This is a genomic window from Pseudomonas fluorescens, from assembly GCF_000730425.1.
GTDB classification, from domain to species: Bacteria; Pseudomonadota; Gammaproteobacteria; order Pseudomonadales; family Pseudomonadaceae; genus Aquipseudomonas; species Aquipseudomonas fluorescens_X.
In genome coordinates, this window is sequence record NZ_CP008896.1 from 911,324 (window position 1) to 968,994 (window position 57,671).

General features: G+C 60.0%; 48 protein-coding genes and 2 pseudogenes (2 of these 50 running past the window's edge). 33 read left to right on the forward strand and 17 right to left on the reverse strand.

Going from position 1 to position 57,671, the window contains the following annotated elements; translation table 11 throughout:
- From HZ99_RS03750 to HZ99_RS03780, 7 genes are all read left to right on the forward strand, one after another.
- A protein-coding gene (locus HZ99_RS03750; protein WP_038441432.1) for an ABC transporter substrate-binding protein crosses the window boundary here: on the forward strand, nucleotides 1–687 show its 3' portion. 624 nt of this gene lie to the left of the window's left edge; 687 of the gene's 1,311 nt are visible here — the last part of the coding sequence; the start codon falls outside the window, past its left edge; it ends in the stop codon at nucleotides 685–687.
- 162 nt (nucleotides 688–849) lie between these two features.
- Nucleotides 850–1,737 carry a carbohydrate ABC transporter permease gene (locus HZ99_RS03755; RefSeq protein WP_051903031.1) on the forward strand — a complete coding sequence of 296 codons (888 nt, stop codon included), beginning with the start codon at nucleotides 850–852 and terminating at the stop codon, nucleotides 1,735–1,737.
- A 10-nt stretch (nucleotides 1,738–1,747) separates the two neighbouring features.
- Entirely contained in the window at nucleotides 1,748–2,578 is an 831-nt protein-coding gene (locus tag HZ99_RS03760; RefSeq protein ID WP_038441436.1) for a carbohydrate ABC transporter permease, read from the forward strand.
- 128 nt (nucleotides 2,579–2,706) lie between these two features.
- Nucleotides 2,707–3,810, forward strand: coding sequence for an ABC transporter ATP-binding protein (locus HZ99_RS03765; protein ID WP_038441438.1), 1,104 nt, complete (start codon nucleotides 2,707–2,709; stop codon nucleotides 3,808–3,810).
- Between the two features lie 17 nt (nucleotides 3,811–3,827).
- Nucleotides 3,828–5,309, forward strand: a complete 1,482-nt coding sequence (locus tag HZ99_RS03770; RefSeq protein ID WP_038441441.1) for a mannitol dehydrogenase family protein — start codon at nucleotides 3,828–3,830, stop codon at nucleotides 5,307–5,309.
- A 136-nt stretch (nucleotides 5,310–5,445) separates the two neighbouring features.
- Complete coding sequence (gene xylB, locus HZ99_RS03775) at nucleotides 5,446–6,927, forward strand: xylulokinase (protein ID WP_038441443.1); 1,482 nt, start codon at nucleotides 5,446–5,448, stop codon at nucleotides 6,925–6,927.
- A gap of 12 nt (nucleotides 6,928–6,939) precedes the next feature.
- Nucleotides 6,940–7,881 (forward strand): carbohydrate kinase family protein, encoded by a 942-nt coding sequence (locus HZ99_RS03780; protein ID WP_038441446.1) that lies wholly within the window; start codon nucleotides 6,940–6,942, stop codon nucleotides 7,879–7,881.
- 13 nt (nucleotides 7,882–7,894) lie between these two features.
- Here HZ99_RS03780 and aqpZ read toward each other — a convergent pair whose 3' ends face one another.
- Nucleotides 7,895–8,581: an aquaporin Z gene (gene aqpZ, locus HZ99_RS03785; RefSeq protein WP_038441449.1), complete on the reverse strand. Its 687-nt coding sequence runs from the start codon at nucleotides 8,579–8,581 to the stop codon at nucleotides 7,895–7,897.
- A gap of 176 nt (nucleotides 8,582–8,757) precedes the next feature.
- Nucleotides 8,758–9,015, reverse strand: a complete 258-nt coding sequence (locus tag HZ99_RS03790) for a DUF1652 domain-containing protein (protein ID WP_038441452.1) — start codon at nucleotides 9,013–9,015, stop codon at nucleotides 8,758–8,760.
- Between the two features lie 248 nt (nucleotides 9,016–9,263).
- On the opposite strand from HZ99_RS03790, the gene eco reads away from it, so the two are divergent.
- The 3 genes from eco (at nucleotide 9,264) to map (ending at nucleotide 10,965) form a co-directional block, all read left to right on the forward strand.
- Nucleotides 9,264–9,746, forward strand: a complete 483-nt coding sequence (gene eco, locus HZ99_RS03795; protein WP_038441455.1) for a serine protease inhibitor ecotin — start codon at nucleotides 9,264–9,266, stop codon at nucleotides 9,744–9,746.
- Between the two features lie 263 nt (nucleotides 9,747–10,009).
- Entirely contained in the window at nucleotides 10,010–10,210 is a 201-nt protein-coding gene (locus HZ99_RS03800; protein WP_038441458.1) for a ParD-like family protein, read from the forward strand.
- Complete coding sequence (gene map, locus HZ99_RS03805; protein WP_038441460.1) at nucleotides 10,210–10,965, forward strand: type I methionyl aminopeptidase; 756 nt, start codon at nucleotides 10,210–10,212, stop codon at nucleotides 10,963–10,965. Before HZ99_RS03800 ends, map begins: the two co-directional genes overlap by 1 nt.
- A gap of 33 nt (nucleotides 10,966–10,998) precedes the next feature.
- On the opposite strand, the gene HZ99_RS03810 is transcribed toward map, so the two are convergent.
- A complete protein-coding gene (locus HZ99_RS03810; protein ID WP_404942425.1) occupies nucleotides 10,999–11,937 on the reverse strand; it encodes a magnesium transporter CorA family protein in 939 nt (312 codons plus the stop codon).
- Nucleotides 11,934–13,520, reverse strand: coding sequence for a RimK family protein (locus tag HZ99_RS03815; protein ID WP_038441467.1), 1,587 nt, complete (start codon nucleotides 13,518–13,520; stop codon nucleotides 11,934–11,936). Before HZ99_RS03815 ends, HZ99_RS03810 begins: the two co-directional genes overlap by 4 nt.
- Nucleotides 13,521–13,612: 92 nt before the next feature.
- Here HZ99_RS03815 and HZ99_RS03820 point away from each other — a divergent pair, with 92 nt between their 5' ends.
- Nucleotides 13,613–14,704 carry a GNAT family N-acetyltransferase/peptidase C39 family protein gene (locus HZ99_RS03820; RefSeq protein WP_038441469.1) on the forward strand — a complete coding sequence of 364 codons (1,092 nt, stop codon included), beginning with the start codon at nucleotides 13,613–13,615 and terminating at the stop codon, nucleotides 14,702–14,704.
- On the opposite strand, the gene sfnG is transcribed toward HZ99_RS03820, so the two are convergent.
- Nucleotides 14,693–15,805, reverse strand: a complete 1,113-nt coding sequence (gene sfnG / locus HZ99_RS03825) for a dimethylsulfone monooxygenase SfnG (protein WP_038441471.1) — start codon at nucleotides 15,803–15,805, stop codon at nucleotides 14,693–14,695. The genes HZ99_RS03820 and sfnG overlap by 12 nt on opposite strands.
- A 279-nt stretch (nucleotides 15,806–16,084) precedes the next feature.
- Here sfnG and HZ99_RS03830 point away from each other — a divergent pair, with 279 nt between their 5' ends.
- Nucleotides 16,085–16,864 (forward strand): TSUP family transporter, encoded by a 780-nt coding sequence (locus tag HZ99_RS03830; RefSeq protein WP_038441474.1) that lies wholly within the window; start codon nucleotides 16,085–16,087, stop codon nucleotides 16,862–16,864.
- Here the strand turns inward: HZ99_RS03830 and nudC are convergent.
- From nudC to HZ99_RS03850, 4 genes are all read right to left on the reverse strand, one after another.
- Complete coding sequence (gene nudC, locus HZ99_RS03835; protein WP_038441476.1) at nucleotides 16,832–17,665, reverse strand: NAD(+) diphosphatase; 834 nt, start codon at nucleotides 17,663–17,665, stop codon at nucleotides 16,832–16,834. The genes HZ99_RS03830 and nudC overlap by 33 nt on opposite strands.
- Nucleotides 17,666–17,671: 6 nt before the next feature.
- The gene (locus HZ99_RS03840) at nucleotides 17,672–18,484 is read right to left on the reverse strand and encodes a crotonase/enoyl-CoA hydratase family protein (RefSeq protein ID WP_038441478.1); all 813 of its coding nucleotides are present in this window, start codon (nucleotides 18,482–18,484) and stop codon (nucleotides 17,672–17,674) included.
- Between the two features lie 112 nt (nucleotides 18,485–18,596).
- Nucleotides 18,597–19,892 (reverse strand): ATP-binding protein, encoded by a 1,296-nt coding sequence (locus tag HZ99_RS03845; protein WP_038441479.1) that lies wholly within the window; start codon nucleotides 19,890–19,892, stop codon nucleotides 18,597–18,599.
- A gap of 4 nt (nucleotides 19,893–19,896) precedes the next feature.
- Nucleotides 19,897–20,598 (reverse strand): response regulator transcription factor, encoded by a 702-nt coding sequence (locus HZ99_RS03850; RefSeq protein ID WP_038441481.1) that lies wholly within the window; start codon nucleotides 20,596–20,598, stop codon nucleotides 19,897–19,899.
- Between the two features lie 243 nt (nucleotides 20,599–20,841).
- Between HZ99_RS03850 and HZ99_RS03855 the strand changes: the two genes are divergently transcribed.
- From HZ99_RS03855 to HZ99_RS03865, 3 genes are all read left to right on the forward strand, one after another.
- Nucleotides 20,842–21,999, forward strand: a complete 1,158-nt coding sequence (locus HZ99_RS03855) for an efflux RND transporter periplasmic adaptor subunit (RefSeq protein ID WP_038441482.1) — start codon at nucleotides 20,842–20,844, stop codon at nucleotides 21,997–21,999.
- Nucleotides 22,000–22,017: 18 nt separating this feature from the next.
- On the forward strand, nucleotides 22,018–25,110 hold the full coding sequence (locus tag HZ99_RS03860; protein ID WP_038441483.1) for an efflux RND transporter permease subunit: 3,093 nt from the start codon (nucleotides 22,018–22,020) through the stop codon (nucleotides 25,108–25,110).
- A gap of 81 nt (nucleotides 25,111–25,191) precedes the next feature.
- The gene (locus HZ99_RS03865; RefSeq protein WP_038447847.1) at nucleotides 25,192–25,833 is read left to right on the forward strand and encodes a DUF1345 domain-containing protein; all 642 of its coding nucleotides are present in this window, start codon (nucleotides 25,192–25,194) and stop codon (nucleotides 25,831–25,833) included.
- Between the two features lie 60 nt (nucleotides 25,834–25,893).
- Here HZ99_RS03865 and HZ99_RS03870 read toward each other — a convergent pair whose 3' ends face one another.
- The 3 genes from HZ99_RS03870 to HZ99_RS03880 form a co-directional block, all read right to left on the reverse strand.
- A complete protein-coding gene (locus HZ99_RS03870; RefSeq protein ID WP_038441485.1) occupies nucleotides 25,894–28,149 on the reverse strand; it encodes an autotransporter outer membrane beta-barrel domain-containing protein in 2,256 nt (751 codons plus the stop codon).
- A 246-nt stretch (nucleotides 28,150–28,395) separates the two neighbouring features.
- Complete coding sequence (locus HZ99_RS03875; protein WP_038441486.1) at nucleotides 28,396–30,441, reverse strand: hypothetical protein; 2,046 nt, start codon at nucleotides 30,439–30,441, stop codon at nucleotides 28,396–28,398.
- Nucleotides 30,442–30,594: 153 nt separating this feature from the next.
- Entirely contained in the window at nucleotides 30,595–32,574 is a 1,980-nt protein-coding gene (locus HZ99_RS03880) for a hypothetical protein (RefSeq protein WP_038441487.1), read from the reverse strand.
- A gap of 255 nt (nucleotides 32,575–32,829) precedes the next feature.
- Between HZ99_RS03880 and HZ99_RS03885 the strand changes: the two are divergent.
- The 7 genes and pseudogenes from HZ99_RS03885 to HZ99_RS03915 all read left to right on the forward strand — a co-directional run.
- Nucleotides 32,830–33,866 (forward strand): annotated as a pseudogene (locus HZ99_RS03885) (LacI family DNA-binding transcriptional regulator); the annotation flags it as partial.
- 91 nt (nucleotides 33,867–33,957) lie between these two features.
- Nucleotides 33,958–34,740, forward strand: coding sequence for a sugar phosphate isomerase/epimerase family protein (locus tag HZ99_RS03890; protein ID WP_038441488.1), 783 nt, complete (start codon nucleotides 33,958–33,960; stop codon nucleotides 34,738–34,740).
- Nucleotides 34,733–35,677: a sugar kinase gene (locus HZ99_RS03895; RefSeq protein WP_038441489.1), complete on the forward strand. Its 945-nt coding sequence runs from the start codon at nucleotides 34,733–34,735 to the stop codon at nucleotides 35,675–35,677. Before HZ99_RS03890 ends, HZ99_RS03895 begins: the two co-directional genes overlap by 8 nt.
- Nucleotides 35,678–35,733: 56 nt before the next feature.
- Nucleotides 35,734–37,032 carry an MFS transporter gene (locus HZ99_RS03900; RefSeq protein WP_038441490.1) on the forward strand — a complete coding sequence of 433 codons (1,299 nt, stop codon included), beginning with the start codon at nucleotides 35,734–35,736 and terminating at the stop codon, nucleotides 37,030–37,032.
- Nucleotides 37,032–38,009 (forward strand): 2-hydroxyacid dehydrogenase, encoded by a 978-nt coding sequence (locus tag HZ99_RS03905; protein WP_038441491.1) that lies wholly within the window; start codon nucleotides 37,032–37,034, stop codon nucleotides 38,007–38,009. Before HZ99_RS03900 ends, HZ99_RS03905 begins: the two co-directional genes overlap by 1 nt.
- A gap of 256 nt (nucleotides 38,010–38,265) precedes the next feature.
- The gene (locus tag HZ99_RS03910; protein ID WP_038447849.1) at nucleotides 38,266–39,693 is read left to right on the forward strand and encodes a nucleobase:cation symporter-2 family protein; all 1,428 of its coding nucleotides are present in this window, start codon (nucleotides 38,266–38,268) and stop codon (nucleotides 39,691–39,693) included.
- Nucleotides 39,694–39,701: 8 nt separating this feature from the next.
- A complete protein-coding gene (locus HZ99_RS03915) occupies nucleotides 39,702–40,160 on the forward strand; it encodes an LEA type 2 family protein (protein WP_038441492.1) in 459 nt (152 codons plus the stop codon).
- A gap of 127 nt (nucleotides 40,161–40,287) precedes the next feature.
- Here HZ99_RS03915 and HZ99_RS03920 read toward each other — a convergent pair whose 3' ends face one another.
- Nucleotides 40,288–40,539, reverse strand: a complete 252-nt coding sequence (locus HZ99_RS03920; RefSeq protein ID WP_038441493.1) for a hypothetical protein — start codon at nucleotides 40,537–40,539, stop codon at nucleotides 40,288–40,290.
- A gap of 166 nt (nucleotides 40,540–40,705) precedes the next feature.
- On the opposite strand from HZ99_RS03920, the gene HZ99_RS03925 reads away from it, so the two are divergent.
- The gene (locus HZ99_RS03925) at nucleotides 40,706–41,026 is read left to right on the forward strand and encodes a DUF883 family protein (RefSeq protein ID WP_032861155.1); all 321 of its coding nucleotides are present in this window, start codon (nucleotides 40,706–40,708) and stop codon (nucleotides 41,024–41,026) included.
- A 39-nt stretch (nucleotides 41,027–41,065) separates the two neighbouring features.
- Here the strand turns inward: HZ99_RS03925 and HZ99_RS03930 are convergent, their stop codons facing one another.
- On the reverse strand, nucleotides 41,066–42,097 hold the full coding sequence (locus tag HZ99_RS03930; protein ID WP_038441494.1) for an Ldh family oxidoreductase: 1,032 nt from the start codon (nucleotides 42,095–42,097) through the stop codon (nucleotides 41,066–41,068).
- Between the two features lie 183 nt (nucleotides 42,098–42,280).
- Between HZ99_RS03930 and HZ99_RS03935 the strand changes: the two genes are divergently transcribed.
- Nucleotides 42,281–47,359: a DUF6543 domain-containing protein gene (locus HZ99_RS03935; protein WP_038441495.1), complete on the forward strand. Its 5,079-nt coding sequence runs from the start codon at nucleotides 42,281–42,283 to the stop codon at nucleotides 47,357–47,359.
- A gap of 11 nt (nucleotides 47,360–47,370) precedes the next feature.
- On the opposite strand, the gene HZ99_RS03940 is transcribed toward HZ99_RS03935, so the two are convergent.
- Nucleotides 47,371–47,640, reverse strand: coding sequence for a PepSY domain-containing protein (locus HZ99_RS03940; RefSeq protein ID WP_038441496.1), 270 nt, complete (start codon nucleotides 47,638–47,640; stop codon nucleotides 47,371–47,373).
- A gap of 151 nt (nucleotides 47,641–47,791) precedes the next feature.
- Between HZ99_RS03940 and HZ99_RS03945 the strand changes: the two genes are divergently transcribed.
- The 7 genes and pseudogenes from HZ99_RS03945 to HZ99_RS03975 all read left to right on the forward strand — a co-directional run bounded on the left by HZ99_RS03945 (nucleotide 47,792) and on the right by HZ99_RS03975 (nucleotide 53,814).
- Nucleotides 47,792–48,790: a FecR family protein gene (locus HZ99_RS03945; protein WP_038441497.1), complete on the forward strand. Its 999-nt coding sequence runs from the start codon at nucleotides 47,792–47,794 to the stop codon at nucleotides 48,788–48,790.
- Between the two features lie 333 nt (nucleotides 48,791–49,123).
- The gene (locus HZ99_RS03950; protein ID WP_008603554.1) at nucleotides 49,124–49,582 is read left to right on the forward strand and encodes a hypothetical protein; all 459 of its coding nucleotides are present in this window, start codon (nucleotides 49,124–49,126) and stop codon (nucleotides 49,580–49,582) included.
- Nucleotides 49,579–50,127, forward strand: coding sequence for a hypothetical protein (locus HZ99_RS03955; RefSeq protein ID WP_008603556.1), 549 nt, complete (start codon nucleotides 49,579–49,581; stop codon nucleotides 50,125–50,127). The genes HZ99_RS03950 and HZ99_RS03955 overlap by 4 nt, the downstream gene beginning before the upstream one ends.
- 452 nt (nucleotides 50,128–50,579) lie before the next feature.
- A pseudogene (locus tag HZ99_RS29485) lies at nucleotides 50,580–50,673 on the forward strand (heme utilization protein); the annotation flags it as partial.
- A 334-nt stretch (nucleotides 50,674–51,007) separates the two neighbouring features.
- Nucleotides 51,008–51,688 (forward strand): C39 family peptidase, encoded by a 681-nt coding sequence (locus HZ99_RS03965; protein ID WP_038447852.1) that lies wholly within the window; start codon nucleotides 51,008–51,010, stop codon nucleotides 51,686–51,688.
- Between the two features lie 37 nt (nucleotides 51,689–51,725).
- Nucleotides 51,726–52,472 (forward strand): hypothetical protein, encoded by a 747-nt coding sequence (locus tag HZ99_RS03970; protein ID WP_038441498.1) that lies wholly within the window; start codon nucleotides 51,726–51,728, stop codon nucleotides 52,470–52,472.
- A gap of 49 nt (nucleotides 52,473–52,521) precedes the next feature.
- Nucleotides 52,522–53,814 (forward strand): autotransporter outer membrane beta-barrel domain-containing protein, encoded by a 1,293-nt coding sequence (locus HZ99_RS03975; protein WP_008603564.1) that lies wholly within the window; start codon nucleotides 52,522–52,524, stop codon nucleotides 53,812–53,814.
- Between the two features lie 161 nt (nucleotides 53,815–53,975).
- On the opposite strand, the gene HZ99_RS03980 is transcribed toward HZ99_RS03975, so the two are convergent.
- A complete protein-coding gene (locus tag HZ99_RS03980) occupies nucleotides 53,976–55,301 on the reverse strand; it encodes a sigma-54 dependent transcriptional regulator (RefSeq protein ID WP_038441499.1) in 1,326 nt (441 codons plus the stop codon).
- A 341-nt stretch (nucleotides 55,302–55,642) separates the two neighbouring features.
- On the opposite strand from HZ99_RS03980, the gene HZ99_RS03985 reads away from it, so the two are divergent.
- Both HZ99_RS03985 and nhaB read left to right on the forward strand, forming a co-directional pair.
- Nucleotides 55,643–55,909, forward strand: a complete 267-nt coding sequence (locus HZ99_RS03985; RefSeq protein WP_038441500.1) for a hypothetical protein — start codon at nucleotides 55,643–55,645, stop codon at nucleotides 55,907–55,909.
- Between the two features lie 212 nt (nucleotides 55,910–56,121).
- Nucleotides 56,122–57,624: a sodium/proton antiporter NhaB gene (gene nhaB / locus HZ99_RS03990; RefSeq protein ID WP_038441501.1), complete on the forward strand. Its 1,503-nt coding sequence runs from the start codon at nucleotides 56,122–56,124 to the stop codon at nucleotides 57,622–57,624.
- Here nhaB and HZ99_RS03995 read toward each other — a convergent pair.
- A protein-coding gene (locus tag HZ99_RS03995; protein WP_038441502.1) for a Cof-type HAD-IIB family hydrolase crosses the window boundary here: on the reverse strand, nucleotides 57,612–57,671 show its final stretch. 765 nt of this gene lie beyond the right edge of the window; the window shows 60 of its 825 coding nt (coding positions 766–825); its start codon lies beyond the right edge, outside the window; it ends in the stop codon at nucleotides 57,612–57,614. The genes nhaB and HZ99_RS03995 overlap by 13 nt on opposite strands.

The following is a 57,671-nucleotide window of genomic DNA, read 5'->3' on the forward strand; positions in this document are numbered from 1 at the left end:
GAGAAGTGGCAGCCAGAATTCAACGGCCCCGAGTGGAAAGACGCGCTGAACTTCTATGTCGACAACATGAAGAAGTCCGGCCCACCGGGCGCCTCCAGCAACGGTTTCAACGAAAACCTGGCGCTGTTCAACAGCGGCAAGTGCGCGATCTGGGTGGATGCCAGCGTCGCCGGCTCGTTTGTTACCGACAAGACCCAGAGTAAAGTTGCCGAGCATGTCGGTTTCACCTTTGCCCCCCATCAAGTGACCGATAAGGGCACCTCGTGGCTGTACTCCTGGTCCCTGGCGATCCCCACCAGCTCCAAGGCCAAGGACGCGGCCAAGGTCTTCAGTGCCTGGGCCACCTCCAAGGAGTACGGCGCGCTGGTCGCCAAGACCGATGGCGTTGCCAATGTCCCACCGGGGACCCGCGCCTCGACCTACAGCGAGGCGTACATGCAGGCGGCACCGTTCGCCAAGGTGACGCTGGAGTCGCTCAAGGTCGCAGATCCCACCAAGCCGACGCTCAAGCCAGTGCCTTATATCGGCATCCAACTGGTGACCATTCCCGAGTTCCAGGCCATCGGCACCCAGGTCGGCAAGTTCTTCTCCGGCGCCCTGACCGGCCAGCAGACCGTAGATCAGGCCTTGGCCGCCGCGCAAACCACCACCGAGCGAGAAATGAAGCGCGCCGGCTATCCCAAGTAACCCAGCCTCATCACCGTAAATGTAGGAGCCGGCTTGCCGGCGATAGCGGTCGATCAGCCAACTGATTGATCGCCTGACAGGCCGCTATCGCTGGCAAGCCAGCGCCTGCATTGACTGCATTCCAAGGCGGGTTCTGTCTGCCTCTATTGGGTTTTGATTGCCATGAATACGTCTAAAAGCCGCCTGCTCAACCCCGGCTGGTTCCTTGTCAGCCCCTCGGTGGCCCTGTTGCTGCTGTGGATGATCGTGCCCCTGGGCATGACCCTGTACTTTTCGCTGATCCGCTACAACCTGCTCTACCCCGGCGAAAACCAATTCGTGGGCCTGGAGAACTTCACCTACTTCGTTACGGATTCGGGCTTCCTGCCCGGTGCCACCAATACCTTGTTGCTGGTGGGCAGCGTGCTGCTGATCAGTGTGGTACTGGGCGTACTGATCAGTGCCTTGCTGGAGGCCAGCGAGTTTTTCGGGCGCGGGCTGGTGCGGGTCTTGTTGATCTCGCCGTTCTTCATCATGCCCACCGTCGGTGCGCTGATCTGGAAGAACCTGATTTTCCACCCGGTGTCCGGCGTGCTGGCGGCGGTGTGGAAGCTGTTTGGTGCGCAGCCGGTGGACTGGCTGGCGCACTATCCGCTGCTGTCGATCATCATCATCGTGTCCTGGCAATGGTTGCCTTTCGCGATCCTGATTCTGATGACCGCCATGCAGTCCCTGGACCAGGAGCAGAAGGAAGCCGCACGCCTGGACGGTGCCGGGCCGATTGCGATTTTCTGGCACCTGACCTTGCCGCACCTGGCACGGCCCATTGCCGTGGTAGTGATGATCGAAACCATTTTCCTGCTCTCGGTGTTCGCCGAAATCTTTACCACCACCAATGGTGGCCCCGGCTACGCCTCGACCAACCTAGCCTACCTGATCTACAACCAGGCGCTGGTGCAGTTCGATGTGGGCATGGCCTCGGCCGGCGGCTTGATTGCCGTGGTCATTGCCAATATCGCGGCGATCATCCTGGTGCGGATGCTCGGCAAAAACCTGACTGACAAGCCTTGAGGGCCGCGCCATGACGCTTCAACAATCCCGCCGCCTGCAAAGCCTGTTGCTCGGCACCCTGGCCTGGGCCATCGCGATCGTGATTTTCTTCCCGATCTTCTGGATGGTACTCACCAGTTTCAAGACCGAAATTGACGCATTCGCCACGCCGCCGCAGTTCATTTTCACGCCAACCCTTGAGAACTACCTGCACATCAATGAACGCAGCAACTACATAAGCTTCGCCTGGAATTCGGTGGTGATTTCCTTCAGCGCCACCGCCCTGTGCCTGCTGATTGCGGTGCCGGCGGCCTACTCCATGGCGTTCTACGAAACCCAGCGCACCAAGGGCACGCTGCTGTGGATGCTGTCGACCAAGATGCTGCCACCGGTGGGCGTGTTGATGCCCATCTATCTGCTGGCCAAGAGCATGGGGCTTCTGGATACACGCCTCGCGCTGATCATCATCTACACCCTGATCAACCTGCCGATTGTGGTGTGGATGGTTTACACCTACTTCAAGGACATTCCCAAGGACATCCTCGAAGCCGCGCGCCTGGATGGCGCCACCCTGTGGCAGGAAATGGTGCGGGTGCTGCTGCCCATCGCCAAGGGCGGCCTGGCGTCTACCGTGCTGCTGTCGCTGATCCTGTGCTGGAACGAGGCATTCTGGTCGCTGAACCTGACCTCGTCGAATGCCGCACCGTTGACCGCGTTGATCGCCTCCTACTCCAGCCCCGAAGGGTTGTTCTGGGCCAAGTTGTCTGCCGTCTCGACCCTGGCCTGCGCGCCGATCCTGATCTTCGGCTGGATCAGCCAGAAGCAACTGGTGCGCGGACTGTCCTTTGGCGCAGTGAAATAAACGACGTACACCTCTGTGCAGGAGCCGGCTTGCCGGCGATGGCGCCCCCAAGGTCGCCACAGGGCTCAAGGGCCTTCTCGCCGGCAAGCCGGCTCCTGCAAAAATAACAACGAGCGGAGGCCCATCCCATGGCCAACCTGAAAATCAAGAATCTGCAAAAAGGCTTCGAAGGTTTCTCCATCATCAAGGGCATCGACCTGCAAGTGAACGACAAGGAGTTCGTGGTCTTCGTCGGGCCGTCCGGGTGTGGCAAGTCCACCCTGCTGCGCCTGATTGCCGGCCTTGAGGAAGTCACTGAAGGCACCATTGAACTGGATGGCCGTGACATTACCGAAGTGACCCCGGCCAAGCGCGACCTGGCCATGGTGTTCCAGACCTACGCCCTGTACCCGCATATGAGCGTGCGCAAGAACATGTCGTTTGCCCTGGACCTGGCCGGCGTGGACAAGCACATTGTCGACAGCAAGGTCAGTGAGGCCGCACGCATCCTGGAGCTGGGCCCGCTGCTGGAGCGCAAGCCCAAGCAACTGTCTGGCGGCCAGCGCCAGCGCGTGGCCATCGGCCGGGCGATTGTGCGCAACCCGAAGATCTTCCTGTTCGACGAGCCGCTGTCCAACCTCGACGCAGCCCTGCGTGTGCAAATGCGCCTGGAACTGGCGCGCCTGCATAAAGAACTGCAGGCCACCATGATTTACGTGACCCACGACCAGGTCGAAGCCATGACCCTGGCCGACAAGGTGGTGGTGCTCAACAGCGGGCGCATCGAGCAGGTCGGCTCGCCGCTGGAGCTGTATCACCAACCAGCCAACCTGTTTGTCGCAGGTTTTTTGGGTACACCGAAAATGGGCTTTCTCAAGGGCAAGGTCACCCGTGTCGACAGCCAGGGCTGTGAAGTGCAATTGGATGCCGGCACCCTGATCAGCCTGCCATTGAGCGGCGCCACCTTGAGCGTGGGCAGCGCGGTGACCCTGGGCATCCGCCCCGAACACCTGGAACTGGCCGCGCCGGGCGATACCACCCTGACCGTTACCGCCGATGTTGGCGAGCGCCTGGGCAGCGACACCTTCTGCCATGTGATCACCCGCAATGGCGAGCCGCTGACCCTGCGCATCCGTGGCGACATGGCCAGCCAGTATGGCCAGACGCTGCAATTGCACCTGGACCCGGCGCACTGCCACCTGTTCGATACCGATGGCGTTGCCGTGGCCCGCCCATTGCGCGCTGTCGCCTGATTTCGCGAGAACTTTTGATGAAACTCAATAAACACACACTCACCCAGCTTGCGCCCGCAGTGCGCCTGCCGGCCTACGCCCTGGCTGATACGCGCCAGGGCATCGCCCATATCGGCGTCGGCGGTTTCCACCGCGCGCACCAGGCGTATTACACCGACGCCCTGATGAACACCGGTGTCGGCCTGGACTGGAGCATCTGCGGCATCGGCCTGCGCGCTGAAGACCGCAAGGCCCGGGATGACCTGGCCGGCCAGGACTATCTGTTCACCCTGTATGAACTGGGCGACACCGACGACACCGAAGTACGGGTGATCGGTGCCATCAGCGACATGCTGCTGGCCCAAGACGGCGCCCAGGCCCTGATCGACAAGTTGGCCAGCCCGCAAATCCGCATCGTATCGCTGACCATTACCGAGGGCGGCTACTGCATCGACGACAGCAACGGCGAGTTCATGGCCCATTTGCCGCAGATCCAGCATGACCTGGCCCACCCCACGGCGCCGCAGACGGTATTCGGCTTTATCTGCGCGGCCTTGAGCCTGCGCCGTGCCGCCGGTATTCCGGCCTTTACCGTGATGTCCTGCGATAACCTGCCCCATAACGGCGCCGTAACCCGCAAGGCGCTGCTGGCGTTCGCCGCGTTGCGCGACACCAACCTGCACGACTGGATCAAGGCCCATGTGAGCTTCCCCAACGCCATGGTCGACCGCATCACCCCCATGACCAGCACGGCGCATCGCTTGCAACTGCATGATCAACACGGCATTGACGACGCCTGGCCGGTGGTGTGCGAGCCGTTTGTGCAGTGGGTGCTGGAAGACAAGTTCGTCAACGGCCGCCCGGCCTGGGAGCGGGTTGGCGTGCAGTTCACCGATGACGTCACACCTTACGAAGAGATGAAAATCGGCCTGCTCAACGGCAGCCATCTGGCCCTGACCTACCTGGGGTTTCTCAAAGGCTATCGGTTTGTCCACGAGACCATGAACGATCCGCTGTTTGTCGCGTATATGCGTGCCTATATGGACCTGGACGTGACCCCCAACCTGGCACCCGTACCGGGCATCGATCTGGACCAGTACAAGCAGACCTTGGTGGAGCGCTTCTCCAACCAGGCGATTGCCGATCAACTGGAGCGGGTCTGTTCCGATGGTTCATCGAAGTTTCCCAAGTTCACGGTACCGACCATCAATCGCCTGATTGCCGAGGGGCGCGATACCGAGCGAGCAGCGCTGGTGGTGGCGGCCTGGGCCTTGTACCTGCAAGGTGTGGACGAGAATGGCGTGCGCTACCGCATCCCCGATCCCCGTGCGGACTTCTGCCGGGCGCTGGTGGCTGATGACGCGTTGATCAGCCAGCGATTGCTCAGTGTGGAAGAGATTTTTGGCACGGCGATTCCCAATTCACCGGAGTTTGTGGCAGCGTTCGAGCGGTGTTTTGCCAGTTTGCGTGACAAAGGTGTCGCAGAGACCCTGAAGCACCTGCTCGCCAACTTTCACTGACACAACTTGAGCAAGATAATGTGGGAGCGGGCTTGCTCGCGAAAGCAGTGGGTCAGTTGATAAATGTTTGGCTGATACGCCGCTTCGCGAGCAAGCCCGCTCCCACATTTTGACCGCGTTCCATTGAGCGATAACTATGACCCGGCAATCTCTATTCCTCGGCATCGATTGCGGCACCCAAGGCACCAAGGCCATCGTCCTCGACGCCACCAGCGGCACGGTGCTGGGCCTGGGCGCTGCTGCCCACACCCTGATCAGCGGTGCCAATGGCCGGCGCGAACAGCACACTCAGGAGTGGCTGGATGCCTTTACCGAAGCCACCCACCGCGCCCTGCAACAAGCCGGCGTGGACGGCCAGGACATCCTCGGCATCGGGGTTTCCGGCCAGCAACACGGCCTGGTGCTGCTCGATGAGCACGGCCAGGTGCTGCGCCCGGCCAAGCTGTGGTGTGACACCGAAACCAGCGCCGAAAACGCCCGGTTACTCGAGCATCTGGGCGGTGAAAGCGGCTCCCTGGAGCGCCTGGGCGTCGCGATTGCCCCGGGCTATACCGTGTCCAAGTTGCTATGGACCCTGGAACAACACCCGGATGTTTTCGCACGCATCGCCCATGTACTGCTGCCCCACGATTACCTCAACTATTGGCTCACTGGCCGCGCCTGCGCCGAGTACGGCGACGCCTCGGGCACCGGCTATTTCAATGTGCGCACCCGCCAATGGGACCTTGGGTTGCTGCGGCACATCGATGCCAGCGGGCGCCTGGAGGCGGCTTTGCCCGCGCTGATCGAGGCCAACCAGCCCGTAGGTAACATTCTGCCGGCCATCGCCGAACGCCTGGGGATCAACCCCGGGGCCATGGTGTCCAGTGGCGGCGGCGACAATATGATGGGGGCGATTGGCACCGGCAACATCGTGCCAGGGGTGTTTACCATGAGCCTCGGTTCGTCGGGCACCGTGTATGCGTTTGCCGATCAACCGACGATCAGCGCCGAGGCCGCGGTGGCGACGTTCTGTTCTTCCAGTGGCGGTTGGCTGCCGCTGATCTGCACCATGAACCTGACCAATGCCACCGGAGTCATCCGCGAGCTGTTCGAACTGGACCTGATGGCGTTCAACACCCTGGTGGCCCAGGCCCCGATTGGCGCCGAGGGTGTCAGCATGCTGCCCTTTCTCAATGGCGAGCGTGTACCCGCCCTGCCCCATGCCACCGGCAGCCTGCACGGCCTGACCATGACCAACCTGACCCGTGGCAACCTGTGCCGTGCGGTGGTTGAAGGCACTACCTTTGGTTTGCGCCAGGGCCTGGACCTGTTGCGCCAGACCGGCCTGCACAGCCACAGTATCCGCCTGATCGGCGGCGGCTCGAAAAGCCCGGTGTGGCGGCAGATGGTCGCCGATATCATGGACACCGAAGTGGTCTGTACCGAACAAAGCGAAGCCGCGGCCCTGGGCGCGGCACTCCAGGCCGCGTGGTGCCAGTCCGGCGAAAGCCTTGAGGCGCTGTGCGCACGCTGCGTCAGCATCGACCCGGCCAGCCGTACCCAGCCCGTCGCCGCCAGCGTTGCGGCTTATCAACACGCCTATGAACGCTATCAACAGCATGTGGCAACCCTTTAAGAGCGAATAACTATGTATCTGGTGTGTGGCGAAGCGCTGTTTGATTTTTTCAGCCAGGAGGATGCCAGCGGACAGGCTTCCAACGTCAATTTCAAGGCGATTGCCGGCGGCTCGCCGTTCAACGTGGCCGTAGGCTTGCGGCGATTGGGGATTGATGCGGGCCTGTTTGCCGGTTTGTCCAGCGACTACCTGGGCCAGCGCCTGCGTAAGGTTCTGCGCGATGAAGGCGTACGCGACGAGTACCTGGTAGAGTTTGCGGCGCCGACCACCCTGGCGATGGTCGCCCTGGGCGCCAATGGCTCGCCGCAATACAGTTTCCGTGGCGAAGGCTGTGCCGATCGGCAACTGCAGCTTGAGCATTTGCCCGTACTCGATGCCCAGGTGCGTGGCCTGCATTTTGGTTCGTTTTCCCTGGTGGTGCAGCCGGTCGCCGACAGCCTGCGGGCCCTGCTCCGCCGGGAAAGCGGCAAACGCCTGATCAGCCTTGATCCGAATGTACGGCTAAACCCCGAGCCGGATATCGAGGTGTGGCGCCAGCGGGTTGCCGAGTTGGTGCACTATGCCGACCTGATCAAGGTCAGCGATGAGGACCTGCACCTGCTCTACCCCGGCCAGGCACCCGAAAGCGTTCTGCAAGGCTGGCTGCAGCATCGTTGCCAGCTGATTTTCCTGACCCGTGGCGGTGAGGGTGCAAGCGTGTTCAGCCGCCGGCATGGCAACTGGTCGGCACCGGCGGTCAAGGTGGTGATGGCCGATACAGTGGGTGCCGGCGACACCTTCCAGGCGGCCTTGATTGCCTGGCTCACCGAACAGCGCCTCGATTGCGTGGAAGGTGTGCAGGGCCTGGACCGGGAGCAGATCGACAGCATGCTCAAATTCGCCATTGGCGCCGCCGCGCTGACCTGTACCAAGACCGGGCCAGACCTGCCCTACCGTGAGCAATTGAACGGATAGACTTCGGCGCGGCTCACGGCCGCTCCCGTACAGCCCGGGCCACCCTGGCGCCGAGGATACCGGCGGCCAGTGGTACCAGCCAGAACAACCAGAGCTGCATCAGGTAATCGGTGCCGGCAAACAGTGCCGGCCCAGTACTACGTGCCGGGTTGACGGAGGTGTTGGTGACGGGAATCGACACCAGGTGAATCAGCGTCAGCGTCAGGCCCACGGCTATCGGCGCAAACCCCGGCGCGGCACCCGGCGCCGTCACCCGCATCACGATAAACGCCAGGAAGAACGTGCCCACGCTTTCCACCACCACGGCGGCCAACAGGCTGTACTGACCTGGGCTCAACGCGCCATAGCCATTGGCGGCGAACTCGCCGATTTCAAAGCCCGGCCGGCCACTGGCGACCAGCGCGAGGACCGCCGCCGCGACTGTCGCGCCGGCGACCTGGGCGATGATATAGGGCAGCACATCCACCCCCGGCAGGCGGCCTCCGGCCCACAGGCCGAGCGTTACCGCCGGGTTGAAATGTGCGCCGCTGATGCTGCCCACGGCGTAGGACATGGTCAATACACTCAGGCCAAATGCCAGGGCCACCCCGGTAAAGCCGATACCCAGGCCGGGAAATGCGGCCGACAGAATGGCACTGCCACAACCGGCGAAGGTCAGCCAAAAAGTGCCGAGAAACTCTGCTGCGATTTTTTGTTGCACGCACGACCTCAGCCACTGACGACGGATGTGGCGAAACACTAGCAGCGAGAGGTCACAGGGCCGTATCGGATTTGTCTGAGGCTTGCCTCACAGCGCACGCGTGGCCCCTTCTGAGACCATGCGCAGCGGTGCCGGGCCTGGAGGTTATCCAGGCCCGCGATCCTGCGATGAGCTGATCAGTACAGCCTGGCACCCACCCGGCGCGGAGCCGGTGCATGGGCGTGCTTGAGGTCTTCACGCAATTCGGTGATCAAGTTGCAGATGGCGCGGCTGCTGTCGAGTTTATCGGCCTGGATGCCGGTGACCGTGGTACCTGTACCATCGTCGTCGTAGATTTTGATCGTCAACGATCCATCCTGAGCCTTGATGCATTCACAACGCCTGGGCAGGAAACTTCCTTCGATAAGACCGCGTAGTTCCAATTCCGAAAACATGGCTAAACCTCTCCTTTTTTTGAGACCGCCAATGAATTTTTATAAAAATGAATAGTCTGAGCGCCGCGCCTTGCCAACCCTGGCAGACGCGTTCAATTGCCAAGCCTACTCCTTGTACCCAGGGGCGTAGGATCCTTTCCTCATAAGCAACAACAACCTTTATATAAGTTGCTGCGGGTTTGCACTGCCGGACGATGGCGTGCATCGTGGCAACGCTTGTTCAACTGACCTCAAGATAAGGACGTCACATGACTTCTGCTCCCTTCAATACCCTTTGCGTGCTGGCACTGAGCGTGCTGGCGACCCAGGCCAGTGCCGCCAAGCTGGAAGAGATCGCGCCCTACCCCAAGGCGGATGCCGGGCAGGTTCGCCAGGTCATCCACCTGCCTGCACAGCCCCGGGAACAGGACTTCAAGGTTGAAATCCTCGCCGGTAAAACCTTGCCGGTCGACTGCAACCAACAGCGGCTCGGCGGTGTGCTGGAAGAGAAAAACCTCGAAGGCTGGGGCTATCCGTTTTACCGCCTGGAGAACATCAGTGGCCCCATGAGCACCCTGATGGCCTGTCCTGAAGGCAAGACCCGCGAGGACTTTGTGCCGGTGGTCGGCGACGGTTTTCTGCTGCGTTACAACAGCAAATTGCCCATCGTTGTATATGTTCCAAAAGATGTCGAAGTGCGCTACCGCATCTGGTCGGCATCCACCACCGTCGAAAAAGCCAGCGTGCAGTAACTAACCCGAATGTGGGAGCTGGGTATCTGACACCCCGAGGTGTTTTTGCTGGCGCCATCGTCGCCTCGCTAAAGCTCGACAACTCCCACATTCAAGCTGTGTTGTTGCACCGCCACCCGCTCGGCAACATTTGGCGCGGCAACGGCAGGTTTGAAATTTCATGCAACAAAGCTGACCGCGGTCCAGGGCAAGTCGACTCGGGGGTTTACGATGAATATACGAAACGTATACGCTTTGCATATCCACCCTGCACAGTGAACCCCATGGGCATCGTCAAGATCACCGATCAACTGCATGAACAAATCCGCCTGGCCAGCGCCACCATGGACCGGTCCATCAACGCCCAGGCGCAGTTCTGGATCAAGATCGGCCTGTTGGCCGAACTCAACCCACACCTGGCCTACAACGACCTGATCAACAAGTTGTTGCTCGACGAACCTGACCTGATCCGGGGGCGCAGCTGATGATCAAGACCCCTGCACAGATTGCCGTGATGCGTGAAGCCGGCCGCCTGCTGGGCCAGGTGTTCACCCTGCTCGACAACCGGATCGGCGCCGGCCAGACCACTCTTGAACTGGATGCGGCGGTCGAGGCATTTATCCGCCAGGACCTGCAGGCGCGCCCCGCCAGCCTCGGGCAGTACGACTATCCCTTCAGCATCAACACTTCCATCAACGAAGTGGTGTGCCATGGCATGCCGGATGCCAAGGCGGTGCTGAAGGATGGCGATATCGTCAATATCGACATCACCCTGGAAAAAGGCGGGTTTATCGCCGACTCCAGCAAGATGTACATGATCGGCGCCGTCGCGCCCAAGGCCCGGCGCCTGGTGGAGCAGACCTTCGAGGCGATGTGGGCCGGTATCCGTCAGGTCAAGCCCGGCGCGCGCCTGGGGGATATCGGGCATGCGATCCAGCGCCACGCCCAGGCCAACGGCTACAGCGTGGTGCGCGAATACTGCGGCCACGGGATTGGCCGGGAAATGCATGAAGAGCCGCAAATCCTGCATTTCGGTCGTCCAGGCACCGGCTTGACCCTGCGCGAGGGCATGGTGTTCACCATCGAGCCGATGCTCAACCAGGGGAGTGCCAAGGTGCGCAGCCTCAAGGATGGCTGGACCGTGGTGACCCGCGACAATAGCCTGTCGGCCCAATGGGAACACACCGTGGCCGTCACCGCGCAAGGGTTTGAAGTCTTGACCCTGCAGGCAGACGCCTAAGCCCTTCAGCACCGGCGGGAATGCGCGACCCGGTCACCCCGCTTTCCTGCCGCCCCCGGCAAGCCGCCGAAGCCCCAGCACCATCCCCACGGCGCCCAGCGCCATCGCCAGGAGAAACAACGGATACGCCACCCACCAGGGCGTGCCGGCCGTCATCATGCTGAACTCGGACATCCCACCAATACTGGCGAGCAGATTCAGCGGCAGGAACACCACGTTGATCAGCGTCAACTTGCGCAGCAGGTTGTTCATGCTGTTGTTCATCAAGTTACCCCGGGCATCAATCAGCCCGGAGAACACATTGGAATAGATCTCTGCCTGCTTGAAGCACTGGTGGTTCTCGATGATCAGGTCGTCGATCAAGCCCAGGGTCTGCGGGCTGAAGTGCTCCTTCTCGCCATGGTTGCGCAAGCGCGTCAAGACTGCGCCGTTGCTGTGCAGCGCGTTGATGTAATAGATCAGGCTCTCGCTGAGGCTGAACATCTGCATCAGGTGGCGGTTGCTCATCGAGGCGTTGAATTGCTGCTGCAGTTCCCGGGCGACCTGCTTGATCACCTTGAGGTGGCCCAGGTAGTGATGGATGTTGTTCAGCAGCAGATCCAGCAACACATCCAGCGGTGTATGCAGCGGCCGACGCGCGCCCAGGCCGGACAACTGGCTGTCGTCGGTGGCAATCACCAGCAGGCGATCGGGCGAAAACAGCAAGCCACAAGACGACACCTCAAACACCAGGTTGCTGCCTCCTGAGTAGTTTTGCGGGCGTTTCCAGATCAGAAACAGGTTGTCGGGATGGAACTCGATACGCGACACCTCGTCCGGGTCCAACGCCGACGCCAGCGCATGCTCATCGACTTTGTAGCGCTCGCGCAGCCATTCACGCTCATCGCTGTCGGGGTTGTTGAACAGCAGGATCTCGGCATTTTCGCGCTCGGTACGGCGCAGCGTACCCTCGCTGAGCTCAAGGCAGATCACCAGACCTGCCCCTGGCGCTTGAGCTCCAGACGGCGCACGAACTCTTCCAGGACCAGGCAATACAGGTCGTCCTGCAAGTAGGCGTCTTCAATCCCGGCGTCCATATTCGGGTTGTCGTTGACCTCGATCACCACCACCTTGTCGCCGGACTGCTTCAAGTCCACGCCGTACAACCCGTCACCGATCAGGTTGGCGGTCTTCACCGCCAATTCCACCACGGCCTTGGGGGCCTCATGCACCGCCAGGGTACGACACTCGCCGTTGATATCCTGGCCAATGGCCTTGTGGTTGTAGATCTGCCAATGGCCCTTGGACATGAAATATTGGCAGGCAAAAATCGGCTTGCGGTTCAGTACGCCTATGCGCCAGTCGTACTCGGTGTAGAAAAACTCCTGGGCCAGCAGCAACACCGAGTGTTCGAACAACTCCGCCGTCGCCGCCAGCAACGCCTCCTGGCTTTCGACCTTGATCACCCCGCGGGAGAAACAACCGTCGGGGATTTTCAGCACCAGGGGGAAGCCCAGGCGCTCGCCGACTCGCTCGAAATCTTGCGGTCGTTCCTTGTACAGAATCTCGGTGACGGGCATACCCAATTGATGGCTGTTGAGCAGATCCGTGAGGTAGACCTTATTGGTACAGCGCAGGATCGACGCGGGGTCGTCCATCACCACCAGCCCTTCGCTCTCGGCTTTCTTGGCGAACCGATAGGTGTGATTGTCGACACTGGTGGTTTCGCGGATCAACAAGGCGTCGTACTCGGCCAGCCGCGCGTAGTCCTTGCGTTCGATCAGTTCCACATCAATCCCCAGTCCCTTGCCCACCCGCACGAAATTTTCCAGAGCCTTGGCATTGGAGGGTGGCAACGGCTCCTGGGGATCGTGCAGGATCGCCAGGTCATAACGCGCCAGGCGCCGCGAGCGCGGTTGGCGCCAGATCCTGCGGCTGAAGTTGTCCAGGGCCTGGGCAAACTGATCTTCCTGATCATCGCGTAACTTATGCAGCGCTCCGGACTTGATGCCTTCGATATGCCAGCCGTTGTGCTTGCGAAACTCAACTAACAGGATCGGGCATGGGAACACTTCAAATAATTGCCGAGCCAGATCCTGCAACGGATCAATATTGGTCCGGCCAAAATAAAGTGTCAGGGTAAAACCTTCGGTATTGCTGTAGAGGTGATGACTCAATGCTTTATCAAGGGTTTTATCAAGATTATCCAGGGCCAGGCCATACAAGGATTTTTTCGTCAGTTCGCTGATAGTGCGCACCGACGGAATCACCTTGTGCCCGCGCGCCTCGGCCAGCAGCGAACAGTAGTAGCCATGCCCCAGGTACTTGTAGCTGCGGCACAGGTTGATCACCTGCACCCGCTTTGCGCCCTCGTTTTCCCGAGGGCGCTCGAGGTATTCCTGGGCGGTGACAATATCTTCGCTGGGAAAGTAAGAGGCCCAGTCTTCCTTGCGTTCAACGATAATCACAACTTGGCTTGAACTGTTAGGCGGTGTGGAAAAATATCCGTCGGGAGTTATTGTCGTTGCGACGATTTGCTCGGATACTGCTCGCCAATGACTGTGTACCGCTGACATATTGATTGATCCGCTAGAGAACTTGACCTTTTCTATTAAGCACGATCTTTCAGAGAAGTCTCGTTTAGTTACGCAACTTTTACGGCGGTTATATGACTCTTTCCTTTCGCGTTGCAACACTCGATGATTTGCCAGCATTGGTCGCTTTGGAACAGCACTGTTTCACCACTGACCGACTGTCCGCCCGCAGTTTCCAATGGATGATCAGCCGTGCCCACGCGCAGTTGCTGGTGGCCGAAAACACCGGGCAATTACTGGGTTATGCCCTGGTGTTGTTCCATCGCGGCACCTCGTTGGCGCGCCTGTACTCCCTGGCCATTGCCGCGCCTGCCCGGGGCACGGGCCTGGGCAAGCAACTGCTGGCGCGTATCGAAGCCTGCGCCGTGGCCCACGATTGTGCTTACCTGCGCCTTGAGGTGCGCACCGATAACCCTGGCGCTATTGCCCTGTACGAGCGCAGCGGCTACCGGCGCTTTGCCCTGATCAACGACTACTACGCCGACCATACCGACGCCCTGCGCCTGGAGAAACGTATCCTCCAGCACACAGACACCCGTGCCTTGAGCGTCCCCTACTACCAGCAGACCACCGATTTCACTTGCGCAGCAGCGTGCCTGCTGATGGCCATGGGCGCCCTGTTGCCTGGGCGTGAGTCCCTGCGCCGCGAAGAGCTGCAGATCTGGCGCGAAGCGACCACCGTGTTCATGACGGCTGGACACGGCGGCTGCAGCCCCCAGGGCCTGGCGCTGGCCGCGTGGCGTCGGGGGTTTCGCGTGCGTATGCAGGTCAATGTGCGTGGGCCGCTGTTTCTCGATGGAGTACGCGACCCGCATAAAAAAGATGTCATGCGCCTGGTGCATGAAGGGTTCGAGCATGAGTTGGCGGGCAGTGAGGTACAACAGGTGTTCGGTGGTGCGTTGGACCTCGCGCAGGTTCTGGGCGACGGCGGGCAACCCCTGGTACTGATCAGCAGTTACCGGCTGACGCGTTCCAAGTCACCGCACTGGGTGATCGTGACCGACTGTGATCAAGAGTTTGTCTACCTGCATGATCCTCACGTGGACCATAGCCAGCACCGCCAGCCCATGGACTGCCAGCATTTGCCGGTCAGCCACGGGGAGTTTGATCGGATGTGCCGCTTCGGCAATAACCAGCTACGGGCAGCGGTGGTGCTATACCGGTAACGCCACCGCCCTGGCGCTGCCGGTTGCGGCGGCCTTGGCTTCCAGCTCGCGCACCAGGGGCAGCACGCGCTGGCCAAAATACGCCACCTCCTCCTGGAAGTGCAGGAAGCCGGCCAGCACCAGGTCCACCCCCACCGCCTTGAGCGCGACGATGCGCTCGGCAATCTGCCGGGGTGTGCCGATCAGGTTGGTCTTGAAACCATCGTTGTACTGCACCAGGTCGGCGAAGCTGGACTTGGCCCAGTTGCCCTCGCCCTCCGGCGAGGCCTTGCCCGCCTGCCTGGCTGCATCGCCAAAGGCATTGACCGCTTGCGGGTCGGCCTTGTCGATGATCTCGGCCAACACCGCCAGGGCCTCTTCTTCGGTATCGCGGGCGATCACAAAGGCGTTGACCCCGACTTTGACCGAGTGGTTATTGGCCGCCGCCTTGGCGCGGATATCGTCGACCTGAGCCTTGATCCCTTCCGGGGTATTGCCGTTGGTGAAATACCAGTCCGATACCCGTGCTGCCATATCCCTTGCTGCACGGGAGCTGCCACCCTGGAAAATCTCCGGGTGCGGCAGGCCCAGGGGCTTGGGCTTGAGGCTGTAATTGTTGAACCGGTAGAAGTCGCCCTTGAAGGTGAAATGGTCCTGGGTCCAGATGCCTTTCAAGGCGCGGATGAATTCTTCGGAGCGCCGGTAGCGCTCATCATGCTCCAGCCAATGTTCGCCAATGGCCTGGAACTCGCCCTTGAACCAGCCGCTGACGATGTTCACCGCCACCCGGCCATTGGTCAGTTGATCGATGGTTGCCAGTTGCTTGGCCGCCAGCGCGGGCTGCCAGGGCCCGGGCAGGATCGCCGCGATCACCTTGAGTTGGGTGGTGGCGGCCAGCAGTGCGTGGCTGAAGGCCACGGATTCATGCTGGTACTCGGCACCGTAGCCGGCGGTAAAGCGGATTTGCGTCAAGGCGTACTCGAACCCCGCCTCCTCAGCCAACTGGGCCAGCTTGCGGTTGTAATCGATACCCCAGTCGGTACGTTGTTCGACCTTGCTGACCACCAGGCCACCACTGACATTGGGCACCCAATAGGCAAATTTCACGGCTTGCTGAGTCATCGTTCGGTACCTCGCACACTAGGATTGTGCAGGTTATGGAGCAGCAAGCGTGCCAGCGTGGGCAAAGCCCCGTGGCAGGCGCGTCCGGCCACTTCGGGGCTGGATGGAACAATGTTGCCCAGAGGGGTGATTTGTTGGATCACTGTTGCTGACACAACACCCAACCCATCTGTAGGAGCCGGCTCCTACATGCAACAGTCGCCGTAACAATCGGTTATAGGTAAGCTAGCGGACTTTCGCGCAGCCCCTTTCTGCGCCTCGCCGAAGTAAGTCGCCTCCATGCCTTTTGAACTCAGCGTTGACCTCACCACCCTGTCCATTCTTGCGGTGGTTGCCTTTATCGCCGGTTTTATCGATGCCATTGCCGGCGGCGGCGGTTTGCTCACCACCCCGGCCTTGCTCACCGCCGGCATGCCGCCCCATCTGGTGCTGGGCACCAACAAACTGAGTTCGACCTTCGGCTCGGCCACCGCCAGTTTCACCTTCTACCGGCGCAAGCTGTTCCACCCGCGCCAGTGGGTGCACGCCATCGTGGGGACGTTGATCGGTGCGCTGGTCGGGGCCATCGTCGCCCATTACCTGCCCGCCGAATGGCTGAACAAGATGCTGCCGGTGATCGTTTTCGCCTGCGGTATCTACCTGTTGTTTGGGGGTACGCCCAAGGCACCGCTGGACGCAGATGCGCCGATCAAGAAGAAATGGCAATCGACCCAGGGCTTCGGCCTGGGTTTCTATGATGGTGTGGCAGGCCCCGGCACCGGCGCGTTCTGGACCGTCAGCACCCTGCTGATGTACCCCGTCGACCTGGTCAAGGCCAGCGGCGTGGCGCGCAGCATGAACTTCGTCAGCAACGCGGCGGCGCTGTCGGTGTTTATCTTCAACGGTTCGGTGGACTGGATTGTCGGCCTGAGCATGGGCCTGTCGGTGATGGTCGGCGCGTTCTTCGGCGCACGCAGTGCCATCAGCGGCGGCGCCAAATTCATTCGCCCGGTGTTTATCACCGTGGTGCTCGGCCTGACCGTGCGCCTAGCCTGGCAGCACTGGTTCAGCGTGGCCTAGGCGGCGCGCCACATACAGGTCGATGAGGTAGCGGGCAATCGAACGCGACGCCGGCAGCGGTGGCAATTGGTGGATATTGAACCACTGTGCGTCTTCAATCTCATCGGCCTGGGGCACGATCTCGCCTGCGGCATACTCGGCGTGAAAACCCAGCATCATTGAGTGCGGGAACGGCCAGCACTGGCTGCCCACGTATTGGATATTCCGCACCTGCACCTGCACTTCCTCGTGCACTTCACGGATCAGGCAGTCTTCGGCAGATTCCCCAGGTTCGGCGAAGCCGGCCAGGGTGCTGTAGACCCCGGTGACGAAACGCGGTGAGCGTGCCAGCAGAATCTCATCGCCTCGGGTGATCAGCACAATCATGCTTGGGGAAATACGCGGGTAGCTGCGCAGGTCGCACGCCTGGCAGAACATCGCGCGCTCCCTGGGCACCTGCACCATCGCCTGGCCGCAACTGCCGCAAAACCGGTGCTCGCGGGCCCAGGTACCGATCTGCGCGGCATAACCCAGGACTGTGTACAGGCGGTGATCGTCCTGCAACATAAAGGCCCGCAGGCCTTGCCAGCGGCAACCCGGCACATCGCCAGGGCTGTTCAGTTCCAGCAGGTACACCGGTTCGCCATCCAGATGGCCGATGCCATGCTCGGCCAATACCGACAGATCCTGGCGCTTGAGCCATTCCCTGGGGAACAGCGGCCCGTTGTCATCCAGCAAAAAACCTTCGCGGCTACGGGCCACAGCCCAGCCGCCGGGGGCGTCATTGTCCAGCAGCGTTGTGGTCATCCAGCCTGGGGTCATGTTCAGTCAATCCACGAATTCGGGTTTCTGCTTGCTCATATGGGCCGCAATGGCCACGCGCAGGTCGTTGGATTGCAACATAGCAGCGTTCCAGGTGGCAACGTATTCCAGGCCATCGTTGATGCTGTGATCACGCATGTAGCTGATCATGGCTTTGGTGCCGGCCACGGCAATCGGCGATTTGGCGGCGATTTGCGCGGCAAGCTCCATGACCCCGGCCAGCAGGCTTTCGTGATCGGCAAACGTGCGGTTGACCAGGCCGATGCTGCGCGCTTCTTCGGCGCCGAAGGTGCGGCCGGTGTAGGCCAGTTCGCGCAGCATGCCGTCGCCGATGATGCGTGGCAGGCGCTGCAGGGTGCCGACGTCGGCGGCCATGCCGATATCGATTTCCTTGATTGAAAATTGCGCGTTATCAGCGGCATAGCGCATGTCACAGGCGCTGATCAGGTCGATGGCGCCGCCGATGCAGTAGCCCTGGATCGCCGCCAGGACCGGTTTGCGGCAGTTATCGACCGCATTGAACGAGGCTTGCAGTTGCAGGATCTTGCGCCGCAGCAAGCGCGCATTGCGCCCCACGTCCTTGCCAAATTCATTGGCCACCGAAGCCAGCATCATCAGGTCGATGCCCGAGGAAAAATGCTTGCCCGCGCCACTCAACACCACCGCGCGCACCGCGTCGGTGTCATCGACCCATTGGAAGATCTCGATGATTTCGCTCCAGAACGCCGCGTTCATCGCGTTGATCTTTTCCGGGCGATTGATCTGCACATGGGCGACGTTGCCGTGGAGTTCGACGACAAAGGCTTGGTATTCGGACATGGCAGTGATCCTTGGCTGGTGGCTGATAAGGGCCGAACTATAGCAAGGGTGCGTCTGGGGCGGTAAGGCCGTGCATATGCCAAAAACAGGACTGGAGCGCGGCTCCTACGGGTCAGATGGGCAGCCACAGGCGCAGGCGCGCGCCGCCCAAGGGCGAAGCCTGGGCGGTGAGCGTGCCGCCTTGCGCCTCGACAGCCCGGCGGCTGATTGCCAGGCCCAGGCCAAAGCCGCCAGTGGCCCGGTCACGGCTGCGGTCCAGGCGGTAGAACGGCTCGAAGATCCGCGCGCGCTGCTCTTCGGGGATACCAATGCCATCGTCATCCACCCAGATTTCACAGCCCTTGGCACACACCTTGACGCCAATCTGGATCCGCCGCTCGCAGTAGCGCATGGCATTGCGCAGCAGGTTTTGCAGGGCGCGGGCGGTAAGGCGTGGGTCGAGGGTAAAACGCTCCACGGCGCAGTCCAGCACCACATCAATCACGATCTCGGGGTTTTCCAGCTCTTCGTCGATGCTGCCCAGGATGCTGTCGATAAACTCATCCAACACCACGTCCACTCGCTCGGGCAGTTGCGCCGGATTTTGCAGACGGCTGTAGGACAGCAACTCCAGCACCAGCTCATCCAGCTCGCGGATGTGCGCCACCAGGCCTTGCAGGCGTTCGCGACTGGCAGCCGGCTGGTCTTCGGACAACGCCAGGGCCAGGCCGAAGTCCAGGCGGGTCAACGGGGTGCGCAGCTCATGGGAGACGGCGTTGAGCAAGTCGCGTTGCTGGTTGAGCAGGTGTTCGATGTCGTTGGCCATGGTGTCGAACACCGCCGCCAGGCTGCCGATGTTGGAGCTGGGGGGAATGTGCGTGCGCTCTTCCAGGTGCCCACGGCCCAGTTGCGCGGCTGTCGCCTTGAGGCGTTCCAGGTCCCGCCAGTGGGGGCGCAGCCATATCACCAGGCCGCCGAGCAACGCCGCGCCGATCAGCACATTCATGGTCCAGTACAGCAGGTTCATGTCCAGCGGGTCGGGCGGGATGGTCAACTTGACGGCCAATTGTCCATTGAGCGGCGAGCTGATTTCTTCCATCCAGCCCCACTCTCCCAGGCGGATCACAGGCTTGCCCTGCTCCAGCAAGCGCTCCTCGGCCGGTGTGTAGCGGGCGTCCTGACGGTGCAGCAATTGCACCTTCAACGGCGCAAAGTCCCGGGCCAACTGCTCGGTGACCTCGGACCAGCGCTCCACCGGCCGGCTGTGGTACTGGCGCACGATCAGGCTCTGCAAGCCACGGGATTGCTCGATGCTGTAGTTCATATAGCGGCTGTGGAAGACCTCGATGATGCCCATGGGGATCAGATAGATCGCCGCGCTATAGGTCACGATGGTCAGCAGGTAAAGACGGATCAGGACGCGGAACATGGTGTCAGCATTCCCACTCGGAGCGGCTGAACAAGTAACCCTTGCCCCAGACCGTCTTGATCTTGCGAGCCTCGCCGGCATGATCGTCGAACTTGCGGCGCAGCTTGGAGATAGCCACATCCACCGAGCGGTCGGTGCCGTTGAACTCGATGCCACGCAGGCGTTGCAGGATCTGGTCGCGGCTGAGCACTTCGCCAGCATGCCGGGCCAGCACCACCAGCAGGTTGTATTCGCCGCTGGACAATTCCACCGCCTGGCCGCGCCAGGTCACAGAACGTTCCGACAGGTCGATGCACAGGTTGCCCATCAGGATCTGATCATTGGCCGCCTGTGGTTCGCTGAGGCTGCTGCGGCGTAACAAGGTGCGCACCCGGGCCAGCAGTACCCGTGGCTCGCAGGGTTTGGTCACGTAGTCGTCGGCCCCCATTTCCAGGCCCAGCACCTGGTCATGGCTGTCATCCCGAGCGGTAAGCATCAGGATCGGCAGGCCGGCCGAGTCGGCGCGCAGCAGGCGGCAGACTTGCAGGCCATCGAGGCCGGGCAGCATCAGGTCGAGGATCACCAGGTCCGGCGGGTTGAGCCTGGCCCGCTCGCGCACATGGTCGCCGCGACTGAGCACATTGACGTGATAGCCGTTGCGCTCAAGGTAACTGGCAATCAGCTCGGACAGCGCAGCGTCGTCTTCGACCAGGAGGATATTGGGCATGGTGTTTCCAGTTAATGCGGTTTTTTTGTCGTACACAAATCCAATGTGGGAGCGGGCTTGCTCGCTCCCACATTAAATCGTCATTTATCAGAAGAGCTTGTTAGGATCCACGGCCGTGAAGGATATACGCCCGCGCCTCGGCGTGCGCCGCACCTTACATTTTTTCACACACCGCCTACACAGCTTCACAGCACCAGGCCGGGGGCGCCCGTAGGATGCGCCAGTCAATATTGGGATAAGAGCATGTCAAAGAATCTGTTTGCGCCGTTTTGCCTGCTGGCACTGACGTTGGCCCTGAGTGCGTGTGGCAACTCTGCAGGCGACACCCCGCAAATGCCGCTGGCCAAAGTGCGGGTTGAAACCCTCGAAGCCAGGCCCCTGTCCATCAGCAGCGAGCTGAGCGGGCGGATTGCCGCGCCACGCATTGCCGAAGTACGCGCGCGGGTCGCGGGCGTGGTGTTGCAACGGGTGTTCAAAGAAGGCCACGACGTCAAACAGGGCGACGTGCTGTTCCGGATCGATCCGGCGCCGTTCAAGGCCGACCTCGACAGCGCCCAGGCCAGCCTGCGCAAGGCCCAGGCCAATGCCTTCCAGGCGCGCCTGCAAGAGCAGCGCTACAGCCAGTTGGTCGAAGGCAATGCCATCAGCGCCCAGGACTACGACAACGCCCGCGCCACCGCCCGGCACACTGCCGCCGATGTCGCCGCCAACCAGGCCGCGGTGCAGCGTGCCCAGCTCAACCTCGGCTATGCCACGGTGACGGCACCGATCTCCGGGCGTATTGGCCGGGCGCTGGTGACCGAAGGTGCCCTGGTGGGCCAGAACGAAGCCACTCCCATGGCGCTGATCCAGCAACTGGACCCGATTCACGCCGACCTCACCCAGTCGACCCGCGAGCTGAATGACCTGCGCCGCGCGTTCCGCGCCGGGCACTTGAAGCAAGTGGGCCAGGACCAGGCCAAGGCGACGTTGATCCAGGATGACGGCAGCCTGTATCCGCTGCCGGGCAAGTTGCTGTTTGCGGAAATCTCCGTCGACCCCGGTACCGGGCAGATCATCCTGCGCAGCGAATTCCCCAACCCGGACCTCGACCTGCTGCCCGGCAGCTTTATCCGCGTGCGCCTGGAACAGGCGGTCGACCAGCAAGGCCTGAGCGTGCCGCAGCGTGCAATCACCCGCGACAGTGCCGGTATCCCCATGGTGTTGCGGGTGGACGCCGAACAGAACGTCAGCCAGCAAGCGGTGGAATTGGGCGCCGCGATCAATGATCGCTGGGTGGTCAACAGCGGCCTGAAGGCCGGTGATCGCATCATCGTCGAAGGCCTGCAACACGCACGCCCAGGTGAAAAAGTCGACGTGGATGCAAGCGCCGAACCTGTCGCCCAGGCCGCTGGCCAGTAATCAAAGGGATCAGAGACAATGCCGCAGTTCTTTATTGACCGCCCGATCTTCGCCTGGGTGGTCGCCCTGTTTATTCTGCTGGCCGGCGCCCTCGCCATCCCGCAATTGCCCGTGGCGCAGTACCCCAACGTCGCGCCGCCGAAAGTGGAAATCTACGCGGTGTACCCGGGCGCGTCGGCGCAGACCCTGGACGAAAGCGTGGTCAGCCTGATCGAGCAGGAGCTCAATGGCGCCGACCACCTGCTGTATTTCGAATCCCAGAGCAGCCTCGGCTCAGCCACCATCACCGCGACCTTCCAGCCGGGCACCGACCCGGAAATGGCCCAGGTCGATGTGCAGAACCGCCTCAAGGCCGTGGAGCCGCGCCTGCCCCAAGCCGTGACCCAGCAGGGCCTGCAGGTGGAAAAAGTGTCCGCCGGCTTCCTGCTGTTGGTGACCCTGACCTCCAGTGACGGCAAGCTCGACGACGTGGCGCTCAGCGATTACCTGGCGCGCAACGTGATGAACGAGCTCAAGCGCCTGGACGGTGTCGGCAAGGCCCAGTTGTATGGCGCCGAGCGGGCGATGCGGATCTGGATCGACCCGCAGAAGCTGATCGGCTTTAACCTGACCCCGGCCGACGTGAATGCCGCGATTGCCGCGCAGAACGCCCAGGTCTCGGCGGGCAGCATTGGTGATTTGCCGGGCCCCCATACCCAGGAAATCACCGCCTCGATCCTGGTCAAGGGCCAGCTCTCGACACCGGCCGAGTTCGCCGACATTGTGCTCAAGGCCAACCCGGACGGCTCCACCGTGCGCATTGGCGATGTGGCGCGGGTCGAGATCGGCAGCCAGGAGTACCAGTTTTCCACCCGGCTGAACGGCAAGCCCTCCACCGCCGTCAGCGTGCAGCTGTCGCCGGGCGCCAACGCCTTGAGCACGGCGACCCTGGTGCGGGCGAAGATGGACGAGCTGTCGCGCTACTTCCCAGCCAACGTCGAGTACAAGATCCCCTACGACACCTCGCCGTTCGTCAAGGTGTCGATCACCAAGGTGATCTACACCCTGCTGGAGGCAATGGCGCTGGTGTTTGCAGTGATGTTCCTGTTCCTGCAGAACATCCGCTACACCCTGATCCCGACGCTGGTCGTACCGATTGCGCTGATGGGCACCTTCGCCACCATGCTGTTGCTGGGGTTCTCGATCAACGTGCTGACCATGTTTGGCATGGTGCTGGCCATCGGCATCCTGGTGGACGATGCCATTGTGGTGGTGGAGAACGTCGAGCGAATCATGGTCACCGAGGGCCTGTCGCCCAAGGACGCCACGCGCAAGGCCATGGGCCAGATTACCGGGGCGATCATCGGGATTACCCTGGTGCTGGTGGCGGTGTTTCTGCCGATGGCCTTCATGGCGGGCTCGGTGGGGGTGATCTATCAGCAGTTCTCGCTGTCGATGGCCACCTCTATCCTGTTTTCGGCGTTTCTCGCCCTGTCCTTGACCCCGGCCCTGTGCGCCACGTTGCTCAAGCCGATTGCCAAGGGCGAGCATCATGCCAAGGGCGGGTTCTTCGGCTGGTTCAACCGGCGCTTCGAGCAACTGACTGACCGTTATGAAGGCTGGGTCGCCTATGCCCTCAAGCGCAGCGGCCGCTATCTGCTGATTTACCTGGTATTGCTGGCAGGCCTGGGCTTTTTGTTCAGCCGCCTGCCCGCCTCGTTCCTGCCGGTGGAAGACCAGGGTTACACCATCACCGATATCCAACTGCCACCTGGTGCGAGCAAGAACCGCACGGTGCTGGTGGCCGAGCAGATCGAAGCCCATAACGCTACCGAACCGGGGGTGGGCGATACGACGATGATCATGGGCTTCAGTTTCTCCGGCTCCGGGCAGAATGCGGCACTGGCATTTACCACGCTCAAGGATTGGTCCGAGCGCAGCAGCGACGATTCGGCAGCCTCGATTGCCGATCGCGCCAATATGGCGTTTACCGAACTCAAGGATGCGATGGCCTATGCCGTGCTGCCGCCGCCGGTGGATGGCCTGGGCACGTCCAGCGGCTTTGAGTTCCGCCTGCAGGACCGGGGCGGCGTAGGGCATGCCGCGTTGATGGAGGCGCGTACCGAGCTGCTGCAAGCGGCGGAAAAGAGCCCGATCCTGGCCAACGTGCGCGAAAGCGCCCTGGCCGAATCACCGCAAGTGCAGCTTGAGGTGGACCGCAAGCGCGCCAATGCCTTGGGCGTGTCGTTTGCCGATGTGGGCAATATCCTGTCCTCGGCTATTGGTTCGGCCTATATCAACGACTTCCCCAACCAGGGCCGCATGCAGCGGGTGGTGGTGCAGGCCGAAGGCGACCAGCGCAGCCAGGTCGAAGACCTGATGAAGATCCATGTGCGCAACAACGCCGGGAAGATGGTGCCGCTGTCGGCCTTCGTCGAAGCGCGCTGGGTCCAGGGCCCGGCGCAATTGACCCGTTACAACGGCTATCCGGCCATCGCCATTTCCGGTGAAGCCTCACCGGGCCACAGCACCGGCGAGGCGATGGAGGAAATCCAGCGCCTGGTGTCGCAACTGCCGGCCGGCCTGGGTCAGGAATGGACCGGTTTGTCATTGCAGGAGCGCTTATCGGGTTCCCAGGCGCCGCTGCTGTTGATGCTATCGCTGCTGGTAGTGTTCCTGTGCCTGGCGGCGCTGTATGAAAGCTGGTCGATCCCCACCTCGGTGCTGCTGGTGGTGCCGCTCGGTGTGTTGGGCGCGGTCATGGCGGTGTCGCTGCGCGGTATGCCCAACGACGTGTTTTTCAAGGTCGGCTTGATCACGATCATCGGGCTGTCGGCGAAAAACGCGATCCTGATCATCGAGTTTGCCAAGGACCTGTACGACCAGGGCGAAGACCTGATCGACGCCACGCTGAAAGCCGCACGCCTGCGCCTGCGACCGATCATCATGACGTCCCTGGCGTTTATCCTCGGCGTGGTGCCGCTGGCGATTGCCACCGGTGCCAGTTCGGCGAGCCAGCAGGCGATTGGTACGGGCGTCATCGGCGGGATGATCACCGCGACACTGGCGGTGGTGTTTGTGCCGGTGTTCTTTGTCGTTGTCATGAAACTGGTGCGCAAACGCAAGGACTGAAAATGCCCCTGTAGGCGCCGGCAAGCCGGCGCCTACAGGAATAGGCTATGGTTGCTCACTCAACCTGCATTTGTGAGCGCCATGCCCTTCCTCGCCCGTACCCACCCTCGCCTCTCCGCTGCTGCCGTCCTGGGACTGATAGTCGGTATTCTGGCGCCCCTCGATTCAATCCTTACCAAAGTGCTGATCGGTTGGAACGCCGGGGTCTGGACCTACCTGATACTGATGCTGTGGCTGACCCGTCGCGCCAAAGCCGAGGATGTAAAGCGCCTCGTCGAAATCGAAGACGAGAACGCCGGGCTGGTGCTGTTCATGGTGTGCATCGCCGCCATCGCCAGCCTGGCGACCATCACCTTCGAGTTGGTCGGGAGCAAGGACCTCACCGCCGCCGAACGCCTGCTGCATTACGGCTTTACCGGGGTGACGGTGATTGGCTCGTGGTTGCTGATCGGGGTGATTTTCAGCGTGCACTACGCCCGCCTCTATTACACCTGGGAAGGCAAGGAACCGGCGCTGCGCTTTGCCGAGGGGCTACTGACCCCCAACTATTGGGACTTTTTGTATTTCTCCTTCACCATCGGCGTCGCAGTGCAGACCTCGGACGTGGGCGTGGCCACCCGTGCCATGCGCAAGGTGGTGCTGGGGCAATCGTTGATCGGGTTTCTGTTCAATACGGCGATCCTGGGTTTCTCGATCAATATTGCCGCAGGGCTGTTCGGTTAGCCCCCAGGAGCGCCCACAAAAAAAGGAAACCGTAGCTTCCTTTTTTGTTGAGTGGGAGCCTTAGAAGTCGTAACGAATACCGAAATTAACACCCCAGGGCTGGTCGATTTTCTTGCCTTTGCTGGTTTCAAAGTCCGCATGCACCTTGACGTTCTGCGAAACCGACATGGCGACACCGGCGGCCAGTTCGATACGTGAGCCCGACAGGTCGTTGTTGAAGCTCTGGCTGTTGACGAACACCTTGTTGCTCTGGTCAAACTCATGGGCCAGCGCAGTGCGCAGGTACGGTTGCAACACGCCACCGCTTTCCAGCTGGATGTTCTTGCCCACCGTCACACCGGCTTTACCCACCACCGAGCTGGAGCGATCGCCCTTGGCGTGCAGGCCGTTGGACAGCTGGTAGCTTTGCGCCTGGGTAATGGTCGCCGCCAACTGGCCGTATGGCTCGACAAAATAGTCGTTGTCCAGCTTGATGTGGCGGCCGACTTCAGCCGAAACACCCACGGCGTTCTGCGTGTAATTACCCTTGGCTTTTTTGCCGTCGCTCATGGTGACATCAACATTGTTGTGCAAGCGGTTCAACTTGGCCACGCCATCGAAGTACAGGCCGCTTTCGGCGTCCAACCAGGTGGCATAACCGCCCACGTAGTAGCTCTTGACCTCACCTTTACTGCCACGGTTCAGACTCAGGTCCGACGTGCTATGACCGGCCATCACACCCGCCAACCACTGACCGTCACCACTGGACAACGGTGCATCGGCACCAATGGTGAAACCCTTCTGGGTTTGCGTGTAGCCCGCACCGTTCTTGTTGGCGGCTACTTCATGTTTGTTGCCGTAGCTGCGCATCCACATGCCATTGTTGTTGCCTGCGCTAAAGCGCAGTTCACCCATGCGGGTACGCAGGATGGACGACTCGCCGTACAGCACGGTCGGCGCACTGTTGAACAACGCCAGTACCGAGTGGGCGCTGGTGCTGGTGCCACGACGTGTCGGGTCGAGCAGCCAGTCGGTGCCGTCCTTCTGCAAGCCATAGGCATAGGCACCGATATCCACGCTGTCTCCCACCAGGGAAAAGTGTGCGTCGCCACCTTCGGTGTGCACGACCTTGATCGGTTGGCCGCTGGCCAGTTCCGAGCCGGTAGCCTCCAGCAGCAGGCTGTGGTTGCCTTCGGCCTTGCCTTCCACGTTGAGGAAGTCAGTCTCGTGGGTGGAAAAATCGGTGTGCATGATGAACGTGCCCTCACCTTCCAGGCTCTTGACGTTCAATTGGTAGAACTCATCCGCCCCACCGAAGTGCACGGCGCCGCCGCCCATCTTCAAGGCTTCGACTTGGCTGTCGCCCACCAGGACCCAGTGGGAGGCATCGTTCACGCTCAACTCGGCAACGTTTTTCAACTGGCCGGTCAGCCAGGAACCGTTGTTGAGTTGCACCTTGGCGGTGCTGCCATCCTCGACAACCACATCGCCCACCAGGGCACTGCGGTCAACGTTCATGTTGGCGGTGGAGCCACCGGTGACTTCCAGGATGTTGCCGTTGCCGCCAGTCAGGGACGAACCGTTCAGTACCTGAATATCCGCGCTGGTACCCGCTCTTGTCAGGATTGCAGCACCGTTCGTGCCTGCTACGCTGGAACCGTCCAGCAGCAACGTACTGTCTGTGATACCGGATGATCCGTCGACGCCCATTTGTACGCCGTTGGCGCCACCTACAATTCGGCTATCGGTCGCAAACGCTGTCCCACTCATCAGCGACAGGCCCACGCCATTGTCGTTCGTCGCCTCGATATGGGAACCGCTGAAGTCCAGCACACTGTAGGCACTGGCGCTGACCCCACGGTTAGTGCCGGTAATCGTGCTGTTGATGACCTTGACGCTGGATCCATCAGTGCCGCCCAGTGAACGGCCGGCAATCAGGCCGGTTCCATTGTTGTGGATGAGATTACTGTTGCTGACCAGCACATTGCTGCCTGTCGCGCGAATAGCGGCATCTGCGGTGCTACGAGCAATGACATCAGAACCGTCTATACGGATCTGGGAATCAAAAGCGACGATATCCTTGGTCGAACTGCCAGGCGTGACCAGCAGAGTTGCAGATTGGGCACGGATTTCCAGGGTTTGGGCGCCTTGGACAGTCAGCCCAGACCCCGTGCGCAGTTCAAAACGATCCGGCGCCGGACCTGGGCGCACGTACTCGTCGGGCCCCGTGACGACACGGGCTTCGGCTGCATGGCCGATAAACATAAGCAAAGTGACAGTGTTGGCCTTCAACGCGAGGCTCAAGGGTGACGGTTTGAAATTGAATACGGGTGGCATTTAGCGGACCTCTGGGTTGGCGTTCCAATTAGCAAGAAACTGGCCGATTCCAAGCTTTGTGGGATCCTGCCAATCGAGCGGTGCTAAAGGTATCCAGAGTACTTACCGTGTTATGTAGGACTATCCTTAAGTGTGTGTAGTCATGGCTCAAGGCCTTTAATCGTAGACAGCAGACGCCAGGCGTCCGGTCATCCACTTCAAATGCCAAAGGGGAGCAATGCTCCCCTTTGTCAACAATGCAAAACATCAGGGGGCCGGCACGGCCATCCCATCACAAAAAACCGGACCTGTACCACCGATCTGCTGCCCACGCACTCGTGGTGTAGCGTCAGAGGAGTTAACCGGGCCCGAGGGCAGAACAATGCTGTAGTGAACTCTGGCTGAACCGGCAAGCCGGTCATCCGTGGTCGGCTGAATCGGTTTGAAGCGGGTGAAGTAGTCCTCCAATTCAATCTCGAATCCAAGGTTGATCATCGACTGCGTCAGTGGCGCCGAAGCTTTGCTGCCTGCGACGGCAGGAACTTCAATGGTGCCCGCATCATCCCGGTAACCCCGCCAATGCACGGTAACGATCATCCCCAGCAAGAAATGCTCCGAGGGTGGAACAAACACTATGATGTTACCGGGCGGCGGCCCGACGGGCCTGAAGCTGGTGCAATTGATAATCCCCGCGCCGCTGCCTATAAGGTTTCGCACGAGCGGAGGCGCCAGGAATATGATATTGGCTGTGACTTCTACCAGTGTGGTGGGGGAAACTTGTCGATTCGAGCTGCCGGCAGCACCGATCGTGTAATGCACCCGCTTCGTACCATTGTTATGGTCAGAAACGGCGCTCCAGGGGATCTGCAACCGGACGACCTGGTCGGCGATACCGCTTGGGACAAACAGTGAATCCACCTGTACGCCTTCATAAAAAAGATAGATCGTAAACGGCCCGGCATCCGGAGTCGGAGGTTCGTCCCAGAGCGTGATGTAGGCATTGGCGGGCCGGTTTGCGTGTTCGGGCAGCAACTCATTGGGCGGCCCCTCGGCGCCTGTCGCATCCTCACCCCTGACCACTACCGGGTTCAGATTTGGGTTGACCAGATCCGGCTCGTTCGGGTTTGCTGGCCCAACCACGAAAAGATCAAGGTCGGTTGTTGCTGTCTGCGCCGAAGGGTAGCTGACCGAACGACGCTTCACCGCGTAGGACACCGTCATCGACAATAACCCTTCGGTGGCACCATATAGGAGAGCCAGCGTAGGGAATCCGACATGTACCTGCACCGGGAAGGTGTTACTGCCCAACGGCACGTCGGGCAGGGTCACCGTACCCAGGGAGGTGGTCAGGGTCACACTGATCATGTCCCCCTCGTCACCTCGCAGAAAATCAGCATAGGCAGGGATGCGGATGATTGCGCCGTTGAGCTGCGCCGCATCACTGCGATCTATCAGCAGGTCACCGGGAACCGCCAGATCAATGGTTGGCGCCCTGAAGTTACTGGGAGCAGGAAACAGCCCCACGTCAAAGACAAACTGGGATGACAGCCTCGCAGGATTGCCGGCGGCGTCGTACAACTCATAACGCACACTACGTAACCCATCGGGGCTTCCCTCGACGACCGACAAGGGCAAGGGGAAATTCAAATTTTCAGGCAACACCCATTTCGGATCAGTACTGCCTGCAGTCGGCAGATAAGGCGTGTCCGAATTGTTGTAATACGCTAATAGATAGTCTCCAGGTGCACGCCCGTTCGCCATGTAGTCAGGAACGCGAAACATAGCCGCTTGATTGGGTAAGCCCTGGAAATAATCCAATGTAGCGGGGGTAGGCAGGTCTGCTGGCGGTAAGGGGGCGGGAATAGGCCCCACGTGGCTGTAATAGGGAGGCGCGAGGTCCACAATCAGCAGTTGCGGTTCTGACTGAGTGGAGTTACCGATGTTGTCGACAAACACTTCATACCTGATCAGGTGAGCGCCAGGTGGACGCCGAGCCAACGCAATGTTGACCGGCACTCCGCCCGTCCCTGGCGACGATACGGTAAATGTCGTAAATGGTTCGGATGGCTGGGGGTCATCCAATGGCCACATCCAGACTCTGACGGTGTCTGGAAAACCTGGATCGGTGCTGAAGTCATCCCAACGGGGAATTAAAAACTCCATTGTCTCTTTAAGTGCCGTATTGCGATCAATCAACCCTGGGAATCCCGGCACCTGGCCTTCATAGGTCCCGGCGGGCAAGCTAATAAGTGTATTAACTGCCACGCAACGGCTTTGAAATCTTTGGATAGTCTCTAACGTTTTCCTGTCCATTTTCTTCTCCAGCGTTGATTGAGTACTACAGCTTATTCAGGGTGCGCAGCAGCACCCAATGCAACATTGCAAACAGGCTTGCCCAGCGGGCTGCAGGATTGACCACGCACTTTAAAAACAACTACAACATTACGAACAAACCAGTATTAAACCCTAGCTATGTTTGTGTCCGATAATGGTTGCCACACCGTCGCCTGAACACTGAATGATATCGCCTAACTTACAATACTGGCCTGACCCTGCGGACAGTAAATCAACACGAATCCGTCTAGGCAGCGACTCACCTATAAGGCTCCCGCCACGCCTCACCTGATACCAGGCCCGAGCCGAGCCGAAGTCACGCATCGGCACGACTTTTTCCTCATAGGGTGCGACACTGAAGTGCAATCCATTCATTAAATCCGCGGTAGTACTGAACGTTTTGGTGTCGTCATACCGCGACTCTTCAATAACCGGCGGCTCCCAGTTATTAGCCAGGAAGCCCTCCCAAAAAAACGTTACAACATCATTAAGTTCAAAACGATCATCTGGCGCCAAGAACCACTCTATACCCAAGAATATTTCGGGTTTTGAACAGCAGCCCAAGTAACCAGCAGGACCAACTAACGTATGATTTATAAGCGGGGCCTGGAATGCAATCAATGCGCCCGTATTCACATCTACCAGCGCATTATCCGATTGTTGATCGTTCACTCCGTTACTGGTGGTGTAGTACACCGGCAAAGCTGAATTAATAACGCCCGCCATGACCGCCCAGGGAATAACCGTAGAAAACACCAGCTGCCCTTCTACATCCCCAAACTGCACAGTGTAAGTGGCAACCGGCCCGATACCATTCCAGTAAAACCGCAGAATTTCCCCCGGCACGGGGTTCTCATAAAGCAGTACGCGGGCACGGGCGCCGGCGGGGTTGTCAGCATGGTTGACTACGTTCTGGGTGTTGGAAACAAGCCCCCAGACTTGCGGTACGGGCAAATCCGGATTGAACAGTGCCGGTGCATTTGCGTGGTCCTGTCCAGCGACCGTGAAGTTCACATTCACCAGAATATTGAACGAAGTAAATGGCGGCAGGCCACCGCGAATAATCTCATAGCGTACCGGTACCGCTTCGGGCACCAGCGGATCAGTCAGCGGACCGCGCATTACGTTCCACGGCACCTCGACATCGGTGGGGAAACCGTTGACTGGGTGCCTGGCAGTAGGGCGGCCTTTCCAATACACGACGACCTCATCTCCCGCAGCCCAGTCGGTATAGAACCCTATCCGAACAAATACGCCGGCCCTGGCGTCTTCGCGATTGATCAGCAAATCGTCGTAGCGTGGCGGCACGATTTGCGGGCGGGGCAGCGGCCCCGGCAACGCGGTCAGCGCCAGCTGAAACAACAGGCCGGCACTGCGGTCGCTGAAGTTGCCCGCCTTATCAAAAATCCTGAAAAAAATGTAAGCGTCACCATTGCTTAGCCTGCGAAACGCCGCCGCATCCAGGTTGGCAATCAACGGATCAGTGCTGGACACCAGCTCATAAATACCGTCTTCACCCGTAACCGGTGGGTTGGCTAAATTGGACAGGTAGAAATAAATCCGGTCACCATCATTGCGGCCTATGTAGGGCGGAACGTGAAACGGCACTTGCGGATTACTGGTCAAGTACGCCTCGTCAACTGCCGGTGCAGGGGGCACGACAAACGCCAACTGGTCGTCGGGGTTTAGTAACCGCGGCGCATCCATGTCGACCGTCAGTGTTCTTTGGGGGTCGAGTATGCTGATCCCGCCAAATGAATCCGTGACGGTGTAATACAGCTCGACAGGGCCGGACTGTGCCCGCAGCACAAGCAATGGGATGAACAAGGTGTGCATGGCCGGCAGCGGTGGTGGCGGCGAGTGAATAGTCATCGAGTCGCTGTAAACCACAACGCCTGCGCGCGCCCAGAAAAGCGTAAGAATATGGGGGGTATCCAACGGCTCGGGCGGCGGTGCCCACATGGGAATTTGCACTTCCAACGGCGCGAGCATCAATGCTGCGGGAATCAGCCCATTCGGATCCAAAGGGTCCACACCTGGAATGATGACCGGAAAAAGAGACAGCACACCTTGCTCTGCTCGGGTGACTACAGCTTGAGTGGTGCCGGACATGGCGATTACCTCAAGGATGAAACAAGAATGTGCCAGTACCTGATGGGTTGGCTGTGTTGAAAATTTAACTCCTGATTTCCATTGTCCGTAACTGTCAAAACTAACAGTTGTCGTATTCCACTCGTCGGATTCTATCGTTCTCAATCCTATGGCCCTTCAGAAAAACTCTTGACGACACGTCGAACATGGCGTCCACTGAAACCGGTTTCAAAGCAATTCATTAATTGTCTACTCCAAAATAAGAAAGGCCCTGCCGTGACTTCATTCTCCGCCGCCCAACGCAGCCGCGTGACCATGCTTGATGTGGCCGAGCGCGCTGGCGTATCCAAGGCCAGCGTGTCGCGCTTTATCGGCGATGACCGCGCCCTGCTTTCCGATGCCATCGCCCTGCGTATCGAACAGGCCATCGATGCATTGGGCTATCGCCCCAACCAGATGGCCCGAGGCCTGAAGCGCGGGCGCACCCGCCTGATCGGCATGCTGGTGGCCGATATCCGCAACCCGTATTCGATTGCCGTGATGCATGGCGTGGAAACCGCCTGCCGCCAACACGGCTACAACCTGGTGGTCTGCAACACCGACCGCGATGATGAGCAGGAACGCCAGCATCTGGCAGCGCTACGCGCCTACAACATCGAAGGCCTGATCGTGAACACCCTGGGCCATCACCTCGAACAACTGTTGGAGCTGCAGCGGGAAATGCCCCTGGTGCTGGTAGACCGCAAAGTCGACGCGCTGCACAGCGACCTGGTGGGCCTGGATAATCCACTGGCCGTGCGCATGGCGTTGGAGCACCTGGAGCAACAGGGCTACCGGGACATCCTGCTGGTCAGCGAAGTGGCCGATGGCACCAGCTCCCGGGTTGAGCGTCTGCACAGTTTCCAGTCCCAGGTCAGCCTCCGTAAGGATCTGCGTGGCGCCATACAGGAAACGGGCCCCGACCTGCACACCCGCTTGCAGGCTTTTCTTGCCCAAGACGGCGCGGGGCCAAAAGCCTTGTTTTGCGCCAACGGCATCGCCGCACTGGCGTGTACCAAGGCCCTGCGTGAGTTGGGTTGCCGGCTGTTCGAGGACATCGGGCTGATTGCCCTGGATGACCTGGACTGGTACCCGTTGGTAGGCAGTGGCATCACCGCCCTGGCCCAACCCACACAAGCGATAGGCACGAGTGCCTTTGATTGCCTGCTCAAGCGTTTGCGCGGCGATACCTCGCCGACCCGCTCTCTGGATTTTGCCCCGCAACTGCTCATCCGAGGCTCGACCCAACCGCTGTAGGAGCCGGCTTGCCGGCGATGAGGCCCTCGTGCCTTGCGCCGCCCGGGTGGCCGCTCCCGCAGGCTATTTTATACCTACAAATGAAACCGGTTTCAGAGACCCCTAACAATGCACAACTACCCTGTCTCCATCAGCCTTTCCAGCTACGGTGCCGACCTGGTTCGCCAGCGTGGCCAATTGAGTTTCGTCGAGCTGCTGGCCGCTGCCGGCGCTACACGCATTGAATGGCGTGAAGAACTGCTTACCACCGAGTCGCCCACTGAACTGGCCCAGGCAGCCGCAAACCAGGGCCTTGAATGTGTGTTTTCTTCGCCCCTGGAGTTGTGGGTCGCCGGGCGTGCGCAAGCCAACTGCGAACTGGCCGCCACCCTCGACCGGGCCCAGGCGTTCGGTGCGCGCTGGCTGAAGGTCTCCCTCGGTTACTTCACCGACACCAACGACCTGCACAGCCTGGGCGCCTTGCTCAGCCGCCATCCGGTGCGCCTGCTGGTGGAAAACGACCAGACGCTGCACGGTGGACGCATCGAGCCAATGCAGCGTTTCTTCAATGAGGTCGAACGCCTGGCGGTGCCGGTGAAAATGACCTTCGATATCGGCAACTGGCACTGGCAGGACCAATCCGCCCACACCGCTGCACGCCTGCTGGGCCGGCATGTCGATTACCTGCATTGCAAGGCCGTGGCCCGGCGCCCCGACGGCAAGCTGGTGGCCCTGCCGCCCGGCGCCGCCGACCTGCACCAGTGGGAGCAATTGCTGGGCCTGATGCCCCTAGGGATCAACCGCGCGGTGGAGTTCCCACTGCAAGGCGCAGACCTGCTGGAGGTGACCGCCACGCAGGTCGCCGCCCTCGCCCGCCTGGGCCAACCGCGTGTGGAGAATGCCCATGTCTGAGATCGATATCCTCTCGTTTGGCGAAACCATGGCGATGTTCGTCGCCGAACAAACCGGCGACCTGGCCCAGGTCGGTCAGTTTCAAAAACGCATCGCCGGCGCCGACAGCAACGTGGCAATTGGCCTGTCGCGCCTGGGCTTCAACGTGGCCTGGTTGAGCCGGGTCGGCAATGATTCACTGGGGCGCTTTGTGGTCGACACCCTGGAGCGCGAAGGCCTGGATTGCCGGCATGTGGCGGTGGACCCCGCGCACTCCACCGGCTTTCAGCTCAAGTCCCGGGAAGACACCGGCGACGATCCGAAGGTCGAGTACTTCCGCCGTGGTTCTGCAGCCAGCCATTTGTCCAGCGCGGTGATCACGCCTGAGCTGCTGCGAGCACGCCACTTGCACGCCACCGGCATTCCACCGGCGCTGTCACCGGCAACCGCCGAGTTGTCGCGCCAGTTGATGAGCGATATGCGCGCGGCAGGCCGCAGCGTGTCGTTCGACCCGAACCTGCGCCCGTCGCTCTGGAGCAGCGAGCAAACGATGATCCGCGATATCAACGCCTTGGCCTGCCTGGCGCATTGGGTGTTGCCGGGTTTGAGCGAAGGGCGCCTGCTGACCGGCTTCGACGACCCGGCAGATATCGCCGCGTTCTACCTGGACCAGGGGGTGGAAGCGGTGGCCATCAAGCTCGGCCCCCACGGTGCCTATTACCGCAGCCATCTGGACCAGGGCTTTGTCGCCGCCGTACCGGTGGCCAAGGTGGTGGATACAGTCGGCGCCGGCGATGGGTTTGCCGTAGGCCTGATCAGCGCCCTGCTGGAAAACCTCAGCCTGACCCAGGCGGTGCAGCGCGCCAACTGGATCGGCAGCCGCGCCGTACAGAGCCGCGGCGATATGGAAGGCCTGCCGCTGCGCGCCGACCTGCCCGCCTGGCAAAAAGCCGGCTGATCCAAGACCAACCCGTTACCTGTTGCCACAACTACAACAAGCTCAGGAGCAACCCCATGAACAACCTGAAACTCGCCACCCGCCGTTGGTGGTACATCATGCCCATTGTGTTTATCACCTACAGCCTGGCCTATCTGGACCGTGCCAACTACGGCTTCGCCGCTGCCTCCGGGATGGCCGAAGACCTGATGATTACCCCGGGCATGTCTTCGCTGCTTGGCGCGCTGTTCTTCCTTGGCTACTTTTTCTTCCAGGTGCCGGGGGCGATCTACGCCCAAAGGCGTAGCGTGAAGAAGCTGATTTTTGTCAGCCTGATCCTCTGGGGCGGCCTGGCCACGTTGACCGGCGTGGTGTCCAACGCCTACATGCTGATTGCCATCCGCTTCATGCTCGGGGTGGTCGAGGCCGCCGTGATGCCGGCGATGCTGGTGTACTTGTGCCACTGGTTCACCCGTGCCGAACGCTCGCGGGCCAATACCTTCCTGATCCTCGGTAACCCGGTGACCATGCTGTGGATGTCGGTGGTGTCCGGCTACCTGGTGCAGCATTACAGCTGGCGCTGGATGTTTATCATCGAGGGCCTGCCCGCCGTGTTCTGGGCCTTTATCTGGTGGCGCCTGGCCGATGAACGGCCAGCCGATGCCAAGTGGTTGAGTGCCGGCGAGAAACACGACCTGGAAACCGCCCTGGCTGCCGAACAGGTTGGGCTCAAGGCGGTGAAAAACTATGCCGAGGCCTTTCGCTCGCCCAAGGTGATCATCCTCGCGCTGCAGTTTTTTTGCTGGAGCATTGGCGTGTACGGCTTCGTTTTGTGGCTACCGTCGATCCTCAAGGCCGGCCTGCAGATGGACATGGTCGAAGCCGGCTGGCTGTCGGCACTGCCTTACCTGGCGGCGGTGCTCGGCATGCTCGTCGTGTCCTGGGGCTCGGACAAGCTGCAAAAACGCAAACGTTTTGTGTGGCCACCGCTGCTGATCGCCTCCGTGGCCTTTTACGGCTCCTATTTGCTGGGCGCCGAACATTTCTGGTGGTCGTACACCCTGCTGGTGATTGCCGGGGCGTGCATGTATGCGCCCTATGGGCCGTTTTTTGCCATCGTCCCGGAAATCCTCCCGGCCAATGTCGCCGGCGGTGCCATGGCGATGATCAACAGCATGGGTGCCCTGGGCTCGTTTGGCGGCTCGTATCTGGTGGGTTATCTCAACAGCAGCACCGGTTCGCCCGGCGCGTCCTACCTGCTGATGAGTGGCGCGTTGCTGCTATCGGTGGTGCTGACGATTTTTCTCAAGACCGCTGCCCGTGAGCCATCCCCAACCGCACCGTTGCAGTCCCTGGATTTGAAGGTAAGAGCCTGATGAAAAAGCATGTCGTCCTGTACAAAAAACTTTCCGCACCGCTGATGGCCCGCCTGCATGAGGCGGCCGAGGTGACATTGATTGAAACCCTCGACCCAGCCGGCCTGGCGCAGTTGCGTGAGGCCTTGCCCAGGGCCCACGGTTTGCTGGGAGCCAGCCTGCGCCTGGATGCGCAACTGCTGGACTTGGCCCCTCGCCTGGAAGCAGTCGCCAGCGTTTCGGTGGGCGTCGATAACTACGACATCGACTACCTGACCCAGCGCGGGATTTTGCTCAGCAACACCCCCGATGTGCTCACCGAAACCACCGCCGACACCGGCTTCGCCCTGATCCTGGCCACCGCCCGGCGGGTGGTGGAGCTGGCAAATATGGTGCGCGCCGGCAACTGGAACCAGAACATCGGCCCATTGCATTTTGGCAGCGATGTGCATGGCAAGACCCTGGGCATCATCGGCATGGGGCGCATTGGTGAGGCACTGGCGCAGCGGGGGCATTTTGGCTTCGGCATGCCGGTGATCTACCACAGCCATAAGCCCAAGCCCGCGGTGGAACAACGTTTCGGCGCGCAATATCGCAGCTTGCCGCAGCTGTTGCAGCAAGCCGATTTTGTCTGCCTCACGTTACCGTTGACCGCCGAGACCCAGGGGTTGATCGGCACCCAAGAGTTCGCACAGATGGGCCCGGAGACGATTTTCATCAATATCTCCCGGGGCAAGGTGGTGGACGAACCGGCCCTGATCGAGGCCCTGCAACAGCGCACGATCCGCGCCGCAGGGCTGGATGTGTTCGAGCGTGAGCCGTTGAACCATGATTCGCCGTTGCTGCGTTTGAACAATGTGGTGGCGACGCCGCATATCGGCTCGGCCACCCATGAGACCCGTGAAGCGATGGCGCGGTGCGCGGTGGATAATCTGCTGGCGGCGTTGGCGGGTGAGCGGCCGAAAAACCTGGTCAACCCCACTGCCCGTCGTGATTGAACCACCGCCATCGCAGGCAAGCCCACTCCCACAGAGGATTTCACCGGGCACAAAATCCTGACCCCTCCATCGAATGTAGGAGCTGGCTTGCCTGCGATGGCGGTGGTTCAACCACAGAAGGCAGGTGCATGGGCCGATAAACGACATCCGTCGGGTTGAGTTTTTTTGCGGGAGTTGGAGAAATATATCTTCACACTTTTGACAGCGGGTGCTTTCTGGCATCCTGCGCCTCCATTTTCTGACCCGAGCACGTATCTTGTCTGACGCTCAAGCCCCTCGCCCCCGTTATAAATCGGACCTGATCTATGGTCTGGAAGACCGTCCGCACTTCACGGCTGCGATTTTTGCTGCCCTGCAGCATGTGCTCGCCAGCTTTGTCGGGATCATTACCCCGACCCTGATCGTCGGTGGCGTGCTGGGGCTGGAGAGCGAAGTGCCCTACCTGGTCAGCATGGCGCTGTTCGTTTCCGGCCTGGGTACCTTTGTCCAGGCGCGGCGCTTCGGCCCGGTGGGCTCGGGCTTGCTGTGCCTGCAAGGCACCAGTTTTTCGTTTATCAGCGTGATCCTCAGTGCCGGCTTCATGGTCAAGGCCCGGGGCGGCGGTACCGATGAAATTCTCTCGACGATCTTTGGGATCTGCTTTTTTGCCGCGTTTATCGAAGTGGTGCTCAGCCAGTTCATCGGCAAATTGCGCAAGCTGATTACCCCGGTGGTGACCGGCACCATCATCACCTTGATGGGGCTGTCGCTGATCAAGGTCGCCGTCACCGACATGGCCGGCGGCTACGGCGCAGCCGACTTGGGCGCAGCCAGCAATATGGGCCTGGCAGCCCTGGTACTGCTGACCATCGTGGTCCTCAACCGCTTCAATAATCCGTTCCTGCGGTTGGGCTCGATTGTCATCGGCCTGACCTTGGGTTTTGTCGTGGCTTGGTGGCTGGGCCGTGTCGACCTGGCGGCATTGCCCCAAGTGCCACTGGTCAGCGTACCGGTGCCGTTCAAGTACGGTTTTTCGTTTGATTGGGTGGCGTTTATCCCGGTGGCGGTGATCTTCCTGATTTCCCCCTTGGAAGCGGCCGGTGATCTGACCGCCAACTCGATGATTTCCCAACAGCCTGTCAAGGGCCCACTCTACATCAAGCGCATCAAGTCCGGCCTGCTGGCTGACGGCCTGAACTCGGTGATGGCGGCCACCTTCAACAGCCTGCCGATGGTGACGTTCGCCCAGAACAACGGGGTGATCCAGTTGACCGGCGTGGCCAGCCGCTATGTGGCGTATTTCATCGCCGGCCTGTTGGTGTTGCTTGGCCTGTTCCCGATGATTGGCGCGGTGCTGCAACTGATGCCCAAGCCAGTGTTGGGTGGCGCGACCCTGATCATGTTCGGCACGGTGGCGGTAGCCGGGATCAAGATCCTCGCCGAGGCCGGGCTGCATCGGCGCAATGTGCTGATCGTGGCCATTTCCCTTGGCATGGGCCTGGGCGTGGCGGCAGTGCCAGAGGTGCTGCGCGAACTGCCCAAGGCCTTGCACAACATCTTTGAATCACCGATTACTGTCGGTGCGTTCTGTGCGATTGTGCTGAACATTTTCCTGCCTGAAGAGTTCATAGAACTGCACGAAGATGAATTTGATCCGGAAGCCTCTACCCTCAAAGTGATGCAGGACCCGGAACCCAATAAATAGGAGCCCTTATGCGCAGACTGATCGGCCTGACCCTGTCGTTGATATTGCTCAGCCTGAGCGCCTGCGCCCTGTTCCCCAACCGCGACCCGCTGCATATCAATGTGGTGGGGATCGAACCGTTGCAAAGCCAGGACCTGGAAGTGCGCTTTGCAGTCAAGCTGCGGGTGCAGAACCCCAACGAAACGGCGATCGACTACAACGGCGTGGCCCTGGACCTGGAGGTCAATGGCCGGCCGCTGGCTGCCGGGGTCAGTGATCAGCAGGGCTCCATACCGCGCTTTTCCGAGACCGTTCTGACCGTCCCGGTTAGTGTTTCAGCGTTTTCGGTGTTGCGTCAGACTCTCGGCCTGAGCCAGACCCAGAGCTTGAACAACCTGCCCTATGTACTGCGCGGCAAGTTGGCCGGCGGGTTGTTTGGCACCATGCGCTTTGTCGATCGCGGGACACTGGACCTGCCAACACCGTGACCTGGTAGATGGCATGGACCTACCCGCGAAGAGTGGCTGAAACACTACCTGTAGGAGCCGGCTTGCCAGCGATGACGATCATCGTTTCGCAACAAGGGGACTGACACACCGCCATCGCCGGTGGCTCCTACTTGGCGGCCATCAGGCGGTTGACTTCACTGCGTACCATGTTGGCAAACTCCGGCGGCGACATGCCGTCCAGCTCGGAGCGGACCCATTCGGCCCATTTGCCCTTGCGCTTTGCGCGCTCGCCAAACAGCCGTGCGCCCTCGCCCTTGGCCTTGCCCAGGTTGCTTTGCCACAAGTCATACAGGCGGGACTTTTCATCTTCAAGCGCCGCGCGCTCGGCAAGGGGCTTGTTGGCCAGATTGAAGCTCATGTGGAATTACCTGCTGTACAAATAGGTGACATCTTACACTGTAGGTTGAAAGGTCCGAATTCGGATTTTTCGTTGAGCCAATGGCATGGGGAAAAAAAACTGCAACTTTTGCCGCGTTTGAAGACTCCATTGTTCACTGTCCACTTACCCCGCAAGGAGCTACTCAATGGCCCGTAAAACCGCCGCCCAAGCTGTCGAAGAGCAAATCAAGGACCAGGCGTTCAGCGAACTCCAGGCCCTGATCGAAGAGTCGGACAAGCTGCTCAAAAGCAGCGCGTCACTGGTGGGAGAAGAAGGTGAAACCCTGCGCGAGCAGGTCGCTATCAAGCTCAAGCAAGCCCTGGATTCGGTGTCCAGCGTGCGTGAGCGCAGCAAGCCGGTGGTGGATGCCACCGAAACCTACATCGGTGGCCACCCTTGGCAGACCGTTGCCATTTCAGCCGGCTTTGGCCTGGTGGTTGGCCTGCTGCTGGGCCGTCGCCACTGATCGATGCTGCGGCCGGTGCGTGTCGCTGCGCGTCGGCCGTCAACCCTGCGCCAAGCTGCGCAACCGGGCCAGTTCATCACCTTCGATCATGATCCCTTCAAGCTGTGCCTTGGCCCGCGTGCGATGGCGCCGATCACCCGGCAAGCGTCGCAACCCTACCGCATGCATCTGACGCACCAGTTCCTGGCTACGCAGGGCAAAGTCTTGCCCGGCGGTTTTGCTGGGGTCGATCACGATCAGTAACTGGCCTGTCCAGGGAGTCTTGGCACCCGGGTGGTTTGACCAGTCGAATTCAAACGAGAAATTCCCTCCGGTCAGTGCGCCAGCCAGCAACTCGACCATCATCGACAATGCCGAGCCCTTGTGCCCGCCAAATGGCAACAATGCGCCCCCTTCGAGGATCGCCTTTGGGTCCTGGGTCGGCTGGCCCAGACTGTCGACGCCTGTACCCGGCGGAACACGCTCCCCCTTGCGGGCCGCAATCTGCACGTCGCCATGGGCGATGGCGCTGGTCGCCAGGTCAAACACGATCGGAGGCCCGTCTGCACGTGGCGCAGCAAACGCGATGGGGTTGGTGCCGAACAGGGGGCGATCAGCGCCGTGAGGCACCACGCAGGTCATGCTATTGACCATGCTCAAGGCCACCAAGCCCTCTTCGGCAAACGGTTCGACATCCGGCCACAAGGCGGCAAAGTGATGAGAATTGCGGATAGCCAGTACGGCGATGCCAGCACTGCGGGCCTTTTCCACCAATAACGGGCGAGCGGCGGCCAGGGCCGGCTGGGCGAAGCCATTGGCGGCGTCCACGCGCACAAAACCCGAGGCCACATCCTCGACGACCGGTACCGCCTGGCCATTGACCCAGCCGCTACCCAGGGTCGAGACATAGCCGGGTATGCGAAATACCCCGTGGCTGTGTGCCCCGTCCTGCTCGGCACGGGCACAGTTGTCGGCCAGTACGCTGGCCACATCAGGCGAGGCGCCGTGACGAATGAAAATGGCCTTGAGCAGCGCTACAAGTTGCGCGAAGGCCATTGAAGTGCTCACAGCGGTAATGGGCGTGGCTGACATCTGAGGCTCCAGAATTGTTATTGGATGGGGCAACAGCCTGCTGGACTCGGCCCGCTGATTAACAACGTGCAACAAGTGAGCTGTCAACCACAGACCAGGCTTTAACCTCATTTATTTAATGCCTGCCGGGTGCCGGCAGCTCCTAGGCTCGGTGCTTCTTACAACCGGCACCGAGTCTTTGCGATGGACGACCTGCAACTTCCCTATTTTTTCCCCGAGGCCTTGAGAATGGCCAAGCAGTTGAGTGATCGAGAGCGTCAACGCGATATGACCGAACATGATCGAGACTTCTTTCGCAACCTGTTCTTTGCCAACGCCGCAGGACGCAAGGCACAGTGGCCGCCGATGATCGCCGAACGCCTATTGATCAACCGTCCGGGTAAAGCGTCGATTGAGCTGGCCGGAGCATTTGTGATGGGTTCCGAGGGAAGCTACACCTCGGTTTTTTTCTACGGACCGGAAACCGGGCTGGAGAAATTCAGTGATTACCCACAGATGATGGAAGAGCTGGAAAACCGACTGCGGGCCCCCCAGAAACGTATTGATCTACTGCATTTCCTGTCCATTGACCAACGAACCGATTTTGCTTTTCCGACGGGGTCATCCCTGACTCGACAATTGATCGAGGGCAATGTGTTCGACGAACAAGAAGCCTGCATTGAGCGTTACCAACAGTTGAATGTGCAGGCCATGCTCGATGAGCTGGGCAAACTGCCGTTGATAGAAACACTGTTGGAACAACTGTTGGCCAGCACCTTGCGCAAGGCCTTCCCGAATGTGGATCAACGTACGACCCATGTATTTTTCTACGCGCTGGCTACCTCCCCTGCGGATCAGGACAGATGGGTGGATGCGCTTAACCTGCGTGATGCACTGCTGTTGTTCTACCGTCAACAGTCCTGGCCGGTCGGCCAGCGCCGGGAGTTTATGCACCCTCAAGTGGTAGCCACTCAAGACGCCAATACCCAATGGGAAGATGGCCTGAAACAAGCGGCGCGCCAGTTGCATCTGTTCCTGCACAACGCACTGGAGACCTACTGGAATTCCGACGTGCCTGCCGGGATGTCGAGGCGTGCGTACTTTGCCCAGGCGATGAGCGATAAATCCAGGGTCGATTTGCTGTTCAAGCGCCAGCAAGATGTGATCTCGGCCCAAGAGCGTCAACAATTGGGTGCTCTTTACCTGCCTGCCGACCAGCGAGCCGCGACGCACATCGAAAAGGTCCGCCTATGGGAGTACTACGCCCATTACATAGAGCTGGCCGGTACGCTGGTCATTACCAATACCCATGCCTATCTGTATACCCAATCCAAGGGGTTATACGTCCTCAAGGACTACGAAGACTTACAGGCAACGCTCAAGGCCATGGCCAGGACGAGCAGCCATGAAGATGACTTCTTCGGCTTCCTGGCACTGGAAGAACGTGCTCGGTTTATCGGCTTTGAAGATCCACAGTTCAGTTCGGCCCCTATTGATGGGCTGGTCTTCAGCACCTTGTTTGAAGACATCATCGGCAAGCAGCGGCAAAACCTCGATTTCTGCCTGGATATTTACCGGCGCAATCTGGGAACCATCGATGCCTATGCCATGCTTGACCATGGCCTGGATATCCGCACCCTGTTCGACCATCGGTTGTTGGCGCTAAATCCCGAGGGGCGCTGGAGTACTCATCCAGCGCCACCGTCGGTGCCCGCTGAGAAGGCGCGCCAGGCAATCCGCCAACTTTACAGCGTGGCGAAGGCAATGGATGCTTTGCTGACGCGAGTTCCCACCCTCAATACAGTCATCGCCGACCAATTGCGAGTGACGTTCAACCTCTCGGACCAGCAGGCGCTCGATCCCGCCGACCTCTATGTCAATCACTACACTGGCAATGCCGACACTCAAGAGCGGCGTGCGCCCCTGTCTAGCCTGAGCCTGCTGAGCCACTGCGTTGCCCGAATGATTGGAGAGGCACAAACCATCCCTGATACGCGCGAGCACGGTGTGTACGGGCCACGAGTCAGCGGCCTGGCGACCAAAAGAGCGGACATTCCCATTGCCCGGCTCAATGAAATGGTGACGCATCTGTTGCTTGGCCTGAGCCGCAAGACAATTGCACAGCTGCCCCGCGATGGCCTGGAGGCATTGTTGTCCACACTGGCGCACAGGCTGTCCGTCGGTGTTCTAGCGGAGGCTCGCCTCAGAGTGCTAGACAAAACCCTCGACGGTCGTGACTTCGAAATTCTGCAAGCCGTCTTGAACACGGACAACACCGCCCATGAACAGCCTAATACCTTGAAGGGATTCACGCCGGATGCGTTCAGCCTGTCGGTGTTTGTGCCAGGCGAAAACACACTGTTGCGTTTGGCCAACTGTTTTGTGCTCACCGAACGTGGCGGCCTTGATCAGTATCACTCCGGGCACGCGGTGTTGTGGACGCCAGCGGGAGGTGTGGAAGCCTTCGAGTCGATCAAGTACCTGCGCGAAGCATTGGCCCATCGGCTACGTGACCACTCCCGGCGCCAGGGCCTGCTGGAAAACCTGGGGGCTGCCGAGCGTCTGCCCCATCGACGCTATGATCTGGGGCCGCTCCAGCTAATGAGGGGGGCCGTCCTGTTTAAGTGCCAGCAGTCGTGGATCGATCATTACATTGCTCAACGCCAACATACCCTGGAGTTCAAGGCCAATGCACAGTCATTGGTCCAGGCACTCGGACAGGAACGCAGCCAGATACCGACCAATAACCTACAGCGCGCTATCGATATCGCGCGGTTGACTGAACTCAGGCACTCGCTATCCGACCCGCTGGGCGCCGCGCCTGCCAGGGAGCAGCGACGCCAGGCCGAAATGCTTGAGCAATATCGTATCAACACCTTGCATGGCCGGGATTACCTGCATGAACTTCGGCCTTTGCGCCAGCATGTGGAGGATGTTCTCAACGACATGCTCGCCGATTACTCGTTGTTTGCCACTGAGGTGACGATTGTGCCGAGGCTGGCCTTGGCCGGGCAACGCCAGAGCCTGCTGGATTTCGCCATGGCCCCCTCCAGCCTGCAAAGCGCTGGGTTTGATGTGTTCTCTGCGGCATCCCGCCTGACGGAAACGGTGGTGCGTCAGATGTTGACCCAGTCGAAGATCCGCGATGACTATCACGCTTATCTGACTGAGCACCTGTCTGCCGGCAAGCCCGGTGTCGAACAGCGCCGCAAAGACTTCAGCCAGCAATTGCCCTGGCAACTGCTACAACACGCTCACACATTCAAGCTTCAAGAACGCCTGTCGGACCGTGGCTTCGACATGATCCAACAGGTTTTCGACATGCCGGACGCGATTGCCCGCGCCTGCGTTGCTGGAGCAACCGCCCAAATCCGGCCCCTTGAACTGATTGCCACGGCAGGTGCGACGGTTGCTCCAGCCCTCGGGCTCTACCTCATCAGCGCAGGACGCGAGGGGCCCCAGGTGTTGTATGCCCCGTATCACTCGGCATTAAGCTTTACCGAGTTCGAAAACGAAGCGCAGTTCCTGGAGGCTCTTAACCAGCCGGGGTCCCTGCAGGACTGCGTGCTCAAGCGGTTGAACGCGCCTCAGGATGCGACTTACCGCAACCTGCTGGCCAGCACCGTGGGCAAATCGTCAGAAATCAGCCTGGGGTTCACTCCGATCCGGGGCAACCTGTACAGCCAGCTGTTTGACGATAATCTGGCGCTGCTGCTCAAGTGGCTTGGTGCTCAAGTGGTCCGTGGGGCAGAGGCTGAATGGGAAACCGTCAAGCAGGTGTTCAGCGGCGCCGTCAGCCGCGTGCTGGGGTTTCTGCCTGGCAAACTGGCATTGCCCTGGATGATCTGGCAAAGCATTTCACTGTTCACAGAGTCCGCACAAGCGTTGCACGACCACCATTGGCAAACGGCATTGCTGACATTTATCGAAGGGGTTGCTCAAATGGCCGCAATGGGCCGGGTATTGCAACAAGCCGAGTCTTTAGCCGTCGCCCCCGCACAGCAAACACAGCCGCAACCTTCCTCACACTGGACGAATCTGGACATCACCGCACCGCAGCGCACCCTGATCTCGTCCAGCGAAGTGAGCCATGTAGCGCTGGTGGACATGAGCAAAAATGAATTCAATGGTACTTACCAGCATAAGGGGGCGTCCTACATTCCGCTGGCCGGCAAGGTGTACAAGGCCCAACCTCTCGGGGAGTTCTGGCGCATTTCGACGGAGCAGCACAACGGCCCATTCATCCATCGCAACGCCTTGGGACAATGGGAAATCGACACACGAGAACACATCTCACGCTTCGGCCAAGCCTATGGCCGCCTGCAAGATCGCTCGCAAAGCAGGGCTTCAGCCCGCACATCAATGAACATCGAGGCAATAGGGATGAGGGCGATTCGCGCGCTGTATCCCGAGCGTGCCAGGATGATCGTGGAGGCGATGGACCTGGCGACATTTTATGTGCAGAACTGCAAGGTAAACCTCGCCTTGCTGGAGCCCGGAATAGCACCGGTGACGCGCATCCATCGTTTCATCAATGAGTTCTTTGGCATTGACATCGACCCGTTTCGTGGCCCTCAAGAGCTAGACCCGCTCCTGGTGCAGAAACTGCATCGCATTGTCGACCTGGTCCTTGGGGGGTTGTTGGACCCCACGCTGTACTCGCTGGATTCGCAACGTTTCGTCGCAGGCATCCATAGGACAGACCCACAAAACAACTGGGCTTTCACCATTGATAGGGACCCGGATCGACGGATCTACCTGACAGATAACTTTTTCATGCCGCCATTGAGCGACTATGACAACCTTCTGCCGGACTACTTTGATCGGGCTGCCCATGCACGGGCGACACTCCTGATTCACGAGATGAGCCATTTGGTTGCGTTGACAGCCGATGTAGCCTACCTGGACTCCGTGATGCCGTTTTCCGATTTGATCGAGACCCTGACCCAGGACGGGCGCGATTTATTGAACTACCAACAAAACCGCCAGGCCACGGGTTACTCACGTAGAACCCCCATCGGCCAATTGTTCAAGCTCCCGAACGTGGGGGGCACCCAGTGGTCCGACTATGGAGCAACCTCGGAAACCGAGTACATCAGGGATCAGATACTTCACACCACCGGGGGCGTGGACTTGAGCAATGCAAGGGGGATTTTCATGACCAACCTGGCCAGGCGAGTCGACACCATGCTCGATAATGCCGACTCGGTGGCGTTGCTGATCACCAACCTGGGGCGTCAGTTGGACGCGGTGCCCTCCAGTCGAAGGGAATCCTTGAACTGATCCTGTAGGGATCAGTCCTTCTGGTCCCGCAGCACATTGCCCGAGGCGCCATCGATGCGCACTTCATAGACACTGCCGTCAGCCTTGCGACCTTTGACTTCCCAATAACCATTGTCGTCAGCTTCGGCCTGGTAGACCTCAATGTAACCGGCTTTGGTCTTGGCAGTTTCGATGGCTTTCTCGATGGTAATCCAGCCGGCTCCTGGTTTGTCGGCCAAGGCGGCTCCAGCGCCGAGCAAGGTGGCAGTGGCAAGCATGGCGGTGAGGGTTTTCTTCAGCATTTTCTTACTCCGTTAGAGAGAATGACTTACAGATCCAGATTTTTAGGGTGTTTGCAGGCCGAATTAGTTCCACATTGATGCTCATTCGCCATGATGGCTGTTCTCGGCACCCTGTCGGGAAGGTTAGAATGTAGGAAATCAGGAAGCACCAATGACCGAAAAGCCCCTTTCAGAAGCCGAATATGACGCAGTCACCGATGCCGCCGCGCATTGGTGCATGCGCCTGCACGCTTTTGATTGCACAGAGGCCGAGCGCCAGGCTTTCGAACAGTGGCACGATGCACACCCCCTGCATGCTTTCGAATATGCCGCCATGCTGGAAATCTGGGAAGTTGCCGACCATTTGCCGCGCAACAGCAACACGGCTCCACCGGTCGTGCCGGCCATGCCTCAGCGTCGGTGGCGTACCTATGCCGTGGCTGCCGCCATTTCGCTGGTGGCTTTGCCACTGGCCGCCTTTACCGGCTGGGAGGCCGGTTGGCTGCCCAGTTCCTATGAGCACTACAACGCAACCAACGGCCTGCGCCACGTGACACTGGCCGATGGTAGCGAAGTGGAACTGAACCTGGGCACCGAACTGGTCTACAGCAACTACAAGGATGAGCGCCGGGCCACCCTGAAAAAAGGTGAAGCGTTCTTCAAGATCAGCCATGACCGCGCACACCCGTTTGTGGTGCGTGCCGGTACAGGCCAGGTTCGGGTGACGGGCACTCAGTTCAACGTCTGGAAATACGACGATCAGGTGCGGGTCATGCTGCTGGAAGGCTCGGTGAAGATCACCAGCGATGTCAGCCACAGTGGGCTGAGCCTGACACCCGGGATGCAGGCCAGTTACACCCGGGGGGACGCACAACCGCAGCTCAAGGCGTTCTCCCCCCATGATCCGGCACTGGCATGGCGCACGGGCAAGTTGATCCTCGACAACCTGGCGCTGGTGGATGCCTTGCCCTTGATCAACCGCTATCTCGGCAAACCCGTGATGCTGGCGGATACCGGCACCGGCAATATTCGCATTGGCGGGATCTACGATATCCATGAAGTCCCCCATCTGGTGTCTTCCCTGCCCAAGGTGCTGCCGGTCTACCTGACCCAGAACCAGGAAGGCAACACTGTACTCAATTCGATCCCGCGCAAAACTCCCAAGACCTGAACAAGACTCGGCATCACCGCGCACAGCGATTGTTCGCGTCAGCCTGTCCATTTTTGAAACACTCGTCACAGCGCAACGGCCCCGTGGATGCGGGTTCATCGTTTCGTCATCCAGGGTGTCTCAACCCTGAAACACCCCTTCCCCGCTACCTGCGCCAGCCCGGCGCAGGTCATTGGCCGCTGCCCTGTTTCATGGGTGATACACCGCGCGCCCAGTAACTTCACCAATAACTCCAAGTTATTGAATAACCAGAAAATATAAAAATCGGCACAGCTTCTGCTCTATTCCTCACAACGCTGTTTAGGGTCAGCGTTAAAAACAAGGAATGCTGCCGTGGCGACTCTCAACCAAGGCTCACTGAGCCTACTGCTGATCAGCTGTGTACTGGGCGCCAGTGTGAGCGTGCCCGCCTCTGCCGAGGACGGCATCATCGTGACAGGGCGCAATGTGCAAGGCTTCATGGTCGGCCGGCCTTCCTTTGGCAAAGACCCGTACCCGTCCACCGCCAACGCCAACCCCAGCCAGCAGATCCTGCGTGCCACCGGCGGCGAACTCAGCGATAACGATTTCGCGGGTGTCAGCAGCGGTTCGACCATCACCCGCGCCATCCTGCCTAACGGCGACCTCCCCGGCTTGAGCAACACCCTGGGCAACAACTCGGCTGGCCTGGGCGCCGGTGCGGCGGCCGGACATGCCAGCGGCAACAGCCTGGGCGGGCAGATCAGTGGGTCGATCGAGCGCGGCCTGGCACCGTTGAATAACATCGGCGCGATGATGGGGGTCCAGCCATGACTCATTCATGGTTACTCCTCACCGTTCTTGGCTGCTCAGCCGCCATGGCCGACAGCAACAATCAGGCCCTGATCGACAACGCCGGCAAGCAATACACGGGCGTGCTGTCAGTCAACCAGGCCGCCGGCAATCAACACCAACAGATCAACAGCCGTGCGATCAGCCTCGGTGGCCAGGCCAGCGACGCGCTCATCCAGAAACTCGACGGCAAGGTTGATCCTTCCCTGAATGCCAGTGCGGCAATCCAGGGCAGCGCTTTCAGCAATGGCAACGGCATCCTGGGCGTCAACCAGTCGGCCGGGGCCAATAACCAGATGATCAATGCGGTGCGGATCAGCACAGGCCCGCAAAGCGTCGATGACAACGTCCTGTCGCAACAGAACATGACGCTGTTACCAGACTCGCGATCCCCCTCTACCACTGGCAGCCGCCAAGTCGTTACCAGCGACCAGGCCTTCACCGGCAGCCGTGGAGTGGTACAGGTGAATCAGAGTGCAGGGGTGGGGAACCGCATGGCTAACACCCTCGGTGTAACTATCAAGTAACCGCTTGATAGGTGTTTGTTAGACCGTACCAACACTTAACCAACTAATTAGAAGCAAGGAGATACACCATGAAACCTACAATGGCTCTCAAACCACTGGTTTTTGCTCTGGCTGCGCTCATGGCTGTTGCTGCACAGGCAGGTCCTGCCGAAAAATGGAAACCCACTCCAGCGCCAACCGGCACCGTGGCTGCCGCCGTGACCGATACCCAAGTGAGCAAGGACAACAAGTTCGACGACACCAAGACCCTCAACAACGCAGGAGCCAACGGTTCGCTGAGCAACAGCAAAGGCAACCTGGGCGCTAACATTGCCGCGGGCTCGGGCAACCAGCAAGACAACGCGGCTGCCATCACCAGCAGTGCCGGTGATGCTGCTACCGTCTTCGCTGTGGCCGATATCTATCAAGAAAGCAAAGACAACAAGTTCACCAACAAGGGCACGCAAAACAACGCTCTGCTGAACAATTCGGCCAACAACAGCTCCGGCAACGTGGGCGTCAACGTGGCAGCCGGTCAGGGTAACCAACAGAAAAACAACCTGGCAATCGTGACGGCTGACGGCAAAAACGTCGCGGCTGCCTCGAACACCGAACAAGTGTCCCTGGATAACCACTTCCTCAACGAAGCCTCATCCAAACACAGCTACAAGCCGCAATACGTGGTCAACAACGCTGGCCTGCTCAACTCGGCCAACAACGCCTCCGGCAACATCGGCGTGAACGTTGCCGCAGGTGCTGGCAACCAGCAAAGCAACACCCTCACCCTGGGCAGCGGCTGCACCGTCTGCGCAGCGGGCACTGGCAGCAAACTGGCGTTCTGATGCAACGGGGCCTTGGCAACAAGGCCCTTTTTATTTCCAGTGTCCATCAGGTCATGATCATGCGCCGCGCGACCCTCTGCCTCCTGTTACTGCTCGCCGGCCCCTCGTGGGCAGGGCAAATGGCGATTTCCGCCATGCCCGGCGGTGCGGTGATCTTCAAGAAGGTCGAGAGCATCCGCGAACGCCGGTTCGCCAACCTGGTGGAACAGAAAACCGATTTCAGCTGTGGTGCTGCTGCCCTCGCAACCATCCTGCGCCAGGCCTATTGGCTGGACGTCGATGAAGAACACGTCATCAAGGGCATGCTGGTCAACGCTGACCAGGACCTGGTACGCACCCAGGGCTTTTCCATGCTGGACATGAAGCGTTACCTGGAAAGCATCGGCATGCGGGCCCGGGGTTACAAGATCGGCCCCGATACCCTGCTGACGGTAAAGATCCCGGTGGTGGTGCTGGTGGAGATCCGTGGCTACAAGCATTTTGTGGTGATGCAGCGGGCCGAGAAAGACTGGGTCTATATCGGCGATCCGGTCCTGGGCAACAAGCGCCTTTCGCGGGACGACTTCCTCGCAGGCTGGAATGGCATCGTCTTCGCCGTGCTCGGCGAGGGCTATGACAAGGCCAATGCCCTGCTCGATCCCCCCACGCCGTTGACCGCCAAGACCAAAATGAACGAGTTCCGGCCCGTGGGCGACGCCGAGCTGATGGACTTCGGTTTCATCCAGAGCGACTTCTTCTAGAAGCGCCATAAGGGGCAGGATGCCCCAGGAGCAGATGATGAACACTTCCCGTTGGCTCACGGCCCTGTGCCTGGCAGCCTCGATGCCTGCTTATGCCGCCTCGGCGTTCAAGCCCATTGAAATGAGCGACGCGGAACTGGCCGAACTGCGCGGCCGCTTTGTGATGCCGGGGCGGATTATCAGTTTCGGCATTGTCATGAGTACCACCTGGACCAATGCGGCGGGCGACACCAGTACGGTGAGCGCCAACATGCATATCGACTCCTCCACCATCACCCCGCAGTTCTATGTGCAGTCCACCGGATCGGTCGGTAACGGCACCAATCGCGATCCTGGTACGGGCACTGTCGTCGGTGGCGCCGGCCTGGGCAGCGGCCAGGGTGTGACCCAGACCGTGCGTGCCGCCGGCGACGGTAATACGGCGTACAACAATGTCGGGATCAATGTCAGTGAAAACGGCCTGTCGCCGGCCAATGTGGCGCAATCCGGGCATGCCTTGATGGCAGGCGGCTCCTTCACCACAGAGAGCGCTGCCGGTCGGGTCAGCGTTTCCGCCAACAATGGCGGCGTGCAAATGGCCATCGCTGCCCATAACAACCAGGGTAATGCGCTGCAGCAAATCGGCGGCGGCAATGTGCTGCAAGGTACGGTTCTGCAAGGCAACAGCAACTTCGTCAATAACATGACCCAGCTCAATGTCGCACTTGGCAATAATGGCCTGAACGCGGGGGCCTTGAACTGCAATCTGGATCAACTCAAAGGCCTACGCACGCTCGGTTATTGAACTACGCTGACCCTCGACACTTACGCATTAGAAAAGGACGGCTTACTTCATGCATCGATCGTTATCACTACGTGCCGTTGTCTGTTTAAGTACGCTCTTGCCCGCGAGTCTGTTGTACGCAGCGCCAGACGTGGATATCGAAACTCTCAAACAAGAACTGCTGGAGCTCAAGCAGCGTTACGAAGCCCAACAAAAAGCCCTGGCGGTGCTTGAACAAAGGGTACGCCAGGTGGAAGACCAGCCAGCAACGCCCGCGCCCAAGCGCCTGGCCAAATCGCCGGCAGACTTCAAGCAAAGCGGCAGCACCGTGGCCGCCAGCAGCGGTACGGGAGGCGCCACAGGCGGCAGTTCCTACGGGCAATCGCTCAAGGATGATTCGGAGCCGGCACAAAGCGTCAGCAACTTGTACAACGAAGCCAGCGGTTTCTTCGGCAACGGCAAGTTCAGTTTTGAAACCGGCATTACCTACGCGCGCTATGACGCCCGCCAATTGACCCTCAATGGGTTCCTGGCACTGGACTCGATCTTTCTCGGCAATATCAACCTTGACCGGATCAAGGCTGATAACTGGACCCTGGACTTGACCGGCCGCTACAACCTCGACAACCGCTGGCAGTTCGACGTCAACGTACCGGTGGTGTACCGCGAGTCGACCTATCAGTCCGGCGGCGCCAGTGGCGGAGACCCCCAGGCCACTTCAGAAGAGAGCGTGAGCCGGGATCCAACCATCGGCGACGTCAACTTCGGGATCGCCTACAAGTTCCTCGACGAGTCTGCGACGATGCCGGATGCCGTGGTGTCGGTGCGGGTCAAGGCGCCAACCGGCAAGGAGCCTTTCGGGATCAAGCTGGTGCGCTCGACAGCCAACGACAACCTGTACGTGCCGGAAAGCCTGCCGACCGGCAACGGCGTGTGGTCGATCACGCCAGGGCTCTCCCTGGTCAAGACCTTCGACCCAGCCGTGCTGTTTGGCTCGGTTTCCTACACCCACAACCTCGAAGATTCGTTTGATGACATCAGTAGCGACGTCAACCAGAAGGTCGGTGGCAAGGTCCGCCTGGGTGACAGCTTCCAGTTCGGTGTGGGTGTGGCGTTTGCCCTCAACGAACGCATGAGTATGTCGTTTTCGGTGTCGGACCTGATCCAGCGTAAAAGCAAACTCAAGCCTGACGGGGGCGGCTGGCAGTCGATTGTTTCCAGTGATGCCAATGCGGGCTATTTCAACGTTGGCATGACCATCGCCGCCAGTGAGAACCTGACAATTGTGCCCAACCTGGCCATCGGCATGACGGATGACGCCCCCGACTTCACCTTCAGCCTGAAATTCCCGTACTACTTCTAAAACCGCTGCGCCTCCTTGTAGGAGCCCGGCTTGCCGGCGATGTGGGTCTCAAGGCCGCTATCGCCGGCAAGCCGGCCCCCTACAAGCAATGTCGCTCCCTGGCGGATAAAAGGAAAAGCCCCATCGCGATAAGGGTCGCGACGGGGCTTTTTTTACCCGCCCTAGCGGATCTGGTGTTTGTGCAGCAACCGGTAGAACGTGGGCCGCGAAACTCCCAGCACACGTGCCGCGACACTCAGGTTGTCACTGTGCCGGTTCAGCACATCGCATAGCGCCTGGCGTTCGGCGCGGTGCTTGTAGTCTTCCAGTGTCGCCATGGGCAGCACGATTGCCTGCTGGCTTTGCAAGCCCAGGTCGGCCGCTTCGATTTGCCGCCCCTCTGCCAGTACCAGGCCTCGTCGCACTCGGTTGGCCAACTCACGCACATTGCCTGGCCAGCCATGCTTGCCCATGGCGACCAACGCGTCCTCGCTGAAACTGCGCGGACGGCGCCCGGTTTCCTGGCTGTAGAACCTGGAAAAATGATTGGCCAGCATGCCGACATCGCCATGCCGCTCACGCAGGGGCGCGGTAACCACCTGCAGGACATTGAGCCGGTAGTACAAGTCCTCACGGAAGGCGCCCTTCTCGATGGCGGCCTCCAGGTCGACGTGAGTCGCGGCCAACACCCGCACATCCACCGCAATCGGCTGGCTGCCACCGACACGTTCGATCTGTTTTTCCTGGAGAAAACGCAGCAGGTTGGCTTGCAACTCCATCGGCAGGTCGCCGATTTCATCGAGGAACAAGGTACCGCCATTGGCCGCTTCGATACGGCCGATCTTGCGCTGGTGGGCGCCGGTGAATGCGCCCTTTTCATGGCCAAACAGCTCGGACTGGATCAAGTGCTCGGGAATCGCGCCGCAATTGATCGCCACAAAGGGCTTGGCGTGGCGCAGGGATTGGCGGTGCAAGGTCCTGGCCACCAGCTCCTTGCCAGTGCCGCTGTCGCCACGGATCAGAATCGGTGACTCGGTGGGGGCCAGTTTCGCCAGCAGTTTGCGCAGCTCGCGGATTGGCCGGCTGTCACCCAGCAGTTCATGCTCCGGCTCGTTCACATGAGCCACGCCTTTGCCCCGCAGCCGCGCCATGCCAAAGGCGCGGCCCAGGGTCACCTGGGCCCGTGACACATCGAACGGCAAGGTGTGGAAGTCAAAAAACCATTCGCAGACAAAGTCGCCGACATTCTGCAGGCGCAGCATCTCGGGGCTGAGCACGGCAATCCATTCGGTGCCGCTACGGCTGATCAGTTCCTTGACCGCCTCGGGGCGTTCCAAGTGCATGGGTTGGAGCCGCAACAACCCCACATCACAGGTACGGTCCCCCAACGCATCCAGGGCGCAGCTGTCCACATCCCAGCCAGCCGCCCGCAAACCAGGCAATAGCTGGTGGCAGTCGTCACAGGGGTCGACCACAAGCAAGCGACGCAGGGCTGGTGTAACAACCATGACTATTCCTTGGCGTCAAAATCATTAAAGTTATTTAGAAACAACAGTTTGAGTGGACTGCTCATAACCCTAGCAAGATCTTGACACCACCCTTGTATCGTTTCGCGATAACACCATCCCCCATACAGCATTTCGCGATCAGCCCCCTCAAAAAACCCTACTTCACTCTTTCATTCACCTTTCAAAATCGCGCCTTACATGACGTTAATCACGAAAAGTTGAATTTTCTTGTTCTAACATGTGACCCGTACCCCGTCATCGTGCATCAGTACAGGTACTAGCCGAACGGTAAGCCCAACCGACGGCACATCTTTTGATTGGGCACTTAGAGAGAAGACCCCATGAACGCCCCGCTCCGTATCAACGAAGCTCTTTTGATCGCAGACCGTGCTTTCCAACCCTTTCACTGCGTGGCCTGGGCCCCACAAGACGGTACTGGCGAATTGAGCCTGACCGTGATTGACCGCACTGAAAACCGTATCGGGCGCAAACAGATTCCTTGCAGTACTTATTCCGATCCAAAACAATTGGAAACCCTGCTACTGCAAGTCCGCGCCGAACTCAATGGCGAAGGCTATCAACTACAGTCCTGGGCAATGCCTAAGTAAAGTTGCACGACTACTGCAACTTTGTAAGTGCCGTTTGGTTATTCACTGACTGACGCATTTACTGTAGGAGCGAGCTTGCTCGCGAAAAACCCGAGGGCACCGCATTTATCCTGGTGCCCTGCGGTATCGTTAACGTTTTTCGCGAGCAAGCTCGCTCCTGCAATGGGTGAGCATCGGGCACCTTGCGCGCTTCTCGCCCCCAGGAGCACCCCATGTCCGGTTCAATGGCCCAGGCCTTTGCCCATAACTTCCTTGGGCACTCGCCTCGTTGGTACAAGGCCAGCATCCTCGCCTTCCTAATCCTCAACCCCCTGGTGCTCTGGGCTTTTGGCCCGGTCGCGGCAGGCTGGCTGCTGGTGGCGCAATTCATTTTCACCCTGGCCATGGCGCTGCACTGCTACCCGTTGATGCCCGGCGGGCTGTTGATGGTCGAGGCGCTGTTGCTGCGCATGACCACGCCTCAGGCGCTGTACGACGAGCTGCTGCATAATTTTCCGGTCATCCTGCTGCTGATGTTCATGGTCGCCGGCATCTACTTTATGAAGGACTTGCTGCTCTTTCTGTTTTCGCGCCTGCTGCTGGGCGTGCGTTCCAAGGCGCTGCTGGGGCTGATGTTCTGTTTTTTGTCGGCCTTTCTTTCAGCCTTTCTCGATGCCTTGACCGTCACGGCGGTGATTATCAGTGCCGCGGCGGGTTTCTATTCGGTGTATCACCGGGTGGCTTGCGGCAATGATCCACGCCAGGACAGCGAGTACAGCGACGACCGCCAGCTGCCCACCTTGCACCACGCCGACCTTGAGCAATTTCGCGCCTTCCTGCGCAGCCTGTTGATGCACGGCGCCGTCGGCACCGCCCTGGGTGGCGTGTGTACGTTGGTAGGAGAGCCTCAGAACCTGTTGATCGGCCATGAGATGGGCTGGAATTTCAGCGAATTCTTCCAACAGATTGCCCCGGTATCGCTGCCAGTGCTGGCCGCCGGCCTGATCACCTGTGTGCTGCTGGAAAAGCTGCGCTGGTTTGGCTATGGCACGCTATTGCCGGACAACGTGCGCCGGGTGCTGGCCAACTACGCCCGCGAAGACAGCGCCGAACGTACTCCACGCCAGCAGGCGGCGCTGGTTGTCCAGGGCCTGGCAGCACTGATCCTGATCACGGGCCTGGCCTTTCATATCGCCGAGGTTGGCTTGATCGGCCTGCTGGTGATCGTGCTGATCACTGCCTTTACCGGAATTACCGAAGAACACCGCATCGGCAATGCCTTCAAGGACGCCCTGCCCTTTACGGCGTTGCTGGTGGTGTTCTTCGCGGTGGTCGCGGTGATTCATGATCAACAGCTGTTCACCCCACTGATCCAATGGGTGCTGGCACTGCCCGCCGAACAACAACCGGGCATGCTGTTTATTGCCAACGGCCTGTTGTCCGCCATCAGCGACAACGTGTTTGTGGCGACGATCTACATCACTGAGGTCAAGCAGGCATTCGTGTCCGGCCATATGAGCCGCGAGCACTTCGAGACCCTGGCCATTGCGATCAATACCGGGACCAACCTGCCCAGCGTGGCGACGCCCAACGGCCAGGCGGCATTCCTGTTTTTGCTGACATCGGCGATTGCGCCGCTGATCCGCCTGTCCTACGGGCGCATGGTGTGGATGGCGCTGCCGTATACGGTGGTGATGGGCCTGCTGGGCTGGTACGCGGTCAGTTACTGGCTGTGAAGGATAAACCGCTCAATGGCTTGGGCCGCTCCGTCCTCGACATTGCT

Bases quoted from the DNA above. Each gene is read 5' to 3' on its own strand.
- HZ99_RS03755 (WP_051903031.1), top strand. From the start codon at position 850: ATGAATACGTCTAAAAGCCGCCTGCTCAACCCCGGCTGGTTCCTTGTC.
- HZ99_RS03760 (WP_038441436.1), top strand. From the start codon at position 1,748: ATGACGCTTCAACAATCCCGCCGCCTGCAAAGCCTGTTGCTCGGCACC.
- HZ99_RS03765 (WP_038441438.1), top strand. From the start codon at position 2,707: ATGGCCAACCTGAAAATCAAGAATCTGCAAAAAGGCTTCGAAGGTTTC.
- HZ99_RS03770 (WP_038441441.1), top strand. From the start codon at position 3,828: ATGAAACTCAATAAACACACACTCACCCAGCTTGCGCCCGCAGTGCGC.
- xylB (WP_038441443.1), top strand. From the start codon at position 5,446: ATGACCCGGCAATCTCTATTCCTCGGCATCGATTGCGGCACCCAAGGC.
- HZ99_RS03780 (WP_038441446.1), top strand. From the start codon at position 6,940: ATGTATCTGGTGTGTGGCGAAGCGCTGTTTGATTTTTTCAGCCAGGAG.
- HZ99_RS03790 (WP_038441452.1), bottom strand. From the start codon at position 9,015: ATGTTTTCGGAATTGGAACTACGCGGTCTTATCGAAGGAAGTTTCCTG.
- eco (WP_038441455.1), top strand. From the start codon at position 9,264: ATGACTTCTGCTCCCTTCAATACCCTTTGCGTGCTGGCACTGAGCGTG.
- HZ99_RS03800 (WP_038441458.1), top strand. From the start codon at position 10,010: ATGGGCATCGTCAAGATCACCGATCAACTGCATGAACAAATCCGCCTG.
- map (WP_038441460.1), top strand. From the start codon at position 10,210: ATGATCAAGACCCCTGCACAGATTGCCGTGATGCGTGAAGCCGGCCGC.
- HZ99_RS03815 (WP_038441467.1), bottom strand. From the start codon at position 13,520: ATGTCAGCGGTACACAGTCATTGGCGAGCAGTATCCGAGCAAATCGTC.
- HZ99_RS03820 (WP_038441469.1), top strand. From the start codon at position 13,613: ATGACTCTTTCCTTTCGCGTTGCAACACTCGATGATTTGCCAGCATTG.
- sfnG (WP_038441471.1), bottom strand. From the start codon at position 15,805: ATGACTCAGCAAGCCGTGAAATTTGCCTATTGGGTGCCCAATGTCAGT.
- HZ99_RS03830 (WP_038441474.1), top strand. From the start codon at position 16,085: ATGCCTTTTGAACTCAGCGTTGACCTCACCACCCTGTCCATTCTTGCG.
- nudC (WP_038441476.1), bottom strand. From the start codon at position 17,665: ATGACCCCAGGCTGGATGACCACAACGCTGCTGGACAATGACGCCCCC.
- HZ99_RS03840 (WP_038441478.1), bottom strand. From the start codon at position 18,484: ATGTCCGAATACCAAGCCTTTGTCGTCGAACTCCACGGCAACGTCGCC.
- HZ99_RS03845 (WP_038441479.1), bottom strand. From the start codon at position 19,892: ATGTTCCGCGTCCTGATCCGTCTTTACCTGCTGACCATCGTGACCTAT.
- HZ99_RS03850 (WP_038441481.1), bottom strand. From the start codon at position 20,598: ATGCCCAATATCCTCCTGGTCGAAGACGACGCTGCGCTGTCCGAGCTG.
- HZ99_RS03855 (WP_038441482.1), top strand. From the start codon at position 20,842: ATGTCAAAGAATCTGTTTGCGCCGTTTTGCCTGCTGGCACTGACGTTG.
- HZ99_RS03860 (WP_038441483.1), top strand. From the start codon at position 22,018: ATGCCGCAGTTCTTTATTGACCGCCCGATCTTCGCCTGGGTGGTCGCC.
- HZ99_RS03865 (WP_038447847.1), top strand. From the start codon at position 25,192: ATGCCCTTCCTCGCCCGTACCCACCCTCGCCTCTCCGCTGCTGCCGTC.
- HZ99_RS03870 (WP_038441485.1), bottom strand. From the start codon at position 28,149: ATGCCACCCGTATTCAATTTCAAACCGTCACCCTTGAGCCTCGCGTTG.
- HZ99_RS03875 (WP_038441486.1), bottom strand. From the start codon at position 30,441: ATGGACAGGAAAACGTTAGAGACTATCCAAAGATTTCAAAGCCGTTGC.
- HZ99_RS03880 (WP_038441487.1), bottom strand. From the start codon at position 32,574: ATGTCCGGCACCACTCAAGCTGTAGTCACCCGAGCAGAGCAAGGTGTG.
- HZ99_RS03890 (WP_038441488.1), top strand. From the start codon at position 33,958: ATGCACAACTACCCTGTCTCCATCAGCCTTTCCAGCTACGGTGCCGAC.
- HZ99_RS03895 (WP_038441489.1), top strand. From the start codon at position 34,733: ATGTCTGAGATCGATATCCTCTCGTTTGGCGAAACCATGGCGATGTTC.
- HZ99_RS03900 (WP_038441490.1), top strand. From the start codon at position 35,734: ATGAACAACCTGAAACTCGCCACCCGCCGTTGGTGGTACATCATGCCC.
- HZ99_RS03905 (WP_038441491.1), top strand. From the start codon at position 37,032: ATGAAAAAGCATGTCGTCCTGTACAAAAAACTTTCCGCACCGCTGATG.
- HZ99_RS03915 (WP_038441492.1), top strand. From the start codon at position 39,702: ATGCGCAGACTGATCGGCCTGACCCTGTCGTTGATATTGCTCAGCCTG.
- HZ99_RS03920 (WP_038441493.1), bottom strand. From the start codon at position 40,539: ATGAGCTTCAATCTGGCCAACAAGCCCCTTGCCGAGCGCGCGGCGCTT.
- HZ99_RS03925 (WP_032861155.1), top strand. From the start codon at position 40,706: ATGGCCCGTAAAACCGCCGCCCAAGCTGTCGAAGAGCAAATCAAGGAC.
- HZ99_RS03930 (WP_038441494.1), bottom strand. From the start codon at position 42,097: ATGTCAGCCACGCCCATTACCGCTGTGAGCACTTCAATGGCCTTCGCG.
- HZ99_RS03935 (WP_038441495.1), top strand. From the start codon at position 42,281: ATGGACGACCTGCAACTTCCCTATTTTTTCCCCGAGGCCTTGAGAATG.
- HZ99_RS03940 (WP_038441496.1), bottom strand. From the start codon at position 47,640: ATGCTGAAGAAAACCCTCACCGCCATGCTTGCCACTGCCACCTTGCTC.
- HZ99_RS03945 (WP_038441497.1), top strand. From the start codon at position 47,792: ATGACCGAAAAGCCCCTTTCAGAAGCCGAATATGACGCAGTCACCGAT.
- HZ99_RS03955 (WP_008603556.1), top strand. From the start codon at position 49,579: ATGACTCATTCATGGTTACTCCTCACCGTTCTTGGCTGCTCAGCCGCC.
- HZ99_RS03965 (WP_038447852.1), top strand. From the start codon at position 51,008: ATGCGCCGCGCGACCCTCTGCCTCCTGTTACTGCTCGCCGGCCCCTCG.
- HZ99_RS03970 (WP_038441498.1), top strand. From the start codon at position 51,726: ATGAACACTTCCCGTTGGCTCACGGCCCTGTGCCTGGCAGCCTCGATG.
- HZ99_RS03975 (WP_008603564.1), top strand. From the start codon at position 52,522: ATGCATCGATCGTTATCACTACGTGCCGTTGTCTGTTTAAGTACGCTC.
- HZ99_RS03980 (WP_038441499.1), bottom strand. From the start codon at position 55,301: ATGGTTGTTACACCAGCCCTGCGTCGCTTGCTTGTGGTCGACCCCTGT.
- HZ99_RS03985 (WP_038441500.1), top strand. From the start codon at position 55,643: ATGAACGCCCCGCTCCGTATCAACGAAGCTCTTTTGATCGCAGACCGT.
- nhaB (WP_038441501.1), top strand. From the start codon at position 56,122: ATGTCCGGTTCAATGGCCCAGGCCTTTGCCCATAACTTCCTTGGGCAC.